Source organism: Pseudomonas sp. FG36 (assembly GCF_057809275.1).
Genome location: NZ_JBMDJQ010000028.1, coordinates 1 through 55,513 on the forward strand (window position 1 = coordinate 1; position 55,513 = coordinate 55,513).

Genomic DNA, 55,513 nt, shown 5'->3' on the forward strand with positions numbered 1-55,513 from the left:
CACGACCTTGCCAAGGTCGGGGTCGCGAGTTCGAGTCTCGTTTCCCGCTCCAAATTGAAAACGCCACTTCGTTTGAAGTGGCGTTTTTTTTTGCTCGTATGGTTGGTTTTTGGGGCGAGCTGGCTCGGCATACCTATCAATTTTACTAGTTGGCTAATGTCGTCTGGAGGCGTACAACGGCATGGTGCTACTCGTTACGAGCCCGATGTTCGTTCGTACTCGCTCCATCAGTTTACTCTGTCAGGGGAGAATGTTGGGCGCACCTGATTCCATTCTCCCTTGAACAAGGAAGGAGCAATGACCGTGACGATCGGAAAGACGGATTTGGAAGTCCAGCTGGAGATATGTAAACGGGCGGTCGATGCGTGGAGGCGTTATGAAGAAAGTAAAGGGCAGCACCCCCCTTCGCAGGTAGAGCGACTTCGACTGGAAGCCGAGTTCTTATTTTCTTCGGCGCATCATTTTTTTGGGGACAAGGCTAGTATTTCCCCTGACTTGCTAGATCGTGATTTGTCAGAGTGAGTTCACTTGCCCTGCTATGGCGATTGGGGTTCCCGGCCCAGATCAGGCCGGGATGCATCTATACCAGATCAGTGAATATCACCCTGAGCAGGTTTGGCTAGCAGTTGCTTTTCTTGATGCCAATCAAACGCTTCACCGCTCTGCTCTGCTTCGTACCGGCGCTCTTCTAGCGTCTGGTAAAGCTCCAGCTCTTCATCCGGCATGAAGTGCAGGCAATCGCCACCAAAGAACCACAGCAAATCACGCGGCACCAGGTGGGCGATCTGCGGATAGCGCTGGATCACCTGGCAGATCAGGTCCTGGCCCAGGTATTGGCTTTGCAGCGGGTCCTGCGGCAGCAGGGTGAGCAGTTCGTCGAAGCGCTCGAGGAACAGGGCGTGGCTTTCCTCCGGGACCTGTTCGGCTTCACCCAGCGCAGCCAGGATGGTGCGCAGGTGGTGGAGCAGTTGCAGGTGGTATTCCAGGTGGGGGTTGGCCATGGCGGCGCTCCTCGGTGGTTGAAACGGGGGGCGGAGTATACGCCGGTTTTGCATAGGCTGGCAGCGTAGCCGCCTGTGCTGGCCTCATCGCGGGGCAAGCCGCATCGGCGCACCGCCGCTCCCACGCCAAATGTGCGATTGGTGGGAGCGGGCTTGCCCCGCGATACAGTCGATGAATGTTCAGCGCACTTTGCCTGCCTCGGGCAATAGCACTTCCTTGTCGAACGCATCCACATCGATAACTACCCGGCGTGCCTGCTCGGCTTGATGCAGGCGCTGGCCTTCCTCCGCCTGCAGCACACCCGCTTCGATGGCGGCGTCGATCACCGATTGCCCGGCTGCCGCCTGCACCTTGCCTTCCTTGACCGCCTGATGCAGCGCCTTGTGCAGCGGGGCCACATCGTCCAGCAGGTCACAGGCCGTCTGTAGCGCGGCCACCGGGTCGCCTTCGGCCTGAGGCCTGAAGCAGCCCTCCAGCACTGCTTCCAGCGCCGGGTCGCCTTTGCCCCGGCCGATCAGCGCCGCCACCTCGGCATCCAGCTCATCGCTTGGTCCGGTATGCCTGCGGCCAAATGGGAACACCAGCACGCGCAGGGCGCAGCCGATGAAGCGGTTGGGGAAGTTGTCGAGCAGCGCGGCGAGCGCCTTTTCCGCCTGGCCCAGGTTTTCCTCCAGCGCCCAGCGCAACAACGGGCGCAGGTGCTCGGGCGAGCCCAGATCGTGGTAGCGCTTGAGCGCGGCGCTGGACAGGTACAGGTAGCTGAGCACATCGCCCAGCCGGGCGCTCAGGCGTTCGCGGCGCTTGAGCGCACCGCCCAGCAGCATCATCGACAGGTCGGCCAGCAGGGCGAAGGCCGCCGCCTGGCGGTTGAGGGCGCGGAAGTAGCCTTGGCTCAGGGCGTCGCCCGGGACCTTCTCGAAATGCCCCAGGCCCAACCCCAGCACCAGGGTGCTGGCGGCGTTGCCGGCGGCGAACAGGATGTGCTGCATCAGCAGGTCGTCGAACTCTTTGAGCGCCTGGTCATGGTCCTCGCGCCCCGCCAGGGCCATTTCCCTGAGCACGAACGGGTGGCAGCGGATGGCGCCCTGGCCAAAGATCATCAGGTTGCGCGAGAGAATGTTGGCGCCCTCGACGGTGATGAAGATCGGTGCGCCTTGCCAGTTGCGACCCAGGTAGTTGTTCGGGCCCATGATGATGCCCTTGCCGCCGTGCACGTCCATGGCGTGCTGGATGCATTCGCGACCGCGCTCGGTGAGGTGGTACTTGAGGATCGCCGACAACACCGAGGGTTTTTCGCCCAGGTCCACGGCCTGGGCGGTGAGCAGGCGGGCGCTGTCCATCAGCCAGGCGTTGCCGCCGATGCGCGCCAGCGACTCCTGGATGCCCTCGAAGGCGGCCAGTGGCACGTTGAACTGTTCGCGCACCCGGGCGTACTGGCCGGTGACCAGGCTGGTGTACTTGGCCGCGCCGGTGCCGACTGCGGGCAGGGAGATGGAGCGGCCCACCGACAGGCAGTTCATCAGCATCATCCAGCCCTTGCCGAGCATTTCCTGGCCGCCGATCAGGCAGTCCAACGGCACGAACACATCCTTGCCGCTGTTGGGCCCGTTCATGAACGCCGCGCCCAGGGGCAGGTGGCGTTGGCCGATTTCCACGCCCGGCAGGTCGGTGGGGATCAACGCCAGGCTGATGCCCAGCTCGGCCTGCTCACCCAGCAGGTGCTCGGGGTCGTAGGCCTTGAAGGCCAGGCCCAGCAGGGTGGCCACCGGGCCGAGGGTAATGTAGCGCTTCTCCCAGTTCAGGCGCAGGCCGATGACTTCCTCGCCTTGCCACTGGCCTTTGCAGATGACGCCGGTATCGGGCATGGCGCCGGCGTCGGAGCCGGCCAGGGGGCCTGTGAGGGCGAAGCAGGGGATATCGTCGCCGCGGGCCAGGCGCGGCAGGTAGTGGTTGCGTTGCGCCTCGGTGCCGTAGTGCAGCAGCAGCTCGGCCGGGCCCAGGGAGTTGGGCACCATCACCGTGGAGGCCAGGTCGCCGCTGCGGGTGGCCAGTTTCATCGCCACCTGCGAGTGGGCGTAGGCCGAGAAGCCCTGGCCACCGTATTCCTTGGGGATGATCAGGGCGAAGAAGCCGTGCTGCTTGATGAAATCCCAGGCCTGCGGCGGCAGGTCGAGGTCCTGGCCGATCTGCCAGTCGCTGACCATGGCGCACAGTTGCTCGGTGGGGCCGTCGATGAAGGCCTGTTCTTCCTCGCTGAGCTTGGGCGCGGGGTAGTCGAGCAGGGTGTCCCAGTCGGGGCGGCCGCTGAACAGGTGGCCGTCCCACCACACGGTGCCGGCATCGATGGCTTCGCGCTCGGTGGGTGACATCGGCGGCAGGGTGCGCTGGAACCAGCTGAACATCGGCGCGGTGAACAGTTTGCGGCGCAGCTCCGGCAGGGCGAAGAAGGCCGCCTTGGCGGCGATCACCACCCAGATCAGCGCCAGCAGCCAGCCTGGCGCGGTGCTGAAGATGCCCATCAGCAGGGTATAGGCGGCGATGGCCGCGAGGATCTGCAGGGGCGCCAGGCGCCGGTGCAGGAGATACGCGGCGCCAAGCACCAGGACCAGCAACCACAACAGCAACATGATTCTTCCTCCTTGGAAGCGGGCGTTAGGCCAACCCACAGAGCTTAGACGCGCCGGGGTGGATGGCCTGCTTAGAAGACTGACCGGGTTCTGTAGCGGGAGTTCGGTGGTGTTGATGGATCCCGGGGCCGCAAAGCAGCCCCGGGGATCATTTGCTTCTGTTCAACCCCAGCTCCATGTCATCGATCAGCGCCTTGGCCATGGCGCTGAGGATGCGCGCCGAGCTGCCGGCCAGCAGGTCGCCCTCCATTTCCGCCTCGCAGGTCAGGTGGCGAATGCAGCCGAGCAGCACCGACAGCTCGCTGAAGGCATCCTCGAAGGTAACGCCCGGCTCGATCTTGAACAGGTCCAGGCAGGTGGTGCGGCCTGCGGTATGGCCGCGGCTCATGGTTGCACCTGTGGCTTGTGCTCGAGCAGGGCGCAGGCGAGCTGGCCGAGGTAGTCGCTGGCGGTGAACAGGCGGTCCTGGGTTTCGCCGGGCTCGGTCTTGAAGTAGATGTCGAGGACGTCGGAAATGGCGGTGGCCACTTCGACGGCGGCGGACATGGCTTCTTCGCGGGTGAGGGTGGGGCGGATGCTGATGAAGGGGGCGAGGCGGGGTGGGTCTGGGACGATTTTTTTCATGGTAGAGAGTCCTATGCGGTCATTGAAACCGCCATTCAGGTCCTTTCTCACGAGGTCAGGGTGGCGGCCGTGTACGAGGTGAGAAAACCGGGACATAGGACAAACCCGGTCAGACCGAAGTCTGCCCGCACACGGCCACCATGACGAAGCCGCTGGTTGTCATATGTAGTCGGGTTTCTCACGCCCGGTCACCAAATGTGGCGACCCGGTGAAGGTATCCCCGGGGTATTTCTCCGACAACGCGGCGGCTTCCGGCAAGCGCGTAGGATAGTTCCCAAGCTTTGCTGGCTGAAGCATTTGGTTTCAGGTTCGGAGATATCTGACAGATCGCGGGGGCGCTGCGCGCCCCTTTCGCCGGCAAGCCGGCTCCCACAGGGCCTGTACGCGCCTGCTCTTTGTGGGAGCCGGCTTGCCGGCGATAGTGCTGCGCAGCGGCCCCCGGTTTCACTGGCACCGCCCAACGCTTGGAGTAGACTGTCCCACCTCCCGCATTCATAAGGACGTTGCCATGCTGAAGATCTGGGGCCGCAAGAATTCGAGCAATGTGCGCAAGGCGTTGTGGATCGCCCACGAGCTGGGCCTGGACTTCGAGTCCATCGATGCCGGCGGCGCCTTCGGCGTGGTCAACGAACCGCACTACCGGGCCCTGAACCCCAACGGCCTGGTGCCCATGCTCGAAGACGGCGACCTGGTGCTGTGGGAGTCCAACACCATCGTGCGCTACCTGTGCGCCGAGTACGGTGCAGAGCAGGGCTGGTACCTGGACGACCCGCGCCAGCGCGCCCTGGCGGACAAGTGGATGGACTGGACCACCTCGTCCTTCGCCGGCCCCTTCCGCCCGCTGTTCTGGGGCCTGCTGCGCACCCCCGAGGACCAGCGCGACTGGGTGGCGATCAACGCCGCGCACAAGCAATGCGCCCAGTTGCTGGCCATCGCCGACGAGACCCTGGCCAAGCAGCCGTACCTCTCGGGCGAGCAGATCGGCATGGGCGACATCCCCCTGGGCAGCTTCATCTACGCCTGGTTCGAAATGCCGATTGAACGCCCGGCCATGTATCACCTCGAAGCCTGGTACGAGCGCCTCAAGCAACGCCCGGCCTACCAGGCGGCGGTGATGACCGCCCTGACGTGACGCCACTTCGATAGTCACTATCGATACATGTGACTGTACTTGTGCGGCCGGGCCTTGCACCATGGCCGCACTCACTGCGCCAGTGTCTTTGCCTGGCGTGTCCCGAACCTTTTTCATCGGTACCTGACCCGCCATGAGTTCCGCCCTGTCCATTCGACAGCTGACCAAGACCTACGGCAACGGCTTCCAGGCCCTCAAGGGCATCGACCTGGATGTTGCCGAAGGCGACTTCTTCGCCTTGCTCGGCCCCAACGGCGCCGGCAAGTCCACCACCATCGGCATTCTCTCGACCCTGGTGAACAAGACCAGCGGCACGGTCAACGTGTTCGGCAACGACCTGGACCGGTCGCCCGCGGCGCTCAAGCGCTGCCTGGGCGTGGTGCCCCAGGAGTTCAACTTCAACCAGTTCGAGAAGACCTTCGACATCGTCGTCACCCAGGCCGGCTACTACGGTATCCCGCCCAAGGTGGCCAAGGAGCGCGCCGAGCAGTACCTCACGCAGCTGGGCCTGTGGGACAAGCGCGACGTGCCTTCGCGCTCGCTGTCCGGTGGCATGAAGCGCCGGCTGATGATCGCCCGGGCGCTGATCCACGAGCCGCGCCTGCTGATCCTCGACGAACCGACTGCGGGGGTGGACATCGAACTGCGCCGTTCGATGTGGAGCTTCCTCACCGAGCTCAACCAGAAAGGCATCACCATCATTCTCACCACTCACTACCTCGAAGAGGCCGAGCAGCTGTGCCGCAACATCGGCATCATCGACCACGGCACCATCGTCGAGAACACCAGCATGCGCCAGCTGCTGGGCAAGCTGCATGTCGAGACCTTCGTCCTTGACCTGCGCCACGACCTGCCCGCCGCGCCTGAGCTGCAGGGCTACCCGTGCCGGCTGATCACCCCGCACACGCTGGAGGTGCAGGTGGACAAGGACATCGGCATCACCGCGCTGTTCGGCCAGCTGGCGCTGAAGAGCATCGAGGTGCAGAGCCTGCGCAACAAGACCAACCGACTCGAGGAGCTGTTCGTGTCCCTGGTGGAAAAGAACCTGTCGAAGGTGGCCGTATGAGTGTGGAACTGCGCACCAACTGGGTCGCCCTGAACACCATCGTCTACCGCGAAGTGCGGCGCTTCCTGCGCATCTGGCCGCAGACCCTGCTGCCGCCGGCGATCACCATGGTCCTGTACTTCGTGATCTTCGGTAACCTGATCGGCCGGCAGATCGGCGACATGGGCGGCTTCACCTACATGGAGTACATCGTGCCGGGGCTGATCATGATGTCGGTGATCACCAACTCCTATGGCAACGTGGTATCGAGCTTCTTCGGCAGCAAGTTCCAGCGCTCCATCGAGGAGCTGATGGTGTCGCCGGTGTCGCCGCACACCATCTTGATCGGCTATGTGCTGGGCGGCGTGTTGCGTGGCTTGGCAGTGGGGGTGATCGTGACCTTCCTGTCGCTGTTCTTCACCCATCTGCAGGTGCACCACCTGGGGGTGACGGTCATCGTGGTGCTGCTGACCGCGACCATCTTCTCGCTGCTGGGCTTCGTCAACGCGGTGTTCGCCCGCAACTTCGACGATATCTCGATCATCCCGACTTTCGTGCTGACACCGCTGACCTACCTGGGCGGGGTGTTCTACTCGATCAACCTGCTGCCGCCGTTCTGGCAGACCGTGTCGCTGGCAAACCCGGTGCTGCACATGGTCAACTCGTTCCGCTACGGCATCCTAGGGGTGTCGGATATCAGTATTGGCACGGCGATCAGCTTCATGCTGGTGGCCACCGCGGTGCTCTACCTGCTGTGCGTGCGCCTGCTGGTCAGCGGCCGCGGCATGCGCGCCTGAGCCCCCTGAACTCTGGGTGGGGGTGGCGGCGCAGCGACACTGGCGCCGGCGCCACTGCCGGCCCACCCACCAGCGCCAGTAGCCCATGGTGGTGAAGTAGGCGAGCACGCCCAGCACCACCCCGCACACCACCGAGCCGAGCAGGAACGGTTGCCAGATCGTCGCCAACTGCTCGGTGACCCAGTCGACGGTGATCGACTCGGGCAGCGTGCGTGGCGGCACCTGCAGCAGCCAGGCACCGGTCATGTAGGTGACGAAGAACACCGGCGGCATGGTCAGCGGGTTGGTCAGCCACACCAGGCTCACCGCGATCGGCAGGTTGCCGCGCACGGGAATGGCCAGCGCGGCGGCCAGCAGCATCTGCATGGGGATGGGAATGAGCGCGGCGAACAGGCCGACGCCCATGGCCCGCGCCACCGAATGGCGATTCAGGTGCCAGAGGTTGGGGTCGTGCAGCAGCTTGCCGAAGAAGCGTAAGGATTTATGTTCGCGGATGCTGGTCGGGTCCGGCATGTAGCGTTTGAACAGACGGCGCGGCATGTGGGCTCCCGGCAGGGTTGAAGGGCGTCAGTATGCCCTGATTGAAACGCAGCCTCGTTCAGAGTTTGTGACAATTGATTAGCAGGGTTTCCCCGCCAATCGGCTAAGCCTCAGGGGTCGTGATCGCTTCTGGAGCTCTATCTCATGCGCACAGGGATGCTGGCGCTGGTGCTCGGGCTGTTGAGCCTGCGCTTTTTGCCCGTTTTGCCGCCGGTCGGGTGGCTGATTCCGTTGCTGTTGCTGGCCTTGGCCTGTCTGCGCACGCGGGCCTGGCCGCTGGGCTGGTTCGTGCTGGGTGGCTGCTGGGCCTGCTGGTCGGCGCAGCAGGCGCTGGATGATCGCCTGGCCCCGGCGCTGGATGGGCGCACGCTGTGGTTGGAGGGGCGGGTGGTGGGGCTGCCGACCCGCACGGAGCGTGGCGTGCGTTTCGAGCTGGAGCATCCTGAGTCGCGCCGGGCGCAATTGCCCAGGCGCCTGCAACTGAGCTGGTTCGCCGGGCCCGAATTGCGCGCCGGTGAGCGCTGGCGCCTGGCGGCAAATTTGCGCCAGCCCCACGGGCTGCTCAACCCCCATGGCCCGGACCGCGAAGCATTGTTGTTGGCCCGGGGTATCGGCGCCACCGGCTCGGTCAAGGCCGGCGAGCAGGTCGGGCAGGCTGCGGTGGATTGGCGCGATGCCGTGCGTCAGCGGTTGATGAACGTGGATGCCCACGGCCGCGAGGCGGCGCTGGCGGCCTTGGTGCTGGGCGATGGCGCCGGGCTGGCCCGCGAGGACTGGCAGACCCTGCAGGCCACCGGCACGGTGCACCTGTTGGTGATCTCCGGCCAGCATATCGGGCTGTTGGCCGGGCTGGTGTACGGCCTGGTCGCGGGCCTGGCGCGGCTGGGCGCCTGGCCATCGCGCTGGCCATGGCTGCCCTGGGCTTGTGGCCTGGCCATGGCCGCGGCATTGGGCTACGGCTGGCTGGCCGGCTTCGGCGTACCGGTGCAACGGGCCTGCCTGATGCTGGCGGTGGTGTTGCTCTGGCGCCTGCGCTTCAGGCACCTGGGGGCAGCATTGCCGTTGCTGTTGGCGTTGTCGGGGGTGTTGCTGATCAATCCCTTGGCCAGCCTGCTGCCGGGTTTCTGGCTGTCGTTTGCCGCGGTTGGCGTGCTGATGCTGTGCTTCTCTGCCCGGCTCGGCGCCTGGCGGCCCTGGCAGGCCTGGAGCCGTGCCCAGTGGGTAATCGCCGTGGGCCTGTTGCCGGTGCTGCTGGCGCTGGGGTTGCCGGTCAGCCTGACGGCGCCGCTGGCCAACCTGCTGGCGGTGCCCTGGATCAGTTTCGCGGTGCTGCCGCTGGCCTTGCTTGGCACGGCGACGTTGCCGCTGCCTGGGGTGGGGGAGGGGCTGCTGTGGCTGGCGGGGCTTTCGCTGGATGGGCTGTTTCGCCTGCTGGCGCAGCTTGCGGGGCAGTTGCCTGCATGGCTGCCCGAACCGTTGCCGCTGTGGGCCTGGCTGTTGGTCGCGTTGGGCGCGCTGTTGGTGTTGCTGCCTCGGGGCGTGCCGTTGCGCTTGCCGGGCGCGGTGATGCTGCTGGCCTTGTGGGCGCCGCGCGAGCAGGTGCCCCTTGGGCAGGTGCAGGTGTGGCAGCTGGATGTCGGCCAGGGCCTGGCGGTGCTGCTGCGTACCCGTCATCACGCGCTGCTGTACGACGCCGGGCCTGCGCATGGGGACAGCGACCTGGGCGAGAGCGTGGTGCTGCCGACCTTGCGCAGGCTGGGGGTTAGGCACCTTGACCTGATGCTGGTCAGCCATGGTCACGCCGATCATGCCGGCGGGGCAGCGGCGGTGCGCCGGGGGCTGTCGGTGACGCGGGTGCTGGCCGGAGAGGTTGCCGGGCTTGCGCCTGCCGCGCTGTGCGAAAGTGGTGAGCGCTGGCGCTGGGATGGGGTCGATTTCGAGCTGTGGCATTGGCCGCAAGGCACGTCCAGCAACGACCGTTCCTGCGTGCTGCGGGTGGTGGCCAATGGCGAGCGCCTGCTGCTGGCCGGCGACATGGAGGCCGCGGCGGAGCGGGCTTGGCTGGCGGCCAGCGAGGATCCGCGTGTCGATTGGCTGCAGGCGCCGCACCACGGCAGCCGCACGTCGTCCACCGAACCGTTCATCAAGGCGCTGGCGCCACGCGGGGTGATGATTTCGCGGGGACGCAGCAACGGCTTCGGGCATCCGCATGCGCAGGTGATCGAGCGCTATCGGCGGCATGGGGTGCAGGTGCATGACACGGCGCTGGCGGGCGCGCTGGAGTTGCGCCTGGGGCGCCAGGGTACGGTGGTGGAGGGGCGTGCGCAGCGCAGGTTCTGGCGCGAAGGCAAATGACGCTATCGCGGGGCAAGCCCGCTCCCACGTTGCCATGCGATGGGCGATTCCCTGACCTCCGGCAGATGAGCCCCAGGCGCTCCTATGGTAGAGTGGCGGCCTTTTTCCGAGGGGATGCTTACTGTGTGGGAATTGGTCAAGTCCGGCGGCTGGATGATGCTGCCGATCATCCTGAGCTCCATCGTCGCCATGGCGATCGTCGTCGAGCGCCTGTGGACCTTGCGCGCCAGCCGTGTCACCCCGCCGCACCTGCTGGGCCAGGTATGGATGTGGATCAAGGACAAGCAGCTCACCGGTGACAAACTCAAGGCGCTGCGCGCCGATTCGCCGCTGGGCGAGATCCTCGCCGCGGGCCTGGCCAACTCGCGCCATGGCCGCGAGATCATGAAAGAGTGCATCGAAGAGGCTGCCTCGCGGGTCATCCACGAGCTGGAGCGCTACATCAGCACCCTCGGCACCATCGCCGCCATGGCCCCGCTGCTGGGCCTGCTGGGCACCGTGCTGGGCATGATCGACATCTTCAGCGCCTTCATGGGCTCGCAGATGACCGCCAACGCCGCGGTACTGGCCGGCGGTATCTCCAAGGCCCTGGTCACTACCGCGGCCGGCCTGATGGTCGGTATCCCGGCGGTGTTCTTCCACCGCTTCCTGCTGCGCCGCATCGATGAGCTGGTGGTGGGCATGGAGCAGGAGGCGATCAAGCTGGTCGAGGTGCTGCAGGGCGACCGCGAAGTGGAAGTGGCCGGAGGCAAGGCGTGAAGTTCCGGCGCAATCGCCAGCGCGAGAACGTCGACATCAACCTGGCGTCGTTGATCGACGTGGTGTTCGTGCTGCTGCTGTTCTTCGTGGTCACCACCACCTTCACCCGCGAGACCCAGCTGCGTGTCGAGCTGCCTGAAGCAAGCAGTGCCGCGCCCGCGCAGCCCGATGATGGCAAGCTGATCGAAGTCACCATCAGTGCCGATGGCGTGTATTCGGTCAACAACCACCTGCTGCCCAAGAGCGACCTGGCCACCCTGACCGAAGCCATCGAGAAGGAGTCTGGCGGTGACATCACCCTGCCGCTGGCGATCAGCGCCGATGGCAAGACCCCGCACCAGGCTGTGATTACCGCAATGGATGCGGCCGGCAAGCTCGGCTTCAGCAAGTTGCGCATGACCACCGTCGAGGCCGCGCAGGGCAATCCCTGATGGCCTTCGCCGACCGTCTGCTCGCCGCCTGGTATGCCGGGCACCCGGCGCTGGCCCTGCTGCGCCCGCTGGAGGCGCTGTATCGTCGTGTGGTGACGCGCAAGCGTGCGCGCTTCCTCAGTGGCATCAGCCCCAGCTACCGCGCCCCGGTGCCCGTGATCGTGGTGGGCAATATCACCGTGGGCGGTACCGGCAAGACACCGATGATCCTCTGGCTGATCGAGCACTGCCGCCGGCAGGGGCTGAAGGTCGGCGTGGTCAGCCGTGGCTACGGCGCCAAGCCGCCGCAGTATCCCTGGCGTGTCGCCGCCGACCAGCTCGCCGATCAGGCCGGCGACGAGCCTTTGCTGATCGTCCAGCGCACCGGCGTGCCGCTGGTGATCGACCCCGACCGCTCCCGCGCCGTGCAGGCGCTGCTGGCCAGCGATGCGCCGGACCTGATCCTGTGCGACGACGGCATGCAGCATTACCGCCTGGCCCGCGACCTGGAGCTGGTCCTGATCGACGCCGCCCGTGGCCTGGGCAACCGTCGCTGCCTGCCTGCCGGCCCGTTGCGCGAGCCCGCCGAGCGCCTGGCCGAGGCCGACGCGGTGTTGTTCAATGGCGCCGAGGCTGACCGCGACGACGGCTTTGCCTTCCGCCTGCAGCCGTCGGCGCTGATCAACCTGCACAGCGGTGAGCGCCGCGAGCTCGACCTGTTTCCCGCTGGCCAGGCGCTGCACGCCGTGGCCGGCATCGGCAACCCGCAACGTTTCTTCAACACCCTGCTGGGGCTAAACTGGCAGCCGGTGCCGCACCCCTTTGCCGACCATGCGCCGTATAGCCGCGAAGTGCTGTCGTTCAGCCCGCCGCTGCCGTTGGTGATGACCGAGAAGGATGCGGTGAAATGCCGGCCGTTCGCTGCCGACGACTGGTGGTACCTGGCGGTCGACGCCGTACCCTCGCAGGCGTTCGTCGCCTGGTTCGACGCCGAGCTCGATCGCCTGCTGCCTGGCCGCCCCCGGCCCTGAGCCTTTTTCAATTTCCGTTTCAAGGAAGCTCCCATGGACACCAAACTGCTCGATATCCTGGCCTGCCCGATCACCAAGGGCCCGCTCAAGCTCAGCGCCGACAAGACCGAGCTGATCAGCAAGGGCGCGGGCCTGGCCTATCCGATTCGCGATGGCATCCCGGTGATGCTGGAAAGCGAGGCGCGCACCCTGACCGACGACGAGCGCCTGGACAAATGAGCCTGGACTTCACCGTGGTGATCCCCGCCCGGCTGCGCTCCACGCGCCTGCCGGGCAAGCCGCTGCTGGCGATCGCCGGCAAGCCGATGGTCCAGCATGTGTGGGAGCAGGCGCGCAAGAGCGGCGCCAGCCGCGTGGTCATTGCCACCGACGATGCCAGCATCGTCGAGGCTTGCCAGGCGTTCGGCGCCGAAGTACTGCTGACCCGCGCCGACCACGAGTCGGGCACCGACCGCCTGGCCGAGGTGGCTGCCCAGCTGGGCCTGGCCGCCGATGCCATCGTGGTCAACGTGCAGGGTGACGAGCCGCTGATTCCGCCGGTGATCATCGACCAGGTGGCGGCCAACCTCGCCGCGCACCCCGAGGCCGGCATCGCCACCCTGGCCGAGCCGATCCACGCGCCGGAAACCATCTTCAACCCTAACGCGGTGAAGGTGGTCAGCGACAAGAACGGCCTGGCCCTGACCTTCAGCCGCGCCCCATTGCCATGGGCCCGCGACGCGTTTGCCAAGGACCGTGAGCGCATGCCCGAAAACGTGCCGTACCGCCGCCATATCGGCATGTACGCCTACCGCGTGGGCTTCCTTCAGGACTTCGTCGCCTGGGGCCCATGCTGGCTGGAGCAGACCGAGTCGCTGGAGCAGTTGCGTGCCCTGTGGCACGGCGTGCGCATCCACGTTGCCGACGCCATCGAGGCCCCGGCCGTGGGCGTGGATACCCCTGAAGACCTGGAGCGCGTGCGGCGCTTGCTGGAGGCCTGATGCGCGTTCTGTTCGTCTGCCTCGGCAATATCTGCCGCTCGCCGACTGCCGAAGGCGTGCTGCGCCATCAGCTCGAGGCCGCCGGCCTCGGTGACGTGGTGCACGTCGCCTCCGCCGGTACCGGCGACTGGCATGTCGGCAAGGCGCCCGACAGCCGTACCTGCAAGGCCGCGCTGGCCCGCGGCTACGACCTGTCGCGCCAGCGCGCCCAGCAGGTCAAGGCGGCGCATTTCGCCGAGTACGACCTGGTCCTGGCCATGGACAAGAGCAACCTCGGCAACCTGCAGGCCCTGCGCCCGCACAACGCCACGGGCGAGCTCGACCTGTTCCTGCGCCGTTATGGCGCGGCCCTGGACGAAGTGCCTGACCCTTACTACGGCGGTGCCGAAGGTTTCGAGCAGGTCCTGGATCTGATCGAGGCGGCGTGCCGTGAGCTGGTCGTGGAAATCAAGGGGCGGTTATGACGGCGAACTGGCAGGAGCGGGTATCGCTCAAGCCCTACAACACTTTCGGCATCGACGTCAGTGCCCGTTATTTCACCCAGGCCCATGACGACGACGAGGCCCGCCAGGCACTGGCCCAGGCCGCTGCGCGGCAGGTGCCGGTGCTGGTCATTGGCGGTGGCAGCAACCTGCTGCTGTCTCGCGATGTCGACGCCCTGGTGCTGCATATGGCCAGCCGTGGGCGGCGCCTGCTCAGCGACGACGGCGAGCGTGTGGTGGTCGAGGCCGAGGCTGGCGAGCCCTGGCATCCGTTCGTGCAGTGGAGCCTCGAGCAGGGTCTGTGCGGGCTGGAGAACCTCAGCCTGATCCCCGGCACCGTCGGCGCTGCGCCGATGCAGAACGTCGGCGCCTATGGCGTGGAGATCAAGGACGTGTTCGCCGGCTTGACCGCGCTGGACCGCGAGACCGGCGAGCTGCGTGACTTCTCGCTGGAGGCGTGCGGCTTCGGTTATCGCGACAGCCTGTTCAAGCGCAATCCGGGCCGCTGGCTGATCCTGCGCGTGCGCTTTGCGCTGAGCCGGTCGTTGCAGGCGCACCTGGACTACGGCCCGGTGCGTCAGCGCCTGGCGGAGCAGGGTGTCGAGCAGCCGACCGCGCAGGCGATCAGCGATGCGATCTGCAGTATTCGTCGGGAAAAGCTGCCGGATCCGGCTGAGCTGGGTAACGCCGGGAGCTTCTTCAAGAATCCTGTGGTGCCTGCTGCGTTGGCCGAGCGCATTCGTGCCGAGCATCCTGGCGTGGTGGCGTATCCGCAGGCCGACGGCCAGGTGAAGCTGGCGGCCGGCTGGTTGATCGAGCAGGCGGGGTGGAAGGGGTATCGCGATGGCGATGCCGGTGTGCACCGTTTGCAGTCGCTGGTGCTGGTCAACTACGGCCAGGCGAGCGGGGCGCAGTTGCATGGGCTGGCTCGGCGGATCCAGGCGGATATCCTTGAGCGCTTTGGGGTCGAGCTGGAGATGGAGCCGAACCTGTACTGACTCTATCGCGGGGCAAGCCCGGATCACCAGTAGAGCCGTTACCATGCCGGCAAAGAAAAAGCCCCGCCAGTTCGCACTGGCGGGGCTTTTTCATTCAGCCGAGGCTATCAACCGTGATGAGGCTTGTGCTCATCGGCGGTCTCCAGCGCTTGCGCAGGGGCGGCTTCGGCAGCGGCCTGGGCGGCAGCGGCGGCTGCAGCTTCGGCTTCGCGCTTGCGGCGACGCACTTCACGTGGGTCGTTCGGGGCGCGGCCGTTGGCCAGCATCGCCGAAGGCGCTTCGACCGGGGTCGGTGCTTCCTCGGGCGCCTGCTCGGCAACGATTGGCGCAGGCTCGGCGGCAGGTGTTTCAGCCACTTCCGGCTGGGCCTCGACCACTGGCTCGACGACCGCTACAGGCTGCTCGGCTACCGGGGCTTCGACCACGGTGGCTTCGACTACCTGCGGCTGCTCGATTTCACCGGCTTCCACGGCAGGGGCTTCCAGCACCTCGGCGACGACGGCAGGCTGCTCGGCAGGGGCTTCTTCGACCACTGGCTGCGGCGCTACTTCGACCACCGGTTCGATGCTCGGCTCGACGGCGACCACTGGCTCGCTGACCGGTTGCTCGACCACCGGGGCGATGGCGACCTGCTCGGCCACGACCTCGGTGATTTCCACCTGGGTTTCGGCGACAGCGGCGCTGGCGCGCTCGGCCTGCTGGTTGGCTTGGGCTTCGGCATCGGCGCTGATGTTGCTGGTGGCAACGGCGGCGATGACGGCAGTGCCGGCGGCCAGTTCAGCGCCCAGCTCGGTGGCCTGGTGCTGTTGTGGCTGCTGCTCTTCGCCGGCGTCTTCGTCGCCTTCGATCAGCTCGCCATTGGCATTGCGCTGGCGCTCACGACGGTTGCTGCGACGACGCTGGCCACGGGAGCGGCGGCGCGGACGCTCGCCATCGGCGCCTTCCTGCTCGTCCTGCAGCAGTTCGTCGTTCGGCAGTTGCTCTTCGGCGAGCTCGGCGGCCTGTTCGACGGCCTGCGCCTCAGGGCGCAGCTGGCGCTCTTCACGCGGAGCGCGTTCTTCACGTGGCGCACGCTCTTCACGAGGGGCGCGTTCTTCACGCGGTGCACGCTCTTCACGTGGTGCGCGTTCTTCACGCGGTGCACGCTCTTCGCGTGGGGCGCGTTCTTCACGTGGCGCGCGCTCTTCGCGAGGGGCACGTTCTTCGCGAGGGGCACGTTCTTCACGTGGTGCGCGCTCTTCACGGGCTACACGTTCCTCACGTGGCGCACGCTCTTCACGCGGGGCGCGTTCTTCGCGGGCGGCCGGGGCCGGTGCGGCATCCAGGGGCTCACGCAGTTCACGCACGCGCTCTTCACGGTTGCCACGGCGGTCTTCGCGCGGCTGGCGCTGACGCTCTTCGCGTGGGGCGCGTTCTTCACGCGGTGCACGCTCTTCGCGTGGCTGGCGCTCTTCACGCGGGGCGCGCTCGCTGCGTTCTTCACGCGGCTTGCGGTCTTCCTCGCGGCGGCCATTGCGGTTGCGGCTCTGCTGGCGACCGTTGCGGCGCTCTTCGTTGCGTGGCGAACGCTCGGTGGCCGGTTTTTCGGTGGTGACGGCCGGTGCGGCGGCAGGCTCTTCCTTGCCGGCGAACAGGCTGACCAGCGACTTGACCAGGCCCTTGAACAGGCTTGGCTCCGGTACGCTAGGCGCCGCTGCCACGGGGGCGGCTGGCTGCTCTTCGACGGCGGCCGGTACCGGTGCGTTGGCGCGGGCCGGCGCGGTCTTCACCGCGGCTTCCTGGCGTACCAGGGTGCGGGTGGCGGTCGGCAGCGGCGCTTCTTCGGTCTCGGCCGAGGCGATTTCGTAGCTGGACTGGTTGTTCAGCACGTCCGGGTTGTCGTCGCGCAGGCGCTGGACTTCGAAGTGCGGGGTTTCCAGGTGGTCGTTCGGCAGGATGATGATGCGCGCGCGAGTGCGCAGTTCGATCTTGGTGATCGAGTTGCGTTTCTCGTTGAGCAGGAAGGCGGCCACCGGGATCGGTACCTGGGCGCGCACCTCGGCGGTGCGGTCCTTCAGGGCTTCTTCCTCGATCAGGCGCAGGATCGCCAGCGACAGCGACTCGACGTCACGGATGATGCCGGTACCCGAGCAGCGCGGGCAGACGATGCCGCTGCTCTCGCCCAGCGATGGGCGCAGGCGCTGGCGGGACATTTCCAGCAGGCCGAAGCGCGAGATGCGGCCGACCTGCACACGGGCGCGGTCGGCCTCGAGGCATTCGCGCACGCGTTCTTCGACGGCGCGCTGGTTCTTCGCCGGGGTCATGTCGATGAAGTCGATGACGATCAGACCGCCGATGTCACGCAGGCGCAGCTGGCGGGCGATCTCTTCGGCCGCTTCCAGGTTGGTCTGCAGGGCGGTTTCTTCGATGTCGCTGCCCTTGGTGGCGCGCGCCGAGTTGATGTCGATGGAAACCAGGGCTTCGGTCGGGTCGATCACGATCGAGCCGCCGGACGGCAGGTCGACAACGCGCTGGAAGGCGGTCTCGATCTGGCTTTCGATCTGGAAGCGGTTGAACAGCGGCACGCTGTCTTCGTACAGCTTGACCTTGCTGGCGTACTGCGGCATCACCTGGCGGATGAAGGTCAGGGCTTCTTCCTGGGCGTCGATGCTGTCGATCAGCACTTCGCCGATGTCCTGGCGCAGGTAGTCGCGGATGGCGCGGATGATGACGTTGCTTTCCTGGTAGATCAGGAACGGCGCGGTACGGTCCAGCGAGGCTTCCTTGATGGCGGTCCACAGCTGCAGCAGGTAGTCGAGGTCCCACTGCATTTCTTCGCTGCTGCGGCCAAGGCCCGCGGTACGCACGATCAGGCCCATGTCGCCCGGAACGGTCAGGCCGTTCAGTGCTTCACGCAGCTCGTTGCGCTCTTCGCCTTCGATGCGGCGGGAGATGCCGCCGGCGCGCGGGTTGTTTGGCATCAGCACCAGGTAGCGGCCGGCCAGGCTGATGAAGGTGGTCAGGGCGGCGCCTTTGTTGCCGCGCTCTTCCTTCTCGACCTGGACGATGACTTCCTGGCCTTCGCTCAGGACTTCCTTGATGTTGACCCGGCCTTCAGGGGCTTTCTTGAAGTATTCGCGGGAGATTTCCTTCAGCGGCAGGAAGCCGTGACGTTCGGAGCCGAAGTCGACGAAGGCGGCTTCAAGGCTGGGCTCGATCCGGGTGATCTTGCCTTTGTAGATGTTGGCCTTTTTCTGCTCACGGGCACCGGACTCGATGTCCAGGTCGTAGAGGCGTTGGCCGTCCACCAGGGCTACACGCAACTCTTCGGGTTGAGTTGCGTTAATCAGCATTCTTTTCATGTTGTACCGTCGGTTTCCGGGCTGCCGGAAACGGCGTTCGGCACACACGACTTTTCATGATCGGTGCCAAGGTGCGCAAAGGGTGGCGAACCACCCCCGTGTCTGACGACGTTCGGCACCAGCCGGTTGCCCAGCCTGCCGTTGTCGCGACGACGCGTCCTGTTTTGCGGTGCCAAAAGACCTGTCGAGCTTTTCGAAGGTTATCCGAATCAATCGAGCGGGCCTGGTGCACTCAGTCAGGAGGAGGAATCAACCGGTCGTCCGTGGATGCCACGAGGGCGTCTGTTCAGGACCTTGCCCGCTCATCGCCCGTTGAGTGGGGCGCTGGGTCGGGTTCGGTGCCACACGGTCCGAAGGCTGTGCATCTCCACCCTGCACGTATCCCTGAAAATTCGGTGCTGCCGCGCGCTGAATCCGCAACGGGTTGCATTTTTCGCCAGCCCGGTTCCGGGCTGGCGCCATGACATATCCAAGGCAGGTATTTCCGAAGCATTCGCCCGAATGCGCGGAAACGACGGTGGCGGGCAGAGGTACGGCGAAAAGAAGCGGGTAAGCAGGTGAAACACCGCACTTGTCGTTTTTTTCGGTCTTCTCTACACAGCGCTGGTGGCGATTCCAGGCATTTAGTTAAACTGGCAAACGCTCCGTAGGACGGCCTCGCGTCCTCGGAATTGCGATGGTCAGGGCCGGCGTAGAGCCTGATGCCGCTGGCCTGCCGCTTTTGGCGGCGTTCGCGACTATAGCAGTTATGATTAAGTGCTTCAATTCCATAAAAAATTGTTATGATCCCGCCATGACGACCAATACCCCTCCGACTTCCGGCGTTCAGCTGATCGAAGTCGCGCCGGAGCTTGCCGGCCAACGCATCGACAATTTCCTCATCACCGCGCTCAAGGGCGTGCCCAAGACGCTGGTCTACCGCATCCTGCGCAAGGGCGAGGTGCGGGTCAACAAGGGCCGGATCAAGCCTGAGTACAAGCTGCAGGCCGGCGACATCGTGCGGGTGCCGCCGGTGCGCCTGCCTGAGCGTGACGAACCCGCGCCCGTGGCCCAGGGGCTGTTGCAGCGCCTGGAGGCTGCCATCGTCTATGAAGACAAGGCGCTGATCGTGATGAACAAGCCGGCCGGCATTGCCGTGCATGGCGGCAGCGGCCTGAGCTTCGGGGTGATCGAGGCGCTGCGCCAGTTGCGCCCCGACGCCAAGGAGCTGGAACTGGTGCACCGCCTGGACCGCGATACCTCGGGCCTGTTGATGATCGCCAAGAAGCGCAGCATGCTGCGCCACCTGCATGCCGCGCTGCGCGGCGATGGCGTGGACAAGCGCTACATGGCGCTGGTGCGCGGCCATTGGCCGACCTCGAAAAAGCAGGTCAATGCGCCGCTGCAGAAAAGCAACCTGCGCTCCGGCGAACGCATGGTCGAGGTCAATGACGAGGGCAAGGACGCGCTGACGCTGTTCCGTGTGCTGCGCCGCTTCGGCGAATTCGCCACGATTGTCGAGGCGCGGCCGATCACCGGGCGCACCCACCAGATCCGCGTGCACACCCTGCATGCCGGGCACATGATCGCCGGCGACAGCAAGTACGGCGATGAAGACTTCAGCCGCGAGATTCGCGACCTGGGTGGCAAGCGCCTGTTCCTGCACGCCTACCAGTTGACCGTGCCGCTGCCCGACGGCGGCGAGCTCAAGCTCGAGGCGCCAGTGGACGAGATGTGGGCCAAGACCATTGCGCGGTTGGCGTCCTGAGCCATGAATAAAAGTTATGACCTGCTGATCTTCGACTGGGATGGCACGCTGGCCGATTCCATCGGGCGCATTGTCGAGGCCATGAACGTGGCCGCCGGGCGTGCCGGGGAGGCCGCCAGCAGCGACGAGGCGATCAAGGGCATCATTGGCCTGGCGCTGGGGGAGGCGATCGCCACCCTGTATCCGCATCTTGAGCCGCCGCAGGTGGAAACATTCCGCCAGCATTATGCCGATGTCTACATGGCGCTGGATCATCAGCCGTCGCCGCTGTTCGACGGTGTGGTCGAGTCGCTGGCAGCGTTCCGTGCCGAGGGGTATCGTCTGGCGGTGGCCACCGGCAAGGCGCGACGCGGCCTGAATCGGGTGCTCAGGGCCAATGGCTGGGAAAGCTACTTCGACATTACCCGGGCGGCCGACGAAACCCGCGGCAAACCGCATCCGCTGATGCTCGAGGAGATTCTCGCCCACTGCCAGGTCGAACCCGGGCGGGCGCTGATGGTCGGAGATTCGGCGTTCGACCTGCAGATGGCCAGCAATGCCGGCATGCATTCGGTCGCCGTGGGCTATGGCGCCATGTCGCTGCAGGCCCTGGCCGAATTTGGTCCGCAAGTGTGCATCGAGCATTTTTCCCAGTTGCGCGAATGGCTGGCCGAGCCTGCGCAGATCAATTTCCAAGGTAGGTGAGCATGACTGACGAGTGGAAGGCACCCGAGGCCGATGAGGCTGGCGAGGAGCGCAAGAGCTGGAAGCTGCTGGAGAAGACCTTGCTGGCGGGTGTCCAGGAGCAGCGTCGGGCGCGGCGCTGGGGGATCTTCTTCAAGCTGCTGACCTTCGTTTACCTGTTCGGCATCCTGTTCCTGTTCACGCCATTGATGGATGTGGACAAGGCTGCCTCGCGCAGCGGCAGCCATACCGCGCTGGTCGAGGTGCGCGGGGTGATCGCCGATCAGGAGCCTGCCAGTGCCGACAATATCGTCAAGAGCCTGCGCGAGGCGTTCAAGGATCCGAAGACCAAGGCCGTGGTCATGCGCGTCAACAGTCCGGGCGGCAGCCCGGTGCAGGCGGGCTATGTGTACGACGAGATCCGTCGTCTGCGCGCCGAATATCCGGCCATCAAGCTGTACGCGGTGATCGCCGACCTGGGGGCCTCCGGCGCCTACTACATTGCCAGCGCGGCCGACGAGATTTATGCCGACAAGGCCAGCCTGGTCGGCTCCATCGGCGTCACCGCGGCGGGCTACGGCTTTGTCGGGGCCATGGACAAGCTGGGCGTGGAGCGGCGCACCTACACGGCGGGCGAACACAAGGCCTTCCTTGATCCGTTCTCGCCCCAGAAGCCGGAAGAAACTGCGTTCTGGCAGGGTGTGCTGGATACCACGCACCGCCAGTTCATCACCATGGTCAAGCAGGGGCGTGGCGAGCGCCTGAAAGACAAGGATCACCCTGAGTTGTTCAGCGGGCTGATCTGGTCGGGCGAGCAGGCCAAGGAGCTGGGGCTGGTGGACGGGCTGGGCAGTGCCAGCTATGTCGCCCGCGAAATCGTGGGCGAGAAGGAGCTGGTGGACTTCACCGTGCAGGAGTCGCCGTTCGATCGTTTCTCCAAGCGCATCGGTGCCAGTGTGGCGGAGCGCCTGGCGCTGTACATGGGCTTCCAGGGGCCTTCGCTGCGTTGATCTGAAGTCGGCGTGGCATTCATCGCGGGGCAAGCCCGCTCCCACGGGTCGCTCATTGGCCTGGTGGGGGCGGGCTTGCCTCGCGATTGCATTTTCAAGGCACCTGCACGCCTTCCTTGTGCAGCATGCCCACCAGCCGAATCAGCGGCAGCCCGATCAGACTCGTGGCGTCGCAGCCATGGGTGCTCTGGAACAGGCTGACCCCCAAGCCCTCCGCCTTGAAGCTGCCGGCGCAGTCCAGTGGCTGCTCGGCCGTCACGTAGCGCTCCACGCGCTCTCGATCCAGCTCGCGCATCGTCACGGTAAACGGCACGCAATCGACCTGGCAGTGGCCGGTGGCGCTGTTCAGCAGTGCCAGCCCGGTGAGGAAGGTGACTTGCTGTCCGCTGGCCTCCAACAACTGCTCGCAGGCGCGTTCGAAGGTGTGGGGCTTGCCGAGGATCTGCTCGCCCAGTACCGCCACCTGGTCAGAGCCGATGATCAGGTGGTCGGGGTGACTGGCGGCCAGGGCTTCGGCTTTCTGTCGGGCCAGGCGGCGGACCAGCTCGACGGCGGGCTCGCCATCGAGACGCCGTTCGTCAAGGTCGGGGCTCGCCCAGGTGAAGGGCAGGCGCAGGCGGGTGAGCAGTTCGCGACGGTAGGGCGAGCTGGAAGCCAGTAACAAGGGAAGCATGGTAGACTCCTGGGCAATTGCCCCGAATTCTAACATGCGAGATGGCACCTAATTTCCTTTGACAGGGAGGGGGTGCATCCCTAGAATGCTGCGCCTATGTTGAATGACCCGATTCCACCTCACGTTGACCCGCGCAAATTGGCTGATCGTGGCGTAACCCTCGAAGGTTCGCTGCAACTCGCTGATTTGGAAAGACTCTGCGACCCGCTTTCCGACAATGTCGGTACGGTGCAGGCGAAGTTCGATTTTGAACGAGATGAACAGCACGTGGTGGTTATCCACAGCGCGCTGGATGTCGAAGTCAAGATGGTTTGCCAGCGTTGTCTTGAGCTGGTCACCCTGCCGATCCACAGCGAATGTACGTACGCCGTGGTGAAGGAGGGTGCGAACACCCAGTCGTTGCCGAAAGGCTATGACGTGCTGGAACTGGGCGAAGATCCATTGGATCTGCAGGCGCTGGTCGAGGAAGAGCTTTTGCTTGCCCTGCCAATTGTGCCTGCTCATCATCCGGAAGAATGCCAGCAGCCGGCGGGACTCGATGAGCCCGAGCCGAGCAAGGACGAGGTATCGCGGTCCAACCCGTTCAGTGTATTGGCGCAGTTAAAGCGTGACCCAAACGTTTAGGAGTTAATCAATTATGGCTGTTCAGCAGAACAAAAAATCCCGCTCTGCCCGTGACATGCGCCGTTCGCACGACGCTCTGTCGGCAGAAGCTCTGTCGGTAGAGAAGAGCACCGGTGAAGTACACCTGCGTCACCACGTTTCGCCAGAAGGCGTATACCGTGGTCGCAAAGTGATCGACAAGGGCGCTGACGAGTAATCCTTGTCCGCTCAGATCATCGCGATCGACGCAATGGGCGGGGACTTCGGTCCCCGCAGCATTGTCCAGGCTAGCATTGCCTGCCTATCGGCTACCCCCTCGCTGCACCTGACCCTCGTCGGTCAACCCTCCCTCCTTGAAGATCTTGTCGGCGGCCTTGCGGCTGCGGATCGCGCGCGCCTGCAGATTGTCGCGGCCAGCGAAGTGATCGGCATGGACGAGCGGCCATCGCAGGCGTTGCGGGGCAAGCCGGACTCGTCGATGCGCATCGCCCTCGAACTGGTGCGTGATGGCAAGGCCCAGGCCTGCGTGAGTGCCGGCAATACCGGCGCGCTCATGGCCTTGTCGCGTTTCGTGCTCAAGACCTTGCCCGGTATCGATCGCCCGGCGATGGTGGCGGCGATCCCGACCCAGGCCGGCTACTGCCAGTTGCTTGATCTCGGCGCCAACGTCGACTGCAGCGCGGAAAACCTCTACCAGTTCGCCGTGATGGGCTCGGTGGCCGCCCAGGCGCTGGGCGTGCATCGGCCGCGGGTGGCGTTGCTCAATATCGGTACCGAGGACATCAAGGGCAATCAGCAGGTCAAGCTGGCCGCCAGCCTGTTGCAGAACGCCCGGGGGCTGAACTACATCGGCTTCGTCGAGGGTGACGGGCTGTACCGTGGCGAGGCGGACGTGGTGGTGTGCGACGGCTTTGTCGGCAATATCCTGCTCAAGTCCAGCGAAGGCCTGGCGACCATGATCGGTGCGCGCATCGAGGCGTTGTTCCGTGGCGGGCTGTTGGCGCGGGTGGCGGGGGCCATGGCCATGCCGTTGCTCAAGCGCCTGCAGGCCGACCTGGCGCCGGCGCGACATAATGGCGCAAGCTTCCTGGGGTTGCAGGGCATCGTCATCAAGAGCCATGGCTCGGCGGGTGTGCAGGGTTTGCAGAGCGCGATCCAGCGGGCGCTGATCGAGATCCAGGAGAACCTGCCGCAACGCCTGCACGGGCGTCTTGAAGACCTGTTGCCGTGATGCGGCCAAAACAGGTCTTAGGCATATCCGCGATGAAGTGCTTAAATGTGACCGCTTGGTCCGCCGTTCCATCCAAGCTTTCAGATTGCGCGTCTGGCCCGCGGCCTGGCGCACCCTATCCGACGACAAGATCATAAGGGCTTGTTCAATGTCTGCATCCCTCGCATTCGTCTTTCCTGGTCAAGGTTCCCAGTCGCTGGGCATGCTCGCAGAGCTGGGCGCCGAAAAACCGGTAATCGTCGAGACCTTCAAGGAAGCGTCCGAGGCCCTGGGCTACGACCTGTGGAAACTGGTCCAGGAAGGCCCGGAAGAACAACTCAACCAGACCGACAAGACCCAGCCGGCCATTCTGACCGCCTCCATCGCCTTGTGGCGCCTGTGGCTGGACGAGGGCGGTGCGCAACCGGCCTTCGTCGCCGGGCACAGCCTGGGTGAATACAGCGCCCTGGTCGCCGCTGGCAGCCTGTCGCTGAAAGATGCCGTGCGCCTGGTCGAGCGCCGTGGCCAGCTGATGCAGGAGGCCGTGCCTGCCGGCCATGGTGCCATGGCCGCCATCCTTGGCCTGGACGACGCCGTGGTGGTCGAGATTTGCGCCGAAGCCGCCGAAGATGAAGTGGTCAGCGCGGTGAACTTCAACTCGCCGGGCCAGGTGGTCATCGCCGGCAACAAGGCTGCGGTCGATCGTGCCATCGAGCTGTGCAAGGCCAAGGGCGCCAAGCGTGCCCTGCCATTGGCGGTCAGCGTGCCATCGCACTGCGCCCTGATGAAGCCGGCCGCCGAGCGCTTCGCCGAGTCGGTCAACGCCATCGAATGGAAAGCGCCGCAGATCCCGGTGGTGCAGAACGTCACCGCGGCGATCGCCGCCGACCTCGATGCCCTCAAGCAGGACCTGCTGGCGCAGCTGTACCAGCCGGTACGCTGGGTCGAGTGCGTGCAGGCCCTGGCCGAGCGCGGTGCGGTGAACCTGGTCGAATGCGGCCCGGGCAAGGTCCTGGCTGGCCTGAACAAGCGTTGCGCCGAAGGCGTGACCACCTACAACCTCAACACCCCAGACGCTGTCGCCGCCACCCGTGCGGCGCTGGCCTGAATTCGGAGAAGCTTGCATGAGCCTGCAAGGTAAAGTTGCACTGGTCACCGGCGCCAGCCGTGGTATCGGCCAGGCCATCGCCCTCGAACTGGGCCGCCAGGGCGCGACCGTGATCGGTACCGCCACCACCGCTTCCGGTGCCGAGCGTATCGCCGCCACCCTGAAGGAGCACGGCATCAACGGCACCGGCCTTGAGCTGAACGTCACCAGCGCCGAGTCCGTGGATGCGGTGCTGGGCGCCATCGGCGAGCAGTTCGGCGCGCCGGCCATCCTGGTCAACAACGCCGGTATCACCCGCGACAACCTGATGCTGCGCATGAAGGATGATGAGTGGTTCGATGTGATCGACACCAACCTCAACAGCCTCTACCGTCTGTCCAAGGGCGTGCTGCGTGGCATGACCAAGGCCCGTTGGGGTCGTATCATCAGCATCGGTTCGGTGGTGGGTGCCATGGGCAACGCCGGCCAGGCCAACTATGCTGCCGCCAAGGCCGGCCTGGAAGGCTTCAGCCGTGCCCTGGCCCGTGAAGTGGGTTCGCGTGGCATCACCGTCAATTCGGTGACCCCAGGCTTCATCGACACCGACATGACCCGTGAGCTGCCAGAAGCGCAGCGCGAGGCCCTGCAGAAGGAAATTCCGCTGGGCCGCCTGGGCCAGGCCGAGGAAATCGCGAAAGTGGTTTCCTTCCTGGCTTCCGACGGCGCAGCCTATGTCACCGGCGCCACCGTGCCGGTGAACGGCGGGATGTACATGTAAAACCGCAACTCAATGTGACGGATTGCTTCAAAAAAGAGTCATACTCCGAGCCTAAAATCCGTTATAAAGCTGCAACCAGATTCCGGGCAGAGGGCCCGGTGACTTGGTGGAAGGCGCGTTACGCTTGAAAAGCAGGCGTCTTCCTATAAACTTGGTCACCGGCCAGCTGCCTGACATATGTCCATTAGGAGTGAAAACTAGGTATGAGCACCATCGAAGAACGCGTCAAGAAAATCGTCGCCGAGCAACTGGGCGTCAAGGCTGAGGAAGTCAAGAACGAATCTTCCTTCGTTGAGGACCTGGGTGCCGATTCGCTTGACACTGTTGAGCTGGTGATGGCTCTGGAAGAGGAATTCGAGACCGAAATCCCTGACGAAGAAGCCGAGAAGATCACTACCGTTCAAGCTGCCATCGACTACGTCAACGCCCACCAGGCCTAAGACGCTGTAGTCGACGCTTCTTGTCGGGAAAAACCGCACTGCCTTTGCCGGCGTGCGGTTTTTTCTTTGCGAGAGCCGGGGTTTGCTGCCATTCCATTCGCCATGGCAAGTGCACTGGCAAGAGACTCTGTTATTTGGAAATGAGGAGAGTACTGTGTCGCGTAGACGCGTCGTGGTCACTGGTATGGGTATGCTGTCGCCACTGGGTACCGATGTACCGAGCACCTGGCAGGGCATTCTGGCTGGCCGCAGTGGCATTGGTCCGATCGAGCATACGGATCTGTCTGCCTACTCCACCCGTTTTGGCGGCTCGGTGAAGGGCTTCGAAGTCGAGCAGTACCTGTCGGCCAAGGAGGCCCGCAAGCTCGACCTGTTCATTCAGTATGGCCTGGCGGCCGGTTTCCAGGCGGTGCGCAATGCCGGGCTGGAAGTCACCGATGCCAACCGTGAACGCATCGGCGTGGCCATGGGTTCGGGGATCGGCGGCCTGACCAACATCGAGGAAACCAGCCGTACCCTGCATGAGCAGGGGCCGCGGCGGATTTCGCCGTTCTTCGTGCCGGGCTCGATCATCAACATGATCTCCGGCTTCCTGTCGATCCACCTGGGTCTGCAGGGTCCGAACTATGCAATCGCCACTGCCTGCACCACGGGCACCCACTGCATCGGCATGGCCGCGCGCAACATTGCCTACGGCGAAGCCGACGTGATGATCGCCGGTGGCGCCGAGATGGCCGCCTGCGGCCTGGGCATGGGCGGCTTTGGCGCGTCCCGCGCGCTGTCGACCCGCAATGACGAGCCGACCCGTGCCAGCCGTCCGTGGGACAAGGGCCGTGACGGCTTCGTGCTGTCCGATGGCGCCGGCGCCCTGGTGCTCGAAGAGCTGGAGCACGCCAAGGCCCGCGGCGCGACCATCTACGCCGAGCTGGTTGGTTTCGGCATGAGCGGTGACGCCTACCACATGACTTCGCCACCCGATTCCGGCGAAGGCGCTGCCCGTTGCATGGCCAACGCCCTGCGCGATGCCGGTATCCAGCCGCAAGAGGTCAGCTATATCAACGCCCACGGCACCTCGACGCCGGCTGGCGACGTGGCTGAAGTGGCTGCGATCAAGCGGGTGTTCGGCGAGCATGCCTACAAGCTGGCAGTGAGTTCGACCAAGTCGATGACTGGCCACCTGCTCGGCGCCGCTGGTGCTGTGGAGGCGATCTTCAGCGTCCTGGCGATCAACAGCCAGATGGCGCCGCCGACCATCAACCTGGATGAGCCGGACGAAGGCTGCGACCTGGACTTCGTGCCGCACCAGGCGCGTAGCATGCCGATCGACGTGGTGCTGTCCAACTCCTTCGGCTTTGGCGGTACCAACGGTTCGCTGGTGTTCCGCCGGTTCGCCGGCTGATGCTCAGCTGGATCGATGGCCAGGACGCGGCTGCGGTCAATCTGCAGAACCGTGGCCTGGCCTACGGCGATGGCCTGTTCGAGACCATCGCCGTGCGCGGCGGCAGGCCCAGCCTGCTCGCGCAGCATCTCGACCGCCTGGCGCTGGGGTGCCAGCGCCTGGCGATCGAAGCCGACCTGATGCTGGTTCGCAATGAACTGTTGCAATTCGCCCGGCAACTGGGCGAAGGCGTTGCCAAGCTGATCCTGACCCGTGGCGACAGCCAGCGCGGCTATGCCCCGCTGGCCGGCGCGCGGGCGCGGCGTATCCTGCAAGGCGGCCCCTTGCCGGCCTACCCGGTGCAGCATGCCGAGGTCGGCGTGCGGCTGTTCCCCTGTGAGACGCGCCTTGCGGAACAACCGCTGCTGGCCGGGCTCAAACACCTCAACCGCCTCGAGCAGGTGCTGGCCCGTGCCGAATGGCAGGACAGCGCGTTTGCCGAAGGCTTGATGCGTGACGGCCAAGGGCGGGTGATCGAAGGGGTGTACAGCAACCTGTTCCTGGTGCGTGACGGCGTATTGTTTACCGCCGACCTGAGCCGTTGCGGTGTGGCCGGGGTGATGCGCGCGGCATTGCTGCAGCAGGCTGCGCTGCTGGGTATCCCCACGCAGGTGCGGGACTTGCCGATGGAGGCTTTGGAGCAGGCCGACGAGGTATTCGTCTGCAACAGTGTCTACGGCATCTGGCCCGTGCGTGAATTCGCCGCGCTGAACTGGCCGGCAGGGCCGCTCACCCGTAAACTGCAGGCCGTTGCCCGTACGTTACTGGATACCTGATTCGTGAGACGCAAATTCCTGCTGCTGCTGGAAATGAGCTTGATCCTCGCCGGCCTGGCATTGGGCTGGGCCGCCTGGAAGGTCAACTCGGTCCTGGAGCAGCCGCTGCAAGTGGCACAGGAGCGCATGCTCGACGTGCCCAATGGCACGACGCCAAACCGCATGTTCTACCGGATGCAGGGCGAAGGCCTGCTTGATGACCCGCTGTGGCTACGCCTGTACTGGCGCTTCAACATGGCCGGCACGGCGCTGCACACCGGTGAATACCGCCTGACCCCGGGCATGACCGTGGGGCAGTTGTTCGATGCCTGGAAGCGTGGCGATGTGGTGCAGTACAACCTCACCCTGGTCGAGGGCTGGACGTTCCGCCAGGTGCGCGCCGCGGTGGCGAAGCATGAAAAGCTCAAGCACACCCTCGAAGGCCTGTCCGATACCGAGGTGATGGACAAGCTTGGTCATACCGGCGTGTTCCCCGAGGGCCGTTTCTTCCCTGACACCTATCGCTTCGTGCGCGGCATGAGCGATGTCGAGTTGTTGCAGCAGGCCTACATGCGCCTGGACGAAGTGCTGGCCAAGGAGTGGGCCGAGCGCAGCACCGACCTGCCGTATCGCGACCCGTACCAGGCGCTGATCATGGCCTCGCTGGTGGAGAAGGAAACCGGCATTCCGCAGGAGCGCGGGCAGATCGCCGGGGTGTTCGTGCGGCGCATGCGCCTGGGCATGATGCTGCAGACCGACCCCACCGTGATCTACGGCATGGGTGAGCGCTACAACGGCAAGATCACCCGCGCCGACCTGCGTGAGCCGACGCCCTACAACACCTACACCATGACCGGCCTGCCGCCGACGCCGATCGCCATGGTCGGGCGCGAGGCAATCCACGCCGCGCTGAACCCAAGCGATGGCTCGAGCTTGTACTTCGTCGCCCGTGGCGACGGCAGCCATGTGTTCTCCGATGACCTGGACGATCACAACAGCGCGGTGCGCGAGTTCCAGATCAAGCGGCGGGCGGATTACCGTTCGAGCCCTGCGCCGCAGGCTGAACCAGCGACGTCCGAACCGCAGACGACGCCTGACGCGGCCCCTGCGCCCGCACCTGAAAGCGACGCGCCGGCCCCCACCGATGAATCCGCGCCGGCTGATACGTCGGTGCCAGAAGACCCTAAGGAACGCTCGTGAGCGGCTTGTTTATCACCCTGGAAGGCCCCGAAGGCGCGGGCAAGAGCACCAATCGTGAGTATCTGGCGGCGCGCCTGCGCGAGCAGGGCGTCGATGTGGTCATGACCCGCGAACCCGGCGGCACGCCGTTGGCCGAGCGCATCCGCGAACTGCTGCTGGCGCCGAGCGAGGAGCGCATGGCGGTCGACACCGAGCTGCTGCTGATGTTCGCCGCCCGCGCCCAGCACCTGGCCGAAGTGATCCGCCCGGCGCTGGCCCGTGATGCCGTGGTGCTGTGCGATCGGTTCACCGACGCCACCTACGCCTACCAGGGCGGCGGCCGCGGTCTTTCGGTAGAGCGTATCGCCATCCTGGAGAGCTTCGTGCAGGGCGAGCTGCGCCCGGACCTCACCCTGGTCTTCGACCTGCCCGTGGAGGTCGGCCTGGCCCGCGCTGCGGCCCGTGGCCGGCTGGATCGCTTCGAGCAGGAGGGCCAGGCCTTCTTCGAGGCGGTGCGCCAGGCCTACCTGCAGCGCGCAGGCCAGCAGCCACAGCGCTATCGCCTGCTGGACGCCGCGCAGCCCTTGAGCGCGGTGCAACAGGCCATCGACGCCCTGGTGCCGGGCATCCTGGAGCGTTGCCGTGGCTGAGGCCTACCCCTGGCAGCAGGCGCTCTGGCAGCAACTGGCCGGGCGTGCCCAGCACGCCCACGCCTACCTGCTGCACGGCCCCCAGGGCATCGGCAAGCGGGCCCTGGCCGAACGCCTGATGGCGCGGCTGTTGTGCCAGCAGCCACAGGGCCTGGATGCCTGCGGCCAGTGCAAGGCGTGCCTGTTGCTCAAGGCCGGCAGCCACCCGGACAACTTCGTGCTGGAGCCGGAGGAGGCCGACAAGCCGATCAAGATCGACCAGGTGCGTGAGCTGGTGTCGTTCGTGGTGCAGACCGCCCAGCAGGGTGGGCGCAAGGTGGTGCTGATCGAGCCGGTGGAGGCGATGAACATCAATGCCTCCAACGCCTTGCTCAAAAGCCTGGAGGAGCCCTCTGGCGATACCGTGCTGTTGCTGGTCAGCCACCAGCCCAGCCGCCTGCTGCCGACCATCAAGAGTCGCTGCCAGCAGGTCGCCTGCCCGCAGCCAAGCCTGGAGCAGAGCCGTGCCTGGCTGGTCGGCGCGCTCGAAGGCAGCGACGAACAGGAGCGCGAAGAGCTGCTGACCTTGGCCGCGGGTTCGCCGCTGATGGCGGTCAGCCTGCAGGCCCAGGGCGTGCGTGAGCAGCGGGCGCTGGTTACCGAAGGGGTGAAGAAGCTGCTCAAGCAGCAGCAGTCGCCTACCCAGCTGGCCGAAGCCTGGAACACGGTGCCCCTGTTGCTGCTGTTCGACTGGTTCTGCGACTGGTCGCACTTGATCCTGCGTTATCAGTTGACCCAGGACGAAGAGGGTTTAGGCTTGCCCGACATGCGCAAGGTGTTGCAGTACCTGGCGCAGAAGAGCCGGCAGGCCAAGGTGCTCGAGGTCCAGGCGTGGATTCTCGAGCAGCGCCAGAAGGTGCTGGGCAAGGCCAACCTCAATCGTGTACTGCTGCTCGAAGCGTTGCTCGCCCACTGGGTGCAGCTGCCGGGCATGCGTTGATTTCCACCGCTCCCCTAATGTGTGTCGTGTTCCCATGCTCGTAGATTCCCATTGCCACCTCGACCGTCTCGATCTCAGTGCCCACCAGGGTTCCCTCGACGCCGCCCTGCAGGCGGCCCGCGAGCGTGGGGTGGGGCATTTCCTGTGCATTGGCGTCAGTGCCGAGAATGCTGGTGCGGTCAAGGCGTTGAGCGAGCGTTACGCCGATGTCGACTGCTCGGTGGGCGTGCACCCGCTCGACCTGGCGCCCGGTGAGACGCCGGCCCTGGAGTGGCTGTTGCGCGAGCTGGCCCACCCGCACGTGGTGGCCATTGGTGAAACGGGCCTGGACTACCACTACGAGCCGGAAGCCGCCGAGTTGCAGCAGGCTTCGTTCCGCCTGCACCTGGAAGCCTCCCGGCAGACCGGCAAGCCGGTCATCGTCCACACCCGTGCGGCCCGCGAGGACACCCTGGCGCTGCTGCGCGAGGCCAGCCTGCCTCAGGCCGGTGTGCTGCATTGCTTCACCGAGGACTGGCCGATGGCCAAGGCCGCGCTGGACCTGGGCTATTACATCTCGTTGTCCGGCATCGTCACCTTCCGCAATGCCGATGCCCTGCGCGAGGTGGCCCGGCAGGTGCCGGTGGACCGCCTGCTGGTGGAGACCGACTCGCCGTACCTGGCGCCGATCCCGCACCGCGGCAAGCCGAACCTGCCGCAGTACGTGCGGGAAGTGGCCGAGTACGTGGCGTCGTTGCGCGGTGTGAGCTATGAGCAGCTGGCCGGGCAGACCACCGAGAACTTCAAGCGCTTGTTCCCGCTGGCGCGGGTGGCCTGAGAATTTCGCCCCAAAGCTTGAGGCCCGGACAAAAAAAACCCGGGTTCTGGGGGGGGAATCCGGGTTAAGACCATTAGGAGTAAAACAAAGGTACACGGTCCCTGGGCACCTTTATCGGCGCGCCACTTGGGGGGGGGTGCCGCGCCAACACTTCAAGTATTGGCCAGGATTGGCGCGCTGCCAGCGGCTGTTGATCGTTTTTTAAACAGATTTGGAATACGTGCGCAGCCCCTTGCGCGATCAATGCATTGCCAATTGGCGAACCTGGCGCAGTACTTCGTCGATCAGGCGCTGGTCGGTATAGAAATGTGGGGAAAATCGCACGCCAGGACCGCGCAGGGCGCAAATCACCCCCTGGCTGCCCAAGGCTCGATAAATGTCGGCGTTGGCGTGGCCATCGATGTTGAAGCTGATGATCCCTGCTCGCCGTGAAGAATCAGCCGGGCTGTGCACCTGTACGCCGGGGATCGCCAGTAAACCTTGATGCAGTTGCTCGACCCGCAGCCCCAACTGTTCGGCGACCACTGCCATGCCCACATCTTCCAGCAGTGACAGGCTCGCTTCCAGCGCGCAGGCGCCGAGCATGTTCGGACTGCCGCATTCGAAGCGCCGCGCGCTGCGTGCCGGTTGCCACTCGCGGCGCTCGAAGTCGCCGAGGTGTTCCAGCATGTGCCAGCCGTAGGCGTGCAGTTTCAACTGTCTGCGCAGTTCGCTACGGCAATAGAACACGCCCAGCCCCTCTGGGCCGAGCATCCACTTGTGGCCGTCGGCCATGGCGAAGTCGCACTGATAACGCTGTACATCGAAGGGCAGGGCGCCCACCTGCTGGATGGCGTCGATGCACAACAGCACGCCGCGCTGGCGGCAGGCGGCGCCGAGGCGTGCCAGGTCCAGGCGCAGGCCGCTGGCAAACTGCACGGCGCTGACCGAGAGCAGTCGCGCCCGTGGACCGCAGGCGGCGAGCAGCGCCGCTTCCGGGTCGGCGCCGGCCAGGCTCGCTTCAACCACCTCGACCCCACGGTCGGCCAGCGCCTGCCAGACCACGCGGTTGGAGGGGAACTCCTCGTCGCTGATGACGACCTGGTCGCCGGGCTGCCAGTCCAGGCCGAAGGCCACCAGCGACAGCGCCTGCGAGGTGTTGCCCACCAGGGCGATATCACCGCTGGTGGGGGCATTGAGCAGGCGTGCCAGGCGTTCGCGCAGGCGTCGCTCGGTGGCCAGCCAGGCCGGATAACCGCTGGCACCCAGGCGTACATTGTCACGGGCGAAGCTTGCCACGGCCTCGGCGGCCCGGCGTGGCCAGGGGCCGATTGCCGCGTGGTTCAGGTAACACAGGCCCGGGGCCTGCTCGAACTCATCAAGAAACACAGACATGGTTGGAAGATCCGTGCATTTTGCCGCCAGTTAGGCATAATAATCCGCTTCGATTGTCATCCCAGTCCTTCTTATGCAGAAAGAACCTCGCAAGGTCCGTGAGTTTCGCCGTCGCGAACAAGAGATCCTCGACACGGCGCTCAAGCTGTTTCTCGAACAAGGTGAAGACAGTGTCACCGTCGAGATGATCGCCGACGCCGTGGGCATCGGCAAAGGCACGATCTACAAGCACTTCAAGTCCAAGGCGGAGATCTACCTGCGCCTGATGCTCGACTACGAGCGCGACCTGAACGCGCTGCTGCACTCGGCTGACGTCGACCGTGACAAGGAGGCCCTGTCGCGCGCCTACTTCGAGTTCCGCATGCGTGACCCGCAGCGTTACCGGCTGTTCGACCGCCTGGAAGAAAAGGTGGTCAAGGGCAACCAGGTGCCGGAAATGGTCGAGCAGTTACACAGCATCCGTGCCTCCAACTTCGACCGCCTCACGCAATTGATCAAGGGACGCATCAGCGAGGGCAAGCTCGAGGACGTGCCGCCTTACTTCCATTATTGCGCGGCCTGGGCCCTGGTCCATGGCGCCGTGGCGCTGTATCACTCGCCGTTCTGGAGCAACGTGCTCGAGGACCAGGAGGGCTTCTTCCAGTTCCTCATGGACATCGGCGTGCGCATGGGCAACAAGCGCAAGCGCGATCCGGAAGGCGCGAACTAAAGGCGTTCCCCCGATGCCTGTCGACCTTCGCCAGGCATCCTCGCTTCAAGGCTTCGACAGGAAGGCTTGCAAAAACCTGATTTTTGAGTCAGGTTTTGCCGGCCCGATTCATCCATGCCGGAGTCATCCATGATCGTCGATCGTCAAGGCAGGCGCTTTCGCAACCTGCGCGTCAGCCTGACTGCTGCCTGCAACTATGCCTGCACCTACTGCGTGCCTGACGGCAAGCGCCTGGTGGCGGCGCAGGACGAGCTCACGGCGGATGCCCTGGCCCGGGGCGTGGCGTACCTGGTCGAGGCGGCCGGGGTGGAGCGGCTGCGCATTACCGGTGGCGAGCCGCTGGTGAGCCCGCGCCTGGAGGCCTTCCTCGGCGCGGTGGCCGGGCTGGGGCTCGAGGACATCAGCCTGACCACCAACGGCCAGTTGCTCGCCCGCAAGCTCCCGCTGCTGCGTGACGCAGGTATCCGCCGGCTCAATGTCTCGCTCGACACCCTCGATGCCACGGCCTTTCGCCGCATCGCCCGCGGCGGCGACCTGGCCAGCGTGCTGGCGGGCATGGCCCAGGCCAGTGACGCGGGGATGGCGATCAAGGTCAACATGGTGCCCATGCGCGGGCAGAATCTCGACCAGGTGCTGCCGCTGCTCGACTACTGCCTCGAGCGCGGCTACGAGCTGCGTTTCATCGAGCTGATGCGCATGGGCCACCTGGCGCGTGATGGCAACGCCTTCCTGCAGCAGTTCGTAGGCCTGGAACAACTGCTGGCACTGATCGGGCAGTCCCATGCCTACGAACAGGCGCCACGCCCGCTGGATGCCACTGCCTTGCGCTATCGCATTCCCGGCAAAGGTCATTTCGGGGTGATCGCCAACGAGAGCGTGCCATTCTGTCGCAGTTGCTCGCGCCTGCGCCTGTCGTCCACCGGCTGGCTGCATGGTTGCCTGTCGTCGAGTAACCGTCATTTTGTCGGTGAACTGCTCGACAAGCCCCGTCATCAAGCGCTTCCGGCATTGCAGCGGTTATTGGTGAAGGCCCTGGCGGACAAGCAGGATGTGGCATTTTCCGGTGATGTGATGGTGATGAAGGTGATCGGCGGCTGACTCTGGCGCAAAAGCTGCATCCTGCGGCTATTCGCCGGTTTTTCGTCACCGGTTTCTGGAGGAAAGATGCGTAGCCTGGTCTTGCTGCTGGCGCTGATGGCGTTGAGCGGCTGCATGAATGTCAGCGATATGGGCGAGGGCGTCCGTTACCACATGAGTGATGCGGGTCTGCTGGATCACAGCGACACCACTCGTACCCTGTCGATCCGCTTGCAGCCGGACTCGTTCATCTTCATCGGCCAGGGCGCCTTCGTGCCACCGGGCAAGGGGCCGGTACCACGGCAGAACGCAGTGGCCGAGGAGGCCTTCAAGAGTTTCGTCGAGTACTTCCCGCTGGTGCGCCGTGCCCAAGGCCCCCTGGGGCTTGAGGACGCGATCGCCGAGGCCCGTTCGGTCGGCGCCGATTACGTGCTGTACACCCGTTTCGCCCGCACCGACGACCGTATCGGCAACGGTGACGAATGGTATGACGAGCAGGCAGTCGATCGCCTGGGCTGGGACCGTGGCGTGGTACAGATGATGCTGATCGAGACCAGCACCCGTTATCTGATCGATACGGCCCGGATCAAGAGTCGCGGCGGTTTGTTGACGTTCCACGACAACACACCACAGGATTTGCTTGCCGCGCCAATGCGCGAGTACGCTCGTAGCCTCCTGGGCATGAGCAACTGAGCGAGCGAGTCATGAGCGATTCCGGCAAGGCCAGCGATCTGCTGGCGCAGATCCCCGCGCACAAGGGGCTGCCCCCGGTGCACCTGTGGAACCCGGATTTCTGCGGCGACATCGACATGCGCATCGCGCGTGACGGCACCTGGTACTACTTGGGCACGCCGATTGGCCGCAAGCCGATGGTGCGGCTGTTCTCCACCATCATTCGCCGCGATGGCGACGACTACTTCCTGGTCACGCCGGTGGAGAAGGTCGGTATCACGGTGGATGACGCGCCGTTCGTGGCTGTGCTGCTCGACGTGCAGGGCAGTGGCGAGCAGCAGGTATTGCGCTTCACCAGCAACGTCGAGGACCAGGTCGAGGCCGGGCCGGACCATCCGCTGCGGGTCGAGCTCGATCCGGTCACCCAAGAGCCTTCGCCCTATGTGCTGATGCGCGGCAATCTCGAGGCGCTGGTCCATCGCAACGTGTTCTACCAACTGGTGGAACTGGCGGTGCCGCGCGAGATCGACGGGGAGGAGTGGCTTGGGGTTTGGAGCCGGGGCACGTTCTATCCGATTGGGCGTGCTGCCTGACGATGGCGTTGTCGGGGCCGCCCAGCCCCATCGACACGCGTTCTTGCTCTTGACCGGCCGGACCCTATACTCCAAGTCCCCAAGAACAACAGCAAGGAGCCCGGGCCATGTCACTGGAAAAGCAAGGCAGTTGCCTCTGCGGCAAAACCCGACTGAGTGTCAAACTCGAGAATAACCATGTCAGCGCTTGCCATTGCAGCATGTGCCGCAAATGGACCGGCGGCCCGCTGCTGGCAGTGCAATGCACCGAGCCCCCAGCCATCGAAGGCCCGACCCCCATCGCCTATGACTCCTCTCCCTGGGCCCAGCGCGGCTTCTGCGGCCAGTGCGGCACGCATCTGTTCTACCGCCTGAAAGAGAGCGACATGTACGTCGTACCGGTCGGTCTGCTTGATGGCGAGGGTGACTGGAGCTTCACCGAGCAGATATTCGTCGACGAACAGCCCGCCTGGTATTGCTTCAAGAACGAGACCAGGAAACTCACCGGCCAACAGGTCTTCGACCAGTTCGCCCCCACCTGACACAGCTCGTCTTGCCAAACCTGCGCATTCCTGAGAAAACGGCGGCCACGAAAAACCGCTTCGAGGAACCTGCCATGAGCAGTGAGCTGCAAGTCATCGATCTTCAGGAAGGCGACGGCAAGGCCGTGGTCAAGGGTGCGCTGATCACCACCCAGTACCGCGGCACCCTGGCTGACGGCCGTGAATTCGATTCCTCCTGGGCACGCGGCAAACCCTTTCAGTGCGTCATCGGTACCGGCCGGGTGATCAAGGGCTGGGACCAGGGCCTGATGGGCATGCGCGTGGGTGGCAAGCGCAAGCTGCAGGTACCGGCGCACCTGGGTTATGGCGAACGCTCGGTCGGTGCGATTCCGCCGAATTCGGACCTTACGTTCGAGATCGAGTTGCTGGAAGTGCTGACCCGCGACGATTGATGGGCAGCTTGCGCGTTTACTCGGTGTACAAATGGCAGAACATCAAGTTCATTAAGTCCTTCAAGGCCCCTCATGGCTGGGAAGCGGCTGATGAAGAGTTTGCGCTGTGATGTTAGTTGCTTGATTTAGGAAGTTTCCCACCTGCTTATCGGACGTCTACGGGTGTTTGATACGGTATTGCCGGAGCTATCGTGCCACCTTCGATATCGATGGTCGTCCCTGGGTAGTAACCGCCAATGTACGAGGATCCTGTCCAGGTAGCCCTGTCGCTATTCATAGGTTTTGCCATCGATCGTTGGTTGAGGTCTCCCCGGCTGCGTACATGGCTTGGCTTGAGCCTGTTCACTGCCGGGGCGCTGGGTATGCTGTTCTTGCATCGTGAAACGCTCAATGGGGTTGATGTGGTGTTGTGGAAGTCCTTCGCTATCGTGTTGGGTATATGTCTGGTTGTTTTTCGAGACCGCTACACAGATGCGCTATGACGTTGCTCTTGAAATGGATCGATTCAAGTCTTCGCGTCTGACCCGCGACGACTGAACCGCGCGCAATAATTCAGCAACACCGATGCGCTAAGGTGCTGATTGTCCAAGGAAGGTATGTGCAGTCATGGAGGAACCAAACGGGCCGCAGGCACTCTGAGCCTCACTCGCTGCCAAGGATGGCAATCACGACAGGGACATGTGGCGGGGCAACCCGATATCCAGTGCCACATAGAGTCCGCCCTGTATGAAGCTGCCAGCCTTCCTTCGCCGTCGCCGCCACCTGTTGTTGAGCCTGACGCTCGCCGCCGCCGCCGTGCCGCTGGCCCTGGACGTGGTCGAGAGCCGGGCGCAGCCGGTCGACGGGACCCAGACCCTGGTCTTCCTGCGCCACGCCGAGAAGCCCGGCGAGGGCCTCGGGCAGTTGAACTGCCAGGGCCTGAACCGCGCCCTGGACCTGGCCATCCTGTTGCCCGAGCGTTTCGGCGATGCCGACTACGTCTTCGCCGCCAACCCTTCACGAGGTGTCGAGGAGGGCAGCCAGGACGAGCGCTACAGTTACATCCGCCCGCTGATGACCATCAGCCCCGCGGCCATCCGCCTCGGTTTGCCGGTCAATATCGACTACGGCGCCAACGACACGGCCGCGCTGGCCGACGAACTGCTCAGTGACAAGTATCGCAATGCGACGGTCTACACGGCCTGGTCGCGGGGGTATCTGCCGGAGCTGATCAACACCGTGGCCGGCAAGGCCCTGGGCGAAGACCGGGTGCTCACCGAGGACTGGCACCGCGACGATTTCGACTCCCTGTACGTGCTGACGCTGACCTGGCGCGATGGCAAGGCGACCCTGCTCAGCCGTAACGTGCGCCAAGGCCTGGATAACGGCGAGCCTGGCTGCCCGACCTGACCTGCTGTTACTGTCTGGCTTTCTGGGCTGGGCAGGGATGTGCCGATGGAGCGGGTAACGGTGATCGGTGGCGGCGTTGTCGGGCTGGCCACGGCCTATGCACTGGTGCGCGAAGGCTGGCAGGTCGACCTGGTCGAAGCCCGCGACACCCTGGCCAGCGCGACCAGCTTCGCCAATGGCGGGCAGTTGTCATATCGCTACGTGGCGCCGCTGGCCGATGCCGGGGTGCCATGGCAAGCGCTGGGCTGGCTGTTGCGCGGCGATTCGCCGCTACGTCTGCGGCTACGTTTGGATACCGCGCAGTGGCGCTGGCTGGCGGCCTTCGTCATGGCCTGCCGTACCCGGATCAATCGGCGCAATGCCGCCCAGTTGCTGGATCTGGCCTTGCAAAGCCAGGCCGCTCTCGCCCGCTGGCGTGAAGAGGACGGTCTCGATGGCTTCGCCTAGCGACGCAATGGCAAGCTGGTCGCGTTTCGAACCCAGCGCGCATTCGAGCACGGCCGCCAACACCTGCTGGATCCCGACACGCAACGGGTTTTGAATGCCGCCGATCTGCGCGGGCTCGACCCGGCGCTTGCCGAAGCCCCTTTCGTGGGCGGCGTGTTCACGGCAGACGAGGAGGTCGCCGACTGTCATCGCTTCTGCCTGCGCCTGGCCGAGCGCCTGAAGGCATCAGGGCAGTGCCGGTTGCTGTTGGGGCGGCCGGTGACCCGGCTGATAGCGCGCGATGATCGTGTGGCCGCGCTGGAGCTGGGCGGTGAGCAGTTGGAGGTGCAGCGCCTGGTGCTCAGCGCCGGGCACCGTAGCGCCGGCCTGGCCTTGCCCGGCTTGCAGCTGCCGATCTACCCATTGAAGGGCTACAGCCTGACCGCGCCGGTCGGTGCCACGCACCGGGCGCCCGAGGTGAGCATCACCGACTACGAACGCAAGATTGTCTATGCCCGATTGGACGATCAACTGCGGGTGGCGGCGATGGTGGACATCGTCGGTTATGACGAGGCGGTGGATGCCGGCAGGCTGGCGAGCATGCGTCGGCTGGCGCGCGAGACCCTGCCGCAGGCCGCTGATTACGCGCAGGCGGTGGAGTGGGCGGGGATGCGGCCGGCGACGCCGACCGGGGTGCCGATCATCGAGGCCACGCGGTATCGCAACTTGTGGTTGAACCTGGGGCATGGTGCGCTGGGGTTCACCTTGGCGTGTGGCAGTGGCGAGCGACTGGCACGGCTGTTGCGCTGACGAAACTGACCCTATCGCCGGCAAGCCGGCTCCACAAGGGCTGCAGTGTCCTGTGGGAGCCGGCTTGCCGGCGATAGGGCCTGAGCATGCGCCGAGTCTCTCAGCGCCCGAAGCGCATCGGCCAGCCCACCACCTTCTTCACCCTCGGCGTGGCATAGGTACGCACTTTGGAGGTGCTCAGCCCCATCCGCACCAGCGATTCAGCGATGGTCACCGCCGCGCTCACGCCGTCCACCACCGGCACCCCGGTGCGCTGGCGAATCTGCTCGTCGAGCCCGGCCATGCCGCCGCATCCCAGGCAGATCACCTCGGCCTTGTCCTCGCGCACGGCGCGCTCGGCCTGCTCGACGATGGCCTCCACCGCACGCCGTGGATCGGCTTCCAGCTCCAGCACTGCCAGGCCGCTGGCGCGCACCGAGGCGCAGCGCTCGTATAGCCCGGACAGTTTCAGGCGGTCCTCGATCAGCGGCACGGTGCGGTCCAGGGTGGTCACCACCGAGTAGGCGTGGCCCAGGTACATGGCGGTGCTGGCGGCGGCATCGGTGATGTCCACCACCGGCACGTCCAGCAGCTCCTGCAGGCCTTCGCGGCCATGCTCGCCGTAGCCGGCCTGGATCACGGCGTCGAAGGGCTGGTCGTAGGCCAGCACCCGGTCCATCACCGCGATGGCGGCCAGGTAGCTTTCGAAATTGCCTTCCACCGACTCGGCGCCGAACCACGGGGTCAGGCCGACGATCTCGGTGCCGGGGGCGGCCACGCTGCGCGCCTGTTCAGCAATGGCTTCGGTGATGGCGGCGGTGGTGTTGACGTTGGCGATCAGAATACGCATGACGGATCTCCCTGAATTTAGTGGCTGCTGTGGTCGACGGCGATGCATTCACCGCTGACGTCGTGGTACTGGACATGGCGCGGCGCGATCAGCAGGTACACGGCGGCGGCGATGCCGGCACCGATCAGCCACGAGAACGGCGCGACGCTGTGGAAGTTCGGTACCAGCGCCAGGACGATGGCCAGCAGCGCGGCGGGGATGAATGCCGCCACTGCGCGCAGGTTGATGCCCTTGGTGTAGTGGTAGGCGCCGGCGGGGTTCTCGCTGTACAGCTCGGGCACATTGATGCGGCCCCTGCGCAGCAGCCAGTAGTCGGCCATGATCACCCCGTACAGCGGGCCGAGCAGGGCGCCGAGGCCGGAGAGGAAGTACACGATCACCAGCGGGCTGTTGTACAGGTTCCACGGCAGGATCAGCACCGCCAGGGTGGCGCTGATCAGCCCGGCGCGGCGGAAGTTCAGGTGTCGCGGCGCCAGGTTGCTGAGCACGAAGGCCGGGGCGACGAAGTTGGCCATGATGTTCACTGCCACGGTGACGATCAGGAAGGCCAGGCAACCGAGCACCAGGAACGCGGTGTTGGGGATGCTGGCGACGATCTGCGTCGGGCTGTCGATGATCTGGCCGTTGATCTGGAACTGCGCGCCGCACAGCACCACGGTGATCGCTGCGAACACCAGGATGTTCACCGGCAGGCCCCAGAAGTTGCCGACGCGGATGGTCTTGCGGCATGGCGAGCTGCGGGCGAAGTCGCAGAAGTTGAGCACCAGGGTGCCGTAGATCGCCAGCCACAGCGCGCCGCCGGCAAAGATGTTGCGCCACATCTCGTAGCCGCTCAGGGGCTCGGCCACCGACCAGGCGATGCGCGCATCGGCCTTGAAGTACATGAACACGGCAAGGCTGGCCACGGTGAGCAGGATCACCGGTCCGGCGAACGCCTCATAGCGGCGCACCATTTCCATGCCGTAGGCAAGGATCACCAGCTGCACCAGCCAGATCGCCACGAAGCACACCCAGCCCAGGCTCGACAGGCCGAGGATGCTGTCGTGATCGAAGGCCGCCACCTGCGGCCACACCGCGGTCAGCAGCACGCGCAACACCACCGAGGCCAGGTAGGTCTGGATGCCGAACCAGGCGATGGCGATCACCGCGCGGATCAGCGCCGGGATCTGCGCGCCGTGGATACCAAAGGCGATACGGCTGATCACCGGGAACGGCACGCCGGTCTTCTGCCCCATGTAGCCGGACAGGTTCATGAAGAAGTACACCAGCGCCGCGCCGATCGCCAGTGACAGCAGGATCTGCCAGCCGCCCAGACCCAGGGCGAACAGCCCCATGGCGAACGAGTAGTTGGCGATGTTGTGCACATCGTTGGTCCAAAGCGCGAAGATGCTGTAGCCGCCCCAGCGGCGGCCTTCGAGTTTGGTCGGGGCGAGGTCGCGGTTGTGCAGGCGTGGGCTCAGCTCGAGGTTGGCCGGGTGGCCTTCGAGGCTGGTGGTCGAGGGATGGGTGCTGGCAACGGAAAGTTCAGGGGCAAGGGGGAGGCTGCTACTCATTCCGGCGGCTCCTGATGCGCGTGACTGCGATGAGCGGGCGCTGGCGCACGGGCTCGCCATCTCGTCGGTGCAGGCGTTGGCATCACTGGGTTCTGGGCGCAACGGCCGCCGATGGGGCGGCGCTGCGAGTTCTTGTGTATTTATGTTTTGTTGAATTTGTATACAAAACACGAGCACACAAAAGCCAGTTCCATGCCAGACGGAATCGGAGTGCGGTGTAGCTTTTATTTCGAATCGATCTAATTGGTAGGTAAGTTAATGAAAGTAGTCGATTATAAACTGACCGAATGAACAGGTTTAAAATTTATGATGTTGAATTAGTTGATCATTTGGTCAAATTTTATAGCGATTGATGTGTAACTTATTGGGGCGTTACGTTGTGAAAGTGCACACAAAAATGGCACCAATGGTGACGTTTGTGTGTACAACTATTTATGCGAGTGGATCCTTTTTCCGGCCAGGACATTCATGTTCTGCAGCTTCCAACGCGCCGGATCGAATAGTCAGCGCGTCTGCGTGCCCAGGAAATCTGGCTGACGCCGGCTTCGCGCAAATGCTTCCGGAACATGGCAAGCGCTTCCTTGACAGCGCCGCCAGGGAAGCAGAAATCGATCACCCAGGCCCGTCCCCCCTCATTCCACTCGCTGGGGTGCAACAGGAAATTCGGGTCCTGCACAAAGCGTTGTTCGGTATCGGGCGCCAGGTGCGCCCAGATGAGAAAACCTCGGGGGGTAGATGAGGAGTCGAAGAGCATGATGATCTGTGCGTGCTCGATGGCGGGAGCGAGCCAGTAGTGCAGCGTACGTATCTGGAAGCTTGAAGAACGTCGGCAGCAGGCCATGACCATGGTGGCATGGCCCAGCATCGTTGCCTTGTCATTGAGCTTGGTATCCCGGCAGCTGGTCTGCAGGTTGTAATGTTTGTTCATCTGTTCACCTCACGAGGCCAGGGTAGAAGTTCAACGCTTGTCTGATTTCTTCATCGCCATCGGCTGCGGCCAGCAGCGCCTCCAGGGGCAGCGCTTGGGTAGCACGCCCGGGTAAGGTGAAGTGGCCGGTTTCAGGGTTGAAGCTGATGGTCAGCGTGGCAGTTGACCAGAACGGCAGGGCGTCCGGCTGCTCATGGCCGAGGTTGAAGCGTGCCGCCAGCAGCGCGTGGTCTTGCAAGGCATGCAGGGCCGCTCTTCGGTCACCGTCCGGTTTCTCGTCGAGGGCATCGATCTGGCTTTGCAGCTCATGCAGCACGCGGTGGCTGCGGTTCAGCCGCGTGGCATTGATCAGCAGGGCGAGGTGCAAGTGCCGGCGGTCGATGCCCTGATCGCCAGCCGCCTGTGCAACCCTGTCAAACAGCTGACCGTAACTTGAGCGCAGTTGAGCGTCCAGCGTGGGATTGCTCGCCAGCCAGGCTGGGCCGGTTGCTGCAGTGTCCTGGTCCAGGCTGGCCAGCAGGGCGTGAAAGAGCGCTCCACTCCAGCGTTCATATCCGTCCCAACCTACTGCGTCGGCTATGGAGGTGACCGTGAACGGGTCAAGTTCCAGAGCACGGTGCAGTGCCGTGGCAAAGGCGGTGAACTCCGGGGCATTTTCCACCGCGCGCAACAACCAGAGCGGGAACCCGGCCTGAGCGATCTGATACAGGTGCAGGTAGTGGTTGTAGCGTTGGGTAAAGTGCTCCGCAGTCGTTTGCCAAAGGCGTAGCGAAACGTCGCCTGTCACGACCGCATATTTGCCCAGGTAGTAACACAGGCTCTGCAGGCTTTGCACGGCGGGCAGGTATTCGGTATTGAAACGGTCGACGCTGGAGCGGTCGTGTATAGCGTCGTCAGTGAAAAGGCAAATACCGCTGAGGTCCAGCCAGCCGCCTGTAAGTGAAACATTGGATGCGCTGACATTGAAATGGATGATGTGCTTTGCCCGCGCAGCCGCGAATTGCTCGGCGTAGCGGTCGGCCAGTTCAACAAGGCCACTTTGCAGACGTTGTTCGAGTGCGGGCATCTGGGCGGTCGAGCCTGGTGCCGCGGGGAGGAATTCGACAAGTCGCTGAATGGCCTGTTTTACCCGCAGCGCATCCTCGCCCAAACCATCCAGGCGCTTCTGTCTGAAGTAAACGGACCTGATGAAATGCGCGGGGCGCACAACGGGTTGGCGCACGAGAAGGCCTCGTTTCAACGCCCCTTTCCACGTGTCATAGGTCAGACCGGTGTCGAGGATGGCCACGGTGCGCGTCGCCCCGAAAGGCAGCACCGACTCGATGATCTCTGCCCAGATCGATTCATAGAGCGCGGTGGTCAGCGACAGGTTGCCATCCCCATGGCCCTCGTCGACATCATGACCGACCAGGGCATTGGCCCCCAGCCCCTTGAGTTGCCAGGTGCCATCGAACCCGCAGCGCGCGCCACCGCCGTTGCTTAGAATACCGTCGCCGCCATAGCGTTCAGCCATGAAAGTCTTGCGCGGTGCGCTGTCGCACCGCGGCACGGCCTCGGGCTTGATCAAGTAACTGTAAGAAGCGAGTACGTCATCCGAAGTCTGTTGTTGGCACAGCGACTCGTTGAGATAAACAACTTCACAGCCTTCGATAAGTACGGCGTCGAAAGGGACGAATACTTCGTGCAGCTCATTGAGTTGAGCCGCTTTATTGTCTGGGGCGTTCATCGGGAAAGCGTAGTTTCGACAGTGGTGGACAGGTGGGTGCCGAAGTGGCCAGTCAGCGTATCGAACTGGCGGGGCAGTGACTGTTTATACCTCACGGTCATGCCAAAGTGCCACCCTACAGGTGTAGGATGGCCTGAACTTCAAGAGTGTGGATAATCAAGCATTGTGCGCAGGAACTTTAGATGCATTGATAAGAATCGCCAGTTCAATACGGCTGCTGATATTCAATTTCTTGAATACCGAAGACAAATGGTCTCTGACGGTGTGCTGGCTGATACCCAATTGTTGCCCGATTTCCTTGTTGGTCAATCCTTTTGATAAACAGTGAATGACGTCATGTTCTCGTTCCGTGATGTTCAACGCATGTTCCCTTAGTGTTGCAGTTGCCGACTGTCAGGCGGCGGATGGTAAAAATCGAGTGGCTGTATGTGCTGTCCTGCTCATGGTGGGGTGGGACGAACGGTCAGGTCAAAAATTTAGTGCGCAGGCCCATTTTTTATCGGCCACCGAGGGCGACCTCTTGACGCGATTGGCCCTGTGGGGTTGAGCCGGGAGCATGACGCCCGGCCAAAAAAAGGATGACTGCGTGACAGGTAAGGCCCCCTTGTTTCGACACGAAGCGCTGGCCGCGCGACAGACCAACTGGCTGGGTGACATCGTGCTGGTCCGGCCCGTTTCGTTCACGGTGATGACACTCGTGGCGTTGTTGCTCGCGGCGATGGTCGTGAGTTTTTTCTTCTACGGCAGCTATACCCGGCGCAGCACAGTCCCGGGTCAACTGGTGCCGTCATCCGGGCAGTTGAAAATACACGCACCGCAGTACGGTGTCGTGCTGGAGCGTTTCGTCGAAGAGGGTCAGCTGGTAGAGCAAGGGGCTCGGTTGTTGCTGATTTCCAGTGAGCGCTCGGTCGACTCGGGGCCTGTCCAGGCAGAGGTCAGCGATCAGCTCCAGCGCCAGCGTCATTCCTTGGAGGAAGAGTTGCACAAGCAGCAGCAACTGCAAGTCGAAGCGCGGCTGAGCCTGGACAGCAAATTGCAAAGCCTGACTCAGGAGCTGGACACGCTGGCCCAGCAAATCGCCAGCCAGCAGCGGCTTGTGCAACTGGCCAGCAATGCGGCGGAGCGTTACCAGGGCCTCATGGACAAGGGCTACATCTCCATGGACCAGCTGCAGCAGCGGCAGGCCGAGCTTCTTGGCCAGCGCCGGAGCCTGCAGGGGTTGGTGCGCGAGTCCACGGTGCTCAAGCAGCAGTTGGTCGAGCGCCAGCACGAACGGGCCGGGCTGGCCGCGTTACACGGCAATCAGCTGGCCAGCATCGGCCGCTCCCTGTCGTCGGTGCAGCAGGCGCTGATCGAGAGCGAAGCCAAGCGCTCACTGGTCATCACGGCGCCGCAGCAAGGCGTGGCCACTTCCATTCTGGCCGAGCCGGGGCAGGTCGTGGACAGTTCGCGATCATTGATGAGCCTGGTGCCGGCGGATGCCAACCTGCAAGCCGAGTTGTATGCCCCCAGCAAGGCCATAGGCTTCATCCGGGCGGGCGATGCCGTGTTGCTGCGTTACCAGGCCTATCCCTACCAAAAGTTCGGCCAGCACCATGGCCAGGTGATTTCAGTGTCCAGAACGACGCTTTCGGCCGCCGAGCTTGCCAATGTGGTGGGGACCGTGCCGGGCCTGGGAGGCGACGGCGAACAGATCTATCGCATCCGCGTGGAAATACAGAAACAGGCGGTGCTGGCTTACGGTGATTCCCGGCCTTTGCAGGCGGGCATGCTGCTCGAGGCGGATGTCCTGCAGGAAACCCGGCATCTGTACGAGTGGGTGCTCGAACCGCTCTACAGCCTGACCGGCAAGCTCTAGGAATGCATGCATGAACTACATCGATGCCATTACCCCGACACTGGGGCGCCGCCTGCCGCTGATCCTGCAGACCGAGGCTACCGAGTGCGGGCTCGCCTGCCTGGCCATGATCGCTGGCCTGCACGGCCACCATACGACCCTGATGGAGCTGCGTCGGCAGTTCAGCGTTTCGCTCAAAGGCATCACCCTCAGGCAACTGATGCAGACTGCCGAGCGCCTCAACTTGGGCACCCGTGCGGTCAGGCTGGAGCTGAGCGATCTGAACAAGCTCAAGCTACCTTGCGTGCTGCATTGGAACTTCAACCATTTCGTGGTGCTCAAGGCTGTCCATGGGCAGCACCTGACCCTGCATGATCCCGGCCAAGGGGTGCGCCAGCTGAGCTTTGCCCAAGCTAGTGAAAGCTTCACCGGCGTTGCCCTGGAGGTATGGCCCGAGCAGGGCTTCGAGGCGCAGGCCGCCAAGCCCCGGCTGGGCTTGACAAAGATGCTCGGTCGTGTGAGCGGGCTGTACCGTGGCTTGGCCCAGGTGCTGCTGTTGGCGCTGGTGCTGGAAGTGTTCTCGCTAGTCAGTCCGTTCCTGTTGCAATGGACCCTCGACAACGTGGTGGTCACCCAGGACCGTGATCTACTGACCACGCTGATGATCGGCTTCGGCCTGTTGCTGTTGATGCAGCAGCTGGTCAGCGCCACACGCGCCTGGGTCATGATGCACATGAGCACGTTGCTCAGCGTGCAGTGGCGGGCGAATCTCTTCAGTCACCTGCTGCGTCTGCCGATCCAGTACTTCGAGAAGCGTCACCTGGGGGACGTGGTGTCCCGCTTCGGGGCTGTCGATCAGATTCAGCATACGCTGACCGCGGCGTTCTTCTCGGCGATACTCGACGGCCTGATGACTGTCGCCACCCTTGTGTTGATGTTTCTCTACAGTCCGTCGCTGGCGATGATCGCTGTACTGGCGATGGTGGCCTATATCCTGGTTCGCTGGGCGTGGTATAGCCCACTGCGCCGTGCCAGCGAGGAACAGATCGTTCATGCGGCACGCCAGCAGAGCCATTTCCTCGAAACGCTGCGAGGGGTACGCACGCTCAAACTGTTCCAGCGTCAAGGCGAAAGGCGCTCCACCTGGCTCGGGTTGTTGGTTGCCCAGATCAACGCCGGATTGCGCACGCAGAAACTGCAGTTGCTCTATACCCAGCTCAACGCGCTGATCTTCGGCCTGGAAAACCTTTGCACCATCGGTCTAGGTGCGTCGCTGGTCATGGACAATCACTTCACGGTAGGCGTGCTGATGGCGTTCATGGCGTACAAGGGGCAGTTCGTCAGTCGTGTGGCCAGCCTGGTAGACCACTTGTTCGAACTGCACATGTTGCGTTTGCAGGGCGAGCGGCTGGCCGACATCGTCATGCACCCCCCCGAGGAGCAGCGGGATGCCACCCAGGGCGTGGACTGGCCCGCGCGCCAGATGACCATCGACATCCAGGGCTTGAGCTATCGCTACTCCGAGCACGAGCCGCTGGTGCTCGATGGCATCGACCTGCGCATTGCGCCTGGGGAGTCCGTTGCCATCACCGGGGCCTCTGGGTGCGGCAAGAGTACCTTGGTGAATGTGCTGCTAGGGGTGCTGCCGCCCACCAGCGGACAGATTCGCATGGGCGGACATGAACTGCGCCAGCTGGATATGGCGTCCTGGCGTGGGCGGATTGGCACGGTGATGCAGGACGACTGCCTGTTCGCCGGCTCGCTCGCGGACAATATCACCTTCTTCGAGTCGAGCCCCGATCTGGAATGGGCCATGGAATGCGCGCGCATGGCGGCCATTCATGCCGAAATCATGGCCATGCCAATGGGCTACAACACCTTGGTGGGCGACATGGGCACGGTGCTGTCGGGAGGCCAGAAGCAGCGCTTGCTGCTGGCCAGGGCACTGTACAAGCGGCCGGATATCCTCATCCTCGACGAGGCGACAAGCCATCTCGATGTGGCCAGTGAGCAGCGGGTCAATGCTGCGGTGCAGGCACTCGCCGTGACGCGAATCATCGTTGCCCACCGTGCCGAGACGATCGCCTCCGCAGATCGGGTGGTGCGTCTTGAAGCGGGGCGGGTAGTGCTTGATCAGCAGGTGGCGCGCGTGTCGTCGGGCCTGGGCGAAGCTGTCACGTCATGAATGCAGGTGTCTTCAATCGTTGCCTGCTGGTGCTTGTGTGCCTATGGGCGCCCTGTGCGGCTGCACTGGACGTGTTCTCGACCGCCGACGCCGTGGCGCCTGCGGCCGTGCCCCAAGGCCCAGGACTGGGTGCGGCCTGCGTGGATGGGGCGCTACCGGAGGTGCTCAGCCTGGAGGTCATGGTCGAGCGGGTGTTGTGTCACGACCCCCAGTCCCGGCACGCCTGGGCGCAGGCCAAGGCCCAGGCCGCGCAGGTCGGGGTAGCGCGCTCGGCGTACCTGCCCAGGCTCGATGCCACGGCCACTTACAGCCGCGGCCGCAATGACACCCAATACGAACAGACCGACTCCTCGGCCCAGGGGCGTCAACGTCAGCTCGACCATCGCCTGAGCCTGAGCTGGGTGCTGTTCGATTCCGGCCGGCGTGAAGCCGACCTGCGCAATGCGCGGCAGTTGCTGGTGGCGGCCAATGCCAATCAGGATGAGCGCTTGCAGGAGGCCTTTGTGCAGGCAGCCAGCCTGTACTACGACACTCTGGCTGCCCAGGACAGGCAACGGGCCGCCGAGCAGGTTGCCGCGCTGGCCGCTGAAAACCTCAAGGATGCCAGCGCCAAGTTCGACGCTGGCGCCGCCGCGCTGAGCGACCGCCTCCAGGCGCAGACCGCCTACTCGCAGGCCAGCCTGAACCTGGTCCGCGGCCAGGGGGCGGTACACGATGCCAAAGGCCAGATCGCCTTGCGCATGGGGCTGGCGCCGCAGACGCGGCTGATGCTGGCGCAAACGCTGACACGACGGCCGGACACTGCCTTCGTCAAAGGCCTGGACGCACTGCTCGAGCAGGCCGGCAACGACCACCCTGCGTTGATCGCCGCCAAGGCGAAACTGGAGGCGGCAAAGGCAGCCGTCGCCGAGCGCGAGGCTGCCGGCCGCCCATCGCTGTCGTTGATCGCCTCGCTGTCGGATGTAAAGACCCATCAAGCCATGGCGTACAACGGCGATAGCCATATCCGTGACACCAGCGTTGGTCTTCAGGTCAGCATCCCGCTGTTCGAAGGCTTCGGGCGCACCTATCAGGTTCGGGGTGCCCGGGCCAGGTTGCAGGCCCAGGAAGCAGAACTGGCCGATGCACGGCAGCGAGTGGCACTGGAGCTGTGGGCCAGTTACCAGGCCCTGGGTATCGAGACCCAGGCGCTGGACAGAACCGCCGAGTGGGTCGAGCAGGCAATGCTCGCCCTGACCGTGGTCCAGGGCCGTTATCGCTCTGGAGTGGGCAGCATGATCGAGCTGCTCAATGCTTCTTCCGCCTATGCAATGGCGGAGCAGGAGCATATTGCTGCATTGAATGGTTGGCACCGCGCGCGATTGCGTCTGGCGGCGAGCTTGGGGCGCCTGGGGTTCTGGGCGCTTTGATCGCTGCTGTACGACAAGTGGGTTCGCGCGTGTAGACAAAGGGTAAATGCCAAACGTTTTTCCATGAACTCATAGGGAGTTGTAACAATGCGAGATATCACAGTAGAAGAACTCGAGATGGTGGCAGGCGCCTTTGGTCCTGTTGGGGCAGTCGGTGGTGCGGCAGTTGGAGTTGCTACCTATCTCGGTAGCCAGACCGGTGGTGGAAGTATCAATGGAGCTGATCTGGCGTTGGCGGCAGGAGCGGGGGCTCTGATAGGTGCTGTTACCGGACCTGCCGGCATCGGCAGCATTGCTGCGGGGACGACCGCAGGTTTTGCTGGCGGAGTGATTACAGGAAATGGATCGCGTATGTGGGGCAGTGGTTCGACGGGGGCTTGAGCGTTAATCCCGATGGTGGTGATTTCGAGGTGAGAGCCGTTTTTCCTCGCGATGGCACATTACATCAATGCCCGCAGGTTGGAGGTAAGGTTGATATATGTCATGGACTTGCTGTCGGCCTTGCTGTTGGCAATGTTGTTCAAAAAAGTGGCTGGCTTGCTGAAGGGCAAGTTCGGCTGGAATACTGACGGCGTGCTGGGTCTGATATCGGTGCCGGTCATCTACCTGTTGATTTATTTTGTTGTTCACCCCTCGTTGTCCAAGTGGTTCTAGACACGTTGCCGCTCGCCTGTAAAGCTCAATTACCTTGCAGGTGCGCAGTAGCAGGGTGGCTGCAAAGTGCTTTCGATGGCCCAACATCAGGGCAGGCAGTATGGTCAATTTTGACCGGTTGACCGCTTCAAGGTCGAAAGAGGCTTGAATATCCCGGAGTCGCTGGGTGTTTGAGCTTCTTTTCGACTGGGCGAGTCAACTAGATCCAGCCCTACACTTGTAGGGTGTCGGGCGCGGCCGGCGGGCGATACACTGAATGCGAGTGGTGGCATCTGGCCTTGTTTCGACGAAAAAGTCAGACGATAGATGATCTGGAGTAGTACTGATGAATGCTTTTGGCGCGATGGTCGTAACCATCTTGATCGGAATAGCTGTGGGTACGGCTGCCGATTATTGGATGCTTGATAAATTCATCAAATACGCATTGATGGCGGTGGCGATAACGCTGTCGCTACGGGTTTTGCGTGGAAGTAAATTGTAAGGCAGTTGTTCTTGATTTTTGTGGCCGGTTCGCGGCCCTGCGCGCAAGGCTCAGGTTGGGTGTGCAGGGCACATATAAGGAGTGATCTACACTCCGCTAATAATTAATTTTTATTCCGTGATGTCAATGAATTCGAAAATCTCTAGCGGGGATGTTGGCGTCCCTGAAGATGCGTCATTTTTGCGCAAGACCTTTTGTTTGGTGTCGTTGTACTGGAAGAGTGAAGAGAAACTATTCGCCTGGTGTTCACTGGTGGCCTTGGCGGTGTTGTCGCTGCTGGCCGTAGCCACCGCGTTGGCTATCAACGAATGGTACAAGCACTTCTACAATGCCATCCAGGCACTCGATGCCTATTCCTTCTATCGTCTGGTGCTGGTATTCGTTGCCGTCGTGCTGCTGTCGGTATTGCGCTCCGTCTTGATCACCTATTGGGTCGATGTTTTCGCATTGAGGTGGCGGCGCTGGTTGACCAATCACTATCTGTCCGCGTGGGTCGTCGAGTCGAATCGCCCTCAGCAGATCGAGCAGCAGGTCGATAATCCCGATCAGCGCATCGCCGAGGACATCAACAAATTCACGTTCGAGACCATCGATCTGGCCTGCGGTCTGTTCTACACCCTGGCCAGCGTGGTCTCGTTCAGCGTGGTGTTGATCAGCATTTCAGGTAGTGCGCAACTGTGGGGCTTGAGTATCCCGGCCTACATGTTCTGGGCTGCCATTTTCTACGCGCTGCTGGGCACTTTCATCAGCCAGAAAATCGGCTTCAAATTGGTCTCCTTGAGCAACAACCAGCAGCGTTCCGAGGCGGATCTGCGATATTTCCTCATCCGCTTCCGTGACTACTCCTGCGAGCAGGGGGATCGGTCAGGCCGCAGTGGCGAAAAAGACCGCATCAGTGAAAAGCTCGATGCCAGCCTGGCCAATATGCGCCGTACTATCCGCGTAAAGATGCGCCTTTCGTTGTTCACCGAGAGTTACAGCCAACTCTCGCTGGTGTTCAGCAGCCTGCTGGCGGTTCCGCGCTTCTTTTCCGGTGCCATCCAGTTTGGTGACGTCATGCAGATCAACTCGGCGTTCGGCAACCTTTGCGACAATCTCAGCTGGTTCATCAATGCGTATCACCGTCTGGCCGATTGGAAAGCCACGACGGACAGGTTGATCTCGTTCGATGGCGCATTGGCCGAACGCTCGGTAATGGAGGGTGTGACGCGTGGGCAAGGAACTGTCTTCGCGAAGTAGCCTGAGGCGACTTGTTCGGAGGTCGACATGTTAGTGCAATCCGCACTGTTGTCATTGTTTGCGCGAGCCAATGAAGTGGGGGTTGCCGGCATCTTCCAGTTCGTGTTTTCCAGGCAGCAGCACTTCTGGGTACGTGCGCCGGCTTGCACCCAGGTATATATGGGCGTGCATCCACAGGCAGATGTGACCATCGCCATGGACACGTCAGTGTTTCTCGCAATCATGCGAGGGCAGTCCGATATCGAAGCGCTCTTTGCCCAAGGGCAACTGAAAATCGACGGCCGCCTCGGTCTGGCGACATTGCTTCCGCGCCTGGTCAGTCGAGCATTGCATGGCGGCGATGGGCAGCGGGTGGAAATGGACCGCCGCTACCCGGCTCTAGCTCGTTTCAGCGAGCAGCTATCGGCTCGCCTGGACATGCAGGGTGGGATCGAGCGGCGTTGCGCACGGCAGCTGTCCGTCGAGGAATTCACAACCAGGTACCGGACAGTCGGCAGACCATTGGTACTTAGCTCGGCGCTTGACGATTGGCCGTTGGCAAAGATGTCTATGGGGCAAGCTCTGGAGCACTTCACCGATGTGCAAGGGATCAGTCGGCATGGGGACTATGCTGACCACGCGTTCTCTTCCGGGCGAGAATTCAGGACCACCAGGATTCTGGATTTTGTCACCGAAATGGAACAGACGGCTCAAGTGAGCGGTGGCGAACATGGGGCGTACATGGGAAACAACCAGGTACCGCGGCAATGGCTCGACCTGATCAGGTTCCCCGAGTTGTTCGACCGCTCACTGTACATTACACCCCGTTTCTGGTTGGGGCCGAAGGGGACACTGACACCCCTTCACCGCGATGACACCGACAATCTGTTTGCCCAGGTGTGGGGGGAGAAATTGATGCTGCTGGCCGCACCTCATCACCGGGAAGCCCTGGGTAGTTGGGCGACTTCACCGGATGGCGGGCTGGAGGGGTGTGATTTCAATCCAGGCAAGCCGAACTGGGAGGACTTTCCGACCGCCCGGCGTGTGGATTTTTTTCCTGTTCGACTAGGGCCAGGTGACCTCCTGTTTCTACCGGAGGGCTGGTTTCATCAAGTCACCTCACTGAGCACTTCATTGTCTATCAACTTCTGGACCCATTCCCTGCGCTCCAGGCGAGAAACTGAGATTGGCTGAGTTTATGCCAGCAGCAGGAGCCTTGGTGTTGCTTGAACGTGTTGTGTTAAATGACTTCGTGCTAAGTAGAAGGATGAGTTCTATGCGGTTGTAACGCTTGGTTTGTTGGTGGCCGAGGATAAGTGATCCCTCACGGTGTGGGGGTTGACTCCAAGCAAGCGTCCAATCGGAGTTTCAAGGCATTCGGCGGACACCTGGCGGCCCTTACTCGAGCAATAGTCCTCGCAGCCCAAGACCTTGAAAGAGATGGGTTTGAGAGTGCAACAAAAAAATCACGAATCTTTATTCAGAGGGCGGGTGGCGCGACGAAATAAATCCAAGACGGTCCGCTTGTGGTGGCAAAAATGCGCGAGCAAATAGGCTACCAAAACATTGAGCATCACCACTGCGAGACTTCTGAAAAGCGCTTCGATAATTGGCATTTGTTGGTTGAAATGCAAAGCCAACGAATTCGTCAGAAAAATCAATGCACACACAGTGATGATTCGTCGGTACTTGTGCGCCACTAATGCAGGTAAGATCACTGCTATGCACAAGCATCCCCAAAGACCATTTAAAATGGCCAGCGAATCAAAAATCATAAGATACCTTTCATGCTCCATTGTCAGATTGCCCAAGCCCCTGTGCCAACTTTTCAAGGTTTACAGAGACTTGGGTGTCAGGGTGAACCCCTAGACCTGCTATGCAGTATACAATAGCTTAAGCGGCGGATGTACTCCTGGTGAATAGGCCAGTTGCAGCTCCACTCGCAAGCATGTAGCCGGAGTAAATAGCTCTACTGGCGCCTGTTGCGATGGTCGCAGCAACGCCGTAGCCTGCTGAAACACCACCCATTACAGCCGCCCCAGCGATCTGCCCAGCACTCCCACCACTGAGATACGCACTGCCACCACTTGCAATAGCACCACCTACAATTATGAGTGCCGGGTTGCCACCTGCGATTATATGAATTTCTTCATCCGATAAATTTCTCATCACAATATCCCTAAATTGTTTCGTCCAAGCAGCTGCGATCAATAGCGAGAAAGAACGACCGCAGCCGCGCGAGAAAGATAATGTTTGGCAGTTACTTCCGCTACCCTACAGTTGTAGGGCACCAGAAGTGTGAGTGCGCGTATGCTACGGTTGCCATTGCGTGTCGGAATTTTCTAGGCTTTGTACGAAGAAGTGCCTGCGCGAAGGCCAGTCACATTTCGTACAGATCCTAGTTCATCGGTGGCAACCGCCGCTTCACTGGCGTCTTCTTGATGATCGCCGTATTGGTCTCGGCCAGTACGTTGAGGCGGTCGAGCAGCGTGTCCAGCTGCTCCATCGAACGCACATGCAGGCGGGCGATGAAACAATCCTCGCCAGTGACCTTGTC

General features: G+C 63.5%; 56 protein-coding genes and 1 pseudogene (1 of these 57 cut by a window edge). 42 read left to right on the forward strand and 15 right to left on the reverse strand.

What is annotated here, in order from left to right:
* Positions 1 to 297 precede the first annotated feature (297 nt).
* On the forward strand, positions 298 to 522 hold the full coding sequence (locus ACODS9_RS19635) for a hypothetical protein (protein WP_102685483.1): 225 nt from the start codon (positions 298 to 300) through the stop codon (positions 520 to 522).
* A gap of 68 nt (positions 523 to 590) precedes the next feature.
* On the opposite strand, the gene ACODS9_RS19640 is transcribed toward ACODS9_RS19635, so the two are convergent.
* The 4 genes from ACODS9_RS19640 to ACODS9_RS19655 form a co-directional block, all read right to left on the reverse strand.
* Positions 591 to 1,001 carry a PA2817 family protein gene (locus ACODS9_RS19640; RefSeq protein ID WP_023630023.1) on the reverse strand — a complete coding sequence of 137 codons (411 nt, stop codon included), beginning with the start codon at positions 999 to 1,001 and terminating at the stop codon, positions 591 to 593.
* A 180-nt stretch (positions 1,002 to 1,181) separates the two neighbouring features.
* On the reverse strand, positions 1,182 to 3,629 hold the full coding sequence (locus ACODS9_RS19645; RefSeq protein WP_489094546.1) for an acyl-CoA dehydrogenase: 2,448 nt from the start codon (positions 3,627 to 3,629) through the stop codon (positions 1,182 to 1,184).
* A gap of 148 nt (positions 3,630 to 3,777) precedes the next feature.
* Positions 3,778 to 4,017 (reverse strand): DUF3077 domain-containing protein, encoded by a 240-nt coding sequence (locus ACODS9_RS19650; RefSeq protein WP_046856549.1) that lies wholly within the window; start codon positions 4,015 to 4,017, stop codon positions 3,778 to 3,780.
* Positions 4,014 to 4,253, reverse strand: coding sequence for a hypothetical protein (locus ACODS9_RS19655; protein ID WP_046856548.1), 240 nt, complete (start codon positions 4,251 to 4,253; stop codon positions 4,014 to 4,016). The genes ACODS9_RS19650 and ACODS9_RS19655 overlap by 4 nt, the downstream gene beginning before the upstream one ends.
* 508 nt (positions 4,254 to 4,761) lie before the next feature.
* Between ACODS9_RS19655 and ACODS9_RS19660 the strand changes: the two genes are divergently transcribed.
* The 3 genes from ACODS9_RS19660 (at position 4,762) to ACODS9_RS19670 (ending at position 7,227) form a co-directional block, all read left to right on the forward strand.
* Positions 4,762 to 5,385: a glutathione S-transferase gene (locus ACODS9_RS19660; RefSeq protein ID WP_046856547.1), complete on the forward strand. Its 624-nt coding sequence runs from the start codon at positions 4,762 to 4,764 to the stop codon at positions 5,383 to 5,385.
* 133 nt (positions 5,386 to 5,518) lie between these two features.
* A complete protein-coding gene (locus tag ACODS9_RS19665) occupies positions 5,519 to 6,451 on the forward strand; it encodes an ABC transporter ATP-binding protein (RefSeq protein ID WP_489094547.1) in 933 nt (310 codons plus the stop codon).
* Entirely contained in the window at positions 6,448 to 7,227 is a 780-nt protein-coding gene (locus ACODS9_RS19670) for an ABC transporter permease (protein WP_489094548.1), read from the forward strand. The genes ACODS9_RS19665 and ACODS9_RS19670 overlap by 4 nt, the downstream gene beginning before the upstream one ends.
* Here the strand turns inward: ACODS9_RS19670 and ACODS9_RS19675 are convergent.
* Positions 7,111 to 7,767 (reverse strand): DUF2062 domain-containing protein, encoded by a 657-nt coding sequence (locus ACODS9_RS19675; protein WP_367856706.1) that lies wholly within the window; start codon positions 7,765 to 7,767, stop codon positions 7,111 to 7,113. The two genes, ACODS9_RS19670 and ACODS9_RS19675, sit on opposite strands and share 117 nt — an antisense overlap.
* 144 nt (positions 7,768 to 7,911) lie before the next feature.
* Here ACODS9_RS19675 and ACODS9_RS19680 point away from each other — a divergent pair, with 144 nt between their 5' ends.
* The 8 genes from ACODS9_RS19680 (at position 7,912) to murB (ending at position 14,782) form a co-directional block, all read left to right on the forward strand.
* Positions 7,912 to 10,122 carry a DNA internalization-related competence protein ComEC/Rec2 gene (locus tag ACODS9_RS19680; protein WP_489094549.1) on the forward strand — a complete coding sequence of 737 codons (2,211 nt, stop codon included), beginning with the start codon at positions 7,912 to 7,914 and terminating at the stop codon, positions 10,120 to 10,122.
* A 123-nt stretch (positions 10,123 to 10,245) separates the two neighbouring features.
* Entirely contained in the window at positions 10,246 to 10,881 is a 636-nt protein-coding gene (locus tag ACODS9_RS19685) for a MotA/TolQ/ExbB proton channel family protein (RefSeq protein ID WP_046856543.1), read from the forward strand.
* On the forward strand, positions 10,878 to 11,312 hold the full coding sequence (locus tag ACODS9_RS19690) for an ExbD/TolR family protein (RefSeq protein WP_023632003.1): 435 nt from the start codon (positions 10,878 to 10,880) through the stop codon (positions 11,310 to 11,312). Before ACODS9_RS19685 ends, ACODS9_RS19690 begins: the two co-directional genes overlap by 4 nt.
* The gene (lpxK, locus tag ACODS9_RS19695; RefSeq protein ID WP_489094550.1) at positions 11,312 to 12,322 is read left to right on the forward strand and encodes a tetraacyldisaccharide 4'-kinase; all 1,011 of its coding nucleotides are present in this window, start codon (positions 11,312 to 11,314) and stop codon (positions 12,320 to 12,322) included. The genes ACODS9_RS19690 and lpxK overlap by 1 nt, the downstream gene beginning before the upstream one ends.
* A gap of 33 nt (positions 12,323 to 12,355) precedes the next feature.
* Positions 12,356 to 12,541 (forward strand): Trm112 family protein, encoded by a 186-nt coding sequence (locus ACODS9_RS19700; protein WP_003247142.1) that lies wholly within the window; start codon positions 12,356 to 12,358, stop codon positions 12,539 to 12,541.
* Positions 12,538 to 13,302, forward strand: coding sequence for a 3-deoxy-manno-octulosonate cytidylyltransferase (gene kdsB, locus ACODS9_RS19705; protein ID WP_401110017.1), 765 nt, complete (start codon positions 12,538 to 12,540; stop codon positions 13,300 to 13,302). Before ACODS9_RS19700 ends, kdsB begins: the two co-directional genes overlap by 4 nt.
* On the forward strand, positions 13,302 to 13,766 hold the full coding sequence (locus ACODS9_RS19710; RefSeq protein WP_038705674.1) for a low molecular weight protein-tyrosine-phosphatase: 465 nt from the start codon (positions 13,302 to 13,304) through the stop codon (positions 13,764 to 13,766). The genes kdsB and ACODS9_RS19710 overlap by 1 nt, the downstream gene beginning before the upstream one ends.
* The gene (murB, locus tag ACODS9_RS19715) at positions 13,763 to 14,782 is read left to right on the forward strand and encodes a UDP-N-acetylmuramate dehydrogenase (protein ID WP_489094551.1); all 1,020 of its coding nucleotides are present in this window, start codon (positions 13,763 to 13,765) and stop codon (positions 14,780 to 14,782) included. Before ACODS9_RS19710 ends, murB begins: the two co-directional genes overlap by 4 nt.
* Before the next feature lie 107 nt (positions 14,783 to 14,889).
* Here murB and rne read toward each other — a convergent pair whose 3' ends face one another.
* On the reverse strand, positions 14,890 to 18,123 hold the full coding sequence (gene rne / locus ACODS9_RS19720; protein WP_489094552.1) for a ribonuclease E: 3,234 nt from the start codon (positions 18,121 to 18,123) through the stop codon (positions 14,890 to 14,892).
* A 793-nt stretch (positions 18,124 to 18,916) separates the two neighbouring features.
* Between rne and rluC the strand changes: the two genes are divergently transcribed.
* From rluC to ACODS9_RS19735, 3 genes are read left to right on the forward strand one after another with little or no spacing between them, the layout of a single operon-like run.
* Positions 18,917 to 19,870, forward strand: coding sequence for a 23S rRNA pseudouridine(955/2504/2580) synthase RluC (rluC, locus tag ACODS9_RS19725; RefSeq protein ID WP_046856538.1), 954 nt, complete (start codon positions 18,917 to 18,919; stop codon positions 19,868 to 19,870).
* Positions 19,871 to 19,873: 3 nt separating this feature from the next.
* Positions 19,874 to 20,554 carry an HAD family hydrolase gene (locus ACODS9_RS19730; protein WP_489094553.1) on the forward strand — a complete coding sequence of 227 codons (681 nt, stop codon included), beginning with the start codon at positions 19,874 to 19,876 and terminating at the stop codon, positions 20,552 to 20,554.
* 2 nt (positions 20,555 to 20,556) lie between these two features.
* Entirely contained in the window at positions 20,557 to 21,543 is a 987-nt protein-coding gene (locus tag ACODS9_RS19735) for a S49 family peptidase (protein WP_489094554.1), read from the forward strand.
* A gap of 94 nt (positions 21,544 to 21,637) precedes the next feature.
* Here ACODS9_RS19735 and ACODS9_RS19740 read toward each other — a convergent pair whose 3' ends face one another.
* Positions 21,638 to 22,216 (reverse strand): Maf family protein, encoded by a 579-nt coding sequence (locus ACODS9_RS19740; protein ID WP_489094555.1) that lies wholly within the window; start codon positions 22,214 to 22,216, stop codon positions 21,638 to 21,640.
* A 96-nt stretch (positions 22,217 to 22,312) separates the two neighbouring features.
* Between ACODS9_RS19740 and ACODS9_RS19745 the strand changes: the two genes are divergently transcribed.
* From ACODS9_RS19745 to ACODS9_RS19800, 12 genes are all read left to right on the forward strand, one after another.
* Entirely contained in the window at positions 22,313 to 22,840 is a 528-nt protein-coding gene (locus tag ACODS9_RS19745; protein ID WP_023630499.1) for a YceD family protein, read from the forward strand.
* A 13-nt stretch (positions 22,841 to 22,853) separates the two neighbouring features.
* Positions 22,854 to 23,036: a 50S ribosomal protein L32 gene (gene rpmF, locus ACODS9_RS19750; RefSeq protein ID WP_028690987.1), complete on the forward strand. Its 183-nt coding sequence runs from the start codon at positions 22,854 to 22,856 to the stop codon at positions 23,034 to 23,036.
* A gap of 3 nt (positions 23,037 to 23,039) precedes the next feature.
* Positions 23,040 to 24,050, forward strand: coding sequence for a phosphate acyltransferase PlsX (gene plsX, locus ACODS9_RS19755; RefSeq protein ID WP_401110000.1), 1,011 nt, complete (start codon positions 23,040 to 23,042; stop codon positions 24,048 to 24,050).
* Positions 24,051 to 24,198: 148 nt separating this feature from the next.
* Positions 24,199 to 25,137, forward strand: coding sequence for an ACP S-malonyltransferase (gene fabD, locus ACODS9_RS19760; protein ID WP_401109997.1), 939 nt, complete (start codon positions 24,199 to 24,201; stop codon positions 25,135 to 25,137).
* A 16-nt stretch (positions 25,138 to 25,153) separates the two neighbouring features.
* Complete coding sequence (gene fabG, locus ACODS9_RS19765) at positions 25,154 to 25,894, forward strand: 3-oxoacyl-ACP reductase FabG (protein WP_023630496.1); 741 nt, start codon at positions 25,154 to 25,156, stop codon at positions 25,892 to 25,894.
* A gap of 203 nt (positions 25,895 to 26,097) precedes the next feature.
* Positions 26,098 to 26,334 carry an acyl carrier protein gene (acpP, locus tag ACODS9_RS19770; RefSeq protein ID WP_046856533.1) on the forward strand — a complete coding sequence of 79 codons (237 nt, stop codon included), beginning with the start codon at positions 26,098 to 26,100 and terminating at the stop codon, positions 26,332 to 26,334.
* A 154-nt stretch (positions 26,335 to 26,488) separates the two neighbouring features.
* Positions 26,489 to 27,733: a beta-ketoacyl-ACP synthase II gene (gene fabF, locus ACODS9_RS19775; RefSeq protein ID WP_046856532.1), complete on the forward strand. Its 1,245-nt coding sequence runs from the start codon at positions 26,489 to 26,491 to the stop codon at positions 27,731 to 27,733.
* Complete coding sequence (gene pabC / locus ACODS9_RS19780; protein WP_489094556.1) at positions 27,733 to 28,548, forward strand: aminodeoxychorismate lyase; 816 nt, start codon at positions 27,733 to 27,735, stop codon at positions 28,546 to 28,548. The genes fabF and pabC overlap by 1 nt, the downstream gene beginning before the upstream one ends.
* A 3-nt stretch (positions 28,549 to 28,551) precedes the next feature.
* Complete coding sequence (gene mltG / locus ACODS9_RS19785) at positions 28,552 to 29,727, forward strand: endolytic transglycosylase MltG (RefSeq protein ID WP_401109989.1); 1,176 nt, start codon at positions 28,552 to 28,554, stop codon at positions 29,725 to 29,727.
* On the forward strand, positions 29,724 to 30,356 hold the full coding sequence (tmk, locus tag ACODS9_RS19790) for a dTMP kinase (RefSeq protein ID WP_401109987.1): 633 nt from the start codon (positions 29,724 to 29,726) through the stop codon (positions 30,354 to 30,356). Before mltG ends, tmk begins: the two co-directional genes overlap by 4 nt.
* Positions 30,349 to 31,335, forward strand: a complete 987-nt coding sequence (locus tag ACODS9_RS19795) for a DNA polymerase III subunit delta' (protein ID WP_489094557.1) — start codon at positions 30,349 to 30,351, stop codon at positions 31,333 to 31,335. The genes tmk and ACODS9_RS19795 overlap by 8 nt, the downstream gene beginning before the upstream one ends.
* A gap of 34 nt (positions 31,336 to 31,369) precedes the next feature.
* Entirely contained in the window at positions 31,370 to 32,152 is a 783-nt protein-coding gene (locus tag ACODS9_RS19800; RefSeq protein WP_217866730.1) for a TatD family hydrolase, read from the forward strand.
* Between the two features lie 240 nt (positions 32,153 to 32,392).
* Here ACODS9_RS19800 and ACODS9_RS19805 read toward each other — a convergent pair whose 3' ends face one another.
* A complete protein-coding gene (locus ACODS9_RS19805) occupies positions 32,393 to 33,526 on the reverse strand; it encodes an aminotransferase class V-fold PLP-dependent enzyme (protein ID WP_489094558.1) in 1,134 nt (377 codons plus the stop codon).
* Between the two features lie 73 nt (positions 33,527 to 33,599).
* Here ACODS9_RS19805 and ACODS9_RS19810 point away from each other — a divergent pair, with 73 nt between their 5' ends.
* From ACODS9_RS19810 to ACODS9_RS19845, 8 genes and pseudogenes are all read left to right on the forward strand, one after another.
* Complete coding sequence (locus ACODS9_RS19810) at positions 33,600 to 34,235, forward strand: TetR/AcrR family transcriptional regulator (protein ID WP_023630645.1); 636 nt, start codon at positions 33,600 to 33,602, stop codon at positions 34,233 to 34,235.
* 129 nt (positions 34,236 to 34,364) lie between these two features.
* The gene (locus tag ACODS9_RS19815; RefSeq protein WP_489094559.1) at positions 34,365 to 35,333 is read left to right on the forward strand and encodes a GTP 3',8-cyclase MoaA; all 969 of its coding nucleotides are present in this window, start codon (positions 34,365 to 34,367) and stop codon (positions 35,331 to 35,333) included.
* A gap of 66 nt (positions 35,334 to 35,399) precedes the next feature.
* Positions 35,400 to 36,005 (forward strand): DUF4823 domain-containing protein, encoded by a 606-nt coding sequence (locus tag ACODS9_RS19820; protein WP_489094560.1) that lies wholly within the window; start codon positions 35,400 to 35,402, stop codon positions 36,003 to 36,005.
* Positions 36,006 to 36,016: 11 nt separating this feature from the next.
* Positions 36,017 to 36,577, forward strand: a complete 561-nt coding sequence (locus ACODS9_RS19825; RefSeq protein ID WP_111532699.1) for a DUF1285 domain-containing protein — start codon at positions 36,017 to 36,019, stop codon at positions 36,575 to 36,577.
* Positions 36,578 to 36,684: 107 nt separating this feature from the next.
* The gene (locus tag ACODS9_RS19830; protein WP_401109972.1) at positions 36,685 to 37,098 is read left to right on the forward strand and encodes a GFA family protein; all 414 of its coding nucleotides are present in this window, start codon (positions 36,685 to 36,687) and stop codon (positions 37,096 to 37,098) included.
* Positions 37,099 to 37,172: 74 nt separating this feature from the next.
* Complete coding sequence (locus ACODS9_RS19835; RefSeq protein WP_110703933.1) at positions 37,173 to 37,511, forward strand: FKBP-type peptidyl-prolyl cis-trans isomerase; 339 nt, start codon at positions 37,173 to 37,175, stop codon at positions 37,509 to 37,511.
* Between the two features lie 726 nt (positions 37,512 to 38,237).
* Positions 38,238 to 38,900: a histidine phosphatase family protein gene (locus ACODS9_RS19840; RefSeq protein ID WP_489094561.1), complete on the forward strand. Its 663-nt coding sequence runs from the start codon at positions 38,238 to 38,240 to the stop codon at positions 38,898 to 38,900.
* Positions 38,901 to 38,945: 45 nt separating this feature from the next.
* A pseudogene (locus ACODS9_RS19845) lies at positions 38,946 to 40,136 on the forward strand (D-amino acid dehydrogenase).
* A gap of 100 nt (positions 40,137 to 40,236) precedes the next feature.
* On the opposite strand, the gene ACODS9_RS19850 reads toward ACODS9_RS19845, so the two are convergent.
* The 5 genes from ACODS9_RS19850 to ACODS9_RS19870 all read right to left on the reverse strand — a co-directional run bounded on the left by ACODS9_RS19850 (position 40,237) and on the right by ACODS9_RS19870 (position 45,532).
* Entirely contained in the window at positions 40,237 to 40,965 is a 729-nt protein-coding gene (locus ACODS9_RS19850) for an aspartate/glutamate racemase family protein (RefSeq protein ID WP_277503251.1), read from the reverse strand.
* A 17-nt stretch (positions 40,966 to 40,982) separates the two neighbouring features.
* Complete coding sequence (locus ACODS9_RS19855) at positions 40,983 to 42,518, reverse strand: NCS1 family nucleobase:cation symporter-1 (protein ID WP_401109962.1); 1,536 nt, start codon at positions 42,516 to 42,518, stop codon at positions 40,983 to 40,985.
* 466 nt (positions 42,519 to 42,984) lie between these two features.
* Positions 42,985 to 43,446, reverse strand: coding sequence for a toxin-activating lysine-acyltransferase (locus tag ACODS9_RS19860; protein WP_489094562.1), 462 nt, complete (start codon positions 43,444 to 43,446; stop codon positions 42,985 to 42,987).
* 4 nt (positions 43,447 to 43,450) lie between these two features.
* A complete protein-coding gene (locus tag ACODS9_RS19865; protein ID WP_489094563.1) occupies positions 43,451 to 45,172 on the reverse strand; it encodes a hypothetical protein in 1,722 nt (573 codons plus the stop codon).
* Positions 45,173 to 45,328: 156 nt separating this feature from the next.
* Positions 45,329 to 45,532, reverse strand: coding sequence for a response regulator transcription factor (locus ACODS9_RS19870; RefSeq protein ID WP_094010633.1), 204 nt, complete (start codon positions 45,530 to 45,532; stop codon positions 45,329 to 45,331).
* Positions 45,533 to 45,776: 244 nt separating this feature from the next.
* Between ACODS9_RS19870 and ACODS9_RS19875 the strand changes: the two genes are divergently transcribed.
* The 7 genes from ACODS9_RS19875 (at position 45,777) to ACODS9_RS19905 (ending at position 54,150) form a co-directional block, all read left to right on the forward strand.
* The gene (locus ACODS9_RS19875) at positions 45,777 to 47,030 is read left to right on the forward strand and encodes an HlyD family secretion protein (RefSeq protein WP_401109952.1); all 1,254 of its coding nucleotides are present in this window, start codon (positions 45,777 to 45,779) and stop codon (positions 47,028 to 47,030) included.
* 10 nt (positions 47,031 to 47,040) lie between these two features.
* On the forward strand, positions 47,041 to 49,194 hold the full coding sequence (locus tag ACODS9_RS19880) for a peptidase domain-containing ABC transporter (protein WP_401109949.1): 2,154 nt from the start codon (positions 47,041 to 47,043) through the stop codon (positions 49,192 to 49,194).
* The gene (locus tag ACODS9_RS19885) at positions 49,191 to 50,603 is read left to right on the forward strand and encodes a TolC family protein (RefSeq protein WP_401109946.1); all 1,413 of its coding nucleotides are present in this window, start codon (positions 49,191 to 49,193) and stop codon (positions 50,601 to 50,603) included. Before ACODS9_RS19880 ends, ACODS9_RS19885 begins: the two co-directional genes overlap by 4 nt.
* A 483-nt stretch (positions 50,604 to 51,086) precedes the next feature.
* A complete protein-coding gene (locus ACODS9_RS19890) occupies positions 51,087 to 51,257 on the forward strand; it encodes a hypothetical protein (RefSeq protein WP_401109943.1) in 171 nt (56 codons plus the stop codon).
* Between the two features lie 325 nt (positions 51,258 to 51,582).
* Positions 51,583 to 51,738 (forward strand): hypothetical protein, encoded by a 156-nt coding sequence (locus ACODS9_RS19895; protein WP_401109940.1) that lies wholly within the window; start codon positions 51,583 to 51,585, stop codon positions 51,736 to 51,738.
* A 126-nt stretch (positions 51,739 to 51,864) separates the two neighbouring features.
* Positions 51,865 to 52,977: an SbmA/BacA-like family transporter gene (locus tag ACODS9_RS19900; protein ID WP_401109938.1), complete on the forward strand. Its 1,113-nt coding sequence runs from the start codon at positions 51,865 to 51,867 to the stop codon at positions 52,975 to 52,977.
* Between the two features lie 27 nt (positions 52,978 to 53,004).
* Positions 53,005 to 54,150, forward strand: coding sequence for a cupin-like domain-containing protein (locus tag ACODS9_RS19905; RefSeq protein ID WP_401109935.1), 1,146 nt, complete (start codon positions 53,005 to 53,007; stop codon positions 54,148 to 54,150).
* A gap of 272 nt (positions 54,151 to 54,422) precedes the next feature.
* Here ACODS9_RS19905 and ACODS9_RS19910 read toward each other — a convergent pair whose 3' ends face one another.
* The gene (locus ACODS9_RS19910; RefSeq protein WP_401109932.1) at positions 54,423 to 54,731 is read right to left on the reverse strand and encodes a hypothetical protein; all 309 of its coding nucleotides are present in this window, start codon (positions 54,729 to 54,731) and stop codon (positions 54,423 to 54,425) included.
* A 623-nt stretch (positions 54,732 to 55,354) separates the two neighbouring features.
* On the reverse strand, positions 55,355 to 55,513 hold the 3' end of the coding sequence (locus ACODS9_RS19915) for an Lrp/AsnC family transcriptional regulator (RefSeq protein ID WP_277503258.1). The gene runs 279 nt beyond the window's last position; 159 of the gene's 438 nt are visible here — the last part of the coding sequence; its start codon lies off the right edge, out of view; it ends in the stop codon at positions 55,355 to 55,357.

Bases quoted from the DNA above. Each gene is read 5' to 3' on its own strand.
- lpxK (WP_489094550.1), top strand. From the start codon at position 11,312: ATGGCCTTCGCCGACCGTCTGCTCGCCGCCTGGTATGCCGGGCACCCG.
- ACODS9_RS19850 (WP_277503251.1), bottom strand. From the start codon at position 40,965: ATGCGTATTCTGATCGCCAACGTCAACACCACCGCCGCCATCACCGAA.
- ACODS9_RS19665 (WP_489094547.1), top strand. From the start codon at position 5,519: ATGAGTTCCGCCCTGTCCATTCGACAGCTGACCAAGACCTACGGCAAC.
- ACODS9_RS19740 (WP_489094555.1), bottom strand. From the start codon at position 22,216: ATGCTTCCCTTGTTACTGGCTTCCAGCTCGCCCTACCGTCGCGAACTG.
- ACODS9_RS19900 (WP_401109938.1), top strand. From the start codon at position 51,865: ATGAATTCGAAAATCTCTAGCGGGGATGTTGGCGTCCCTGAAGATGCG.
- ACODS9_RS19860 (WP_489094562.1), bottom strand. From the start codon at position 43,446: ATGAACAAACATTACAACCTGCAGACCAGCTGCCGGGATACCAAGCTC.
- ACODS9_RS19895 (WP_401109940.1), top strand. From the start codon at position 51,583: ATGAATGCTTTTGGCGCGATGGTCGTAACCATCTTGATCGGAATAGCT.
- ACODS9_RS19645 (WP_489094546.1), bottom strand. From the start codon at position 3,629: ATGTTGCTGTTGTGGTTGCTGGTCCTGGTGCTTGGCGCCGCGTATCTC.
- ACODS9_RS19825 (WP_111532699.1), top strand. From the start codon at position 36,017: ATGAGCGATTCCGGCAAGGCCAGCGATCTGCTGGCGCAGATCCCCGCG.
- ACODS9_RS19675 (WP_367856706.1), bottom strand. From the start codon at position 7,767: ATGCCGCGCCGTCTGTTCAAACGCTACATGCCGGACCCGACCAGCATC.
- rpmF (WP_028690987.1), top strand. From the start codon at position 22,854: ATGGCTGTTCAGCAGAACAAAAAATCCCGCTCTGCCCGTGACATGCGC.
- ACODS9_RS19805 (WP_489094558.1), bottom strand. From the start codon at position 33,526: ATGTCTGTGTTTCTTGATGAGTTCGAGCAGGCCCCGGGCCTGTGTTAC.
- ACODS9_RS19745 (WP_023630499.1), top strand. From the start codon at position 22,313: ATGTTGAATGACCCGATTCCACCTCACGTTGACCCGCGCAAATTGGCT.
- ACODS9_RS19700 (WP_003247142.1), top strand. From the start codon at position 12,356: ATGGACACCAAACTGCTCGATATCCTGGCCTGCCCGATCACCAAGGGC.
- ACODS9_RS19810 (WP_023630645.1), top strand. From the start codon at position 33,600: ATGCAGAAAGAACCTCGCAAGGTCCGTGAGTTTCGCCGTCGCGAACAA.
- ACODS9_RS19800 (WP_217866730.1), top strand. From the start codon at position 31,370: ATGCTCGTAGATTCCCATTGCCACCTCGACCGTCTCGATCTCAGTGCC.
- ACODS9_RS19655 (WP_046856548.1), bottom strand. From the start codon at position 4,253: ATGAAAAAAATCGTCCCAGACCCACCCCGCCTCGCCCCCTTCATCAGC.
- acpP (WP_046856533.1), top strand. From the start codon at position 26,098: ATGAGCACCATCGAAGAACGCGTCAAGAAAATCGTCGCCGAGCAACTG.
- ACODS9_RS19835 (WP_110703933.1), top strand. From the start codon at position 37,173: ATGAGCAGTGAGCTGCAAGTCATCGATCTTCAGGAAGGCGACGGCAAG.
- ACODS9_RS19840 (WP_489094561.1), top strand. From the start codon at position 38,238: ATGAAGCTGCCAGCCTTCCTTCGCCGTCGCCGCCACCTGTTGTTGAGC.
- ACODS9_RS19890 (WP_401109943.1), top strand. From the start codon at position 51,087: ATGGACTTGCTGTCGGCCTTGCTGTTGGCAATGTTGTTCAAAAAAGTG.
- ACODS9_RS19710 (WP_038705674.1), top strand. From the start codon at position 13,302: ATGCGCGTTCTGTTCGTCTGCCTCGGCAATATCTGCCGCTCGCCGACT.
- ACODS9_RS19910 (WP_401109932.1), bottom strand. From the start codon at position 54,731: ATGATTTTTGATTCGCTGGCCATTTTAAATGGTCTTTGGGGATGCTTG.
- ACODS9_RS19730 (WP_489094553.1), top strand. From the start codon at position 19,874: ATGAATAAAAGTTATGACCTGCTGATCTTCGACTGGGATGGCACGCTG.
- fabD (WP_401109997.1), top strand. From the start codon at position 24,199: ATGTCTGCATCCCTCGCATTCGTCTTTCCTGGTCAAGGTTCCCAGTCG.
- ACODS9_RS19865 (WP_489094563.1), bottom strand. From the start codon at position 45,172: ATGAACGCCCCAGACAATAAAGCGGCTCAACTCAATGAGCTGCACGAA.
- ACODS9_RS19885 (WP_401109946.1), top strand. From the start codon at position 49,191: ATGAATGCAGGTGTCTTCAATCGTTGCCTGCTGGTGCTTGTGTGCCTA.
- ACODS9_RS19820 (WP_489094560.1), top strand. From the start codon at position 35,400: ATGCGTAGCCTGGTCTTGCTGCTGGCGCTGATGGCGTTGAGCGGCTGC.
- ACODS9_RS19660 (WP_046856547.1), top strand. From the start codon at position 4,762: ATGCTGAAGATCTGGGGCCGCAAGAATTCGAGCAATGTGCGCAAGGCG.
- ACODS9_RS19815 (WP_489094559.1), top strand. From the start codon at position 34,365: ATGATCGTCGATCGTCAAGGCAGGCGCTTTCGCAACCTGCGCGTCAGC.
- ACODS9_RS19635 (WP_102685483.1), top strand. From the start codon at position 298: ATGACCGTGACGATCGGAAAGACGGATTTGGAAGTCCAGCTGGAGATA.
- kdsB (WP_401110017.1), top strand. From the start codon at position 12,538: ATGAGCCTGGACTTCACCGTGGTGATCCCCGCCCGGCTGCGCTCCACG.
- ACODS9_RS19670 (WP_489094548.1), top strand. From the start codon at position 6,448: ATGAGTGTGGAACTGCGCACCAACTGGGTCGCCCTGAACACCATCGTC.
- ACODS9_RS19855 (WP_401109962.1), bottom strand. From the start codon at position 42,518: ATGAGTAGCAGCCTCCCCCTTGCCCCTGAACTTTCCGTTGCCAGCACC.
- rluC (WP_046856538.1), top strand. From the start codon at position 18,917: ATGACGACCAATACCCCTCCGACTTCCGGCGTTCAGCTGATCGAAGTC.
- rne (WP_489094552.1), bottom strand. From the start codon at position 18,123: ATGAAAAGAATGCTGATTAACGCAACTCAACCCGAAGAGTTGCGTGTA.
- ACODS9_RS19650 (WP_046856549.1), bottom strand. From the start codon at position 4,017: ATGAGCCGCGGCCATACCGCAGGCCGCACCACCTGCCTGGACCTGTTC.
- ACODS9_RS19680 (WP_489094549.1), top strand. From the start codon at position 7,912: ATGCGCACAGGGATGCTGGCGCTGGTGCTCGGGCTGTTGAGCCTGCGC.
- ACODS9_RS19640 (WP_023630023.1), bottom strand. From the start codon at position 1,001: ATGGCCAACCCCCACCTGGAATACCACCTGCAACTGCTCCACCACCTG.
- murB (WP_489094551.1), top strand. From the start codon at position 13,763: ATGACGGCGAACTGGCAGGAGCGGGTATCGCTCAAGCCCTACAACACT.
- ACODS9_RS19830 (WP_401109972.1), top strand. From the start codon at position 36,685: ATGTCACTGGAAAAGCAAGGCAGTTGCCTCTGCGGCAAAACCCGACTG.
- pabC (WP_489094556.1), top strand. From the start codon at position 27,733: ATGCTCAGCTGGATCGATGGCCAGGACGCGGCTGCGGTCAATCTGCAG.
- ACODS9_RS19735 (WP_489094554.1), top strand. From the start codon at position 20,557: ATGACTGACGAGTGGAAGGCACCCGAGGCCGATGAGGCTGGCGAGGAG.
- ACODS9_RS19880 (WP_401109949.1), top strand. From the start codon at position 47,041: ATGAACTACATCGATGCCATTACCCCGACACTGGGGCGCCGCCTGCCG.
- fabG (WP_023630496.1), top strand. From the start codon at position 25,154: ATGAGCCTGCAAGGTAAAGTTGCACTGGTCACCGGCGCCAGCCGTGGT.
- ACODS9_RS19905 (WP_401109935.1), top strand. From the start codon at position 53,005: ATGTTAGTGCAATCCGCACTGTTGTCATTGTTTGCGCGAGCCAATGAA.